At 71.7% G+C, this 57,671-nt stretch carries 45 protein-coding genes and 1 pseudogene (2 of these 46 cut by a window edge); 23 read left to right on the top strand and 23 right to left on the bottom strand.

Annotated features, from left to right (window positions below):
- Both ACZ4LX_RS20060 and ACZ4LX_RS20055 read right to left on the bottom strand, forming a co-directional pair.
- Positions 1-441: the 5' portion of a hypothetical protein gene (locus tag ACZ4LX_RS20060; protein ID WP_467646513.1), read on the bottom strand. The gene continues 204 nt to the left of window position 1, outside the view; the window shows 441 of its 645 coding nt (coding positions 1-441); it begins with the start codon at positions 439-441; its stop codon lies off the left edge, out of view.
- A gap of 235 nt (positions 442-676) precedes the next feature.
- Positions 677-1,243: an FHA domain-containing protein gene (locus tag ACZ4LX_RS20055; protein WP_467646510.1), complete on the bottom strand. Its 567-nt coding sequence runs from the start codon at positions 1,241-1,243 to the stop codon at positions 677-679.
- A 175-nt stretch (positions 1,244-1,418) separates the two neighbouring features.
- Here ACZ4LX_RS20055 and ACZ4LX_RS20050 point away from each other — a divergent pair, with 175 nt between their 5' ends.
- The 3 genes from ACZ4LX_RS20050 to treZ all read left to right on the top strand — a co-directional run bounded on the left by ACZ4LX_RS20050 (position 1,419) and on the right by treZ (position 5,601).
- Positions 1,419-2,375 (top strand): GNAT family N-acetyltransferase, encoded by a 957-nt coding sequence (locus tag ACZ4LX_RS20050; RefSeq protein WP_467646507.1) that lies wholly within the window; start codon positions 1,419-1,421, stop codon positions 2,373-2,375.
- A gap of 235 nt (positions 2,376-2,610) precedes the next feature.
- The gene (locus ACZ4LX_RS20045; RefSeq protein ID WP_467646504.1) at positions 2,611-3,522 is read left to right on the top strand and encodes a GNAT family N-acetyltransferase; all 912 of its coding nucleotides are present in this window, start codon (positions 2,611-2,613) and stop codon (positions 3,520-3,522) included.
- 318 nt (positions 3,523-3,840) lie between these two features.
- On the top strand, positions 3,841-5,601 hold the full coding sequence (gene treZ / locus ACZ4LX_RS20040; protein ID WP_467646501.1) for a malto-oligosyltrehalose trehalohydrolase: 1,761 nt from the start codon (positions 3,841-3,843) through the stop codon (positions 5,599-5,601).
- A 75-nt stretch (positions 5,602-5,676) separates the two neighbouring features.
- Here treZ and ACZ4LX_RS20035 read toward each other — a convergent pair whose 3' ends face one another.
- The gene (locus tag ACZ4LX_RS20035) at positions 5,677-6,807 is read right to left on the bottom strand and encodes a M24 family metallopeptidase (protein WP_467646498.1); all 1,131 of its coding nucleotides are present in this window, start codon (positions 6,805-6,807) and stop codon (positions 5,677-5,679) included.
- A 67-nt stretch (positions 6,808-6,874) separates the two neighbouring features.
- Entirely contained in the window at positions 6,875-7,516 is a 642-nt protein-coding gene (locus ACZ4LX_RS20030; RefSeq protein WP_467646495.1) for a nucleoside/nucleotide kinase family protein, read from the bottom strand.
- A 120-nt stretch (positions 7,517-7,636) separates the two neighbouring features.
- On the opposite strand from ACZ4LX_RS20030, the gene ACZ4LX_RS20025 reads away from it, so the two are divergent.
- Positions 7,637-8,023: a VOC family protein gene (locus tag ACZ4LX_RS20025; protein WP_467646492.1), complete on the top strand. Its 387-nt coding sequence runs from the start codon at positions 7,637-7,639 to the stop codon at positions 8,021-8,023.
- Between the two features lie 146 nt (positions 8,024-8,169).
- Here ACZ4LX_RS20025 and ACZ4LX_RS20020 read toward each other — a convergent pair whose 3' ends face one another.
- Together ACZ4LX_RS20020 and ACZ4LX_RS20015 are read right to left on the bottom strand one after the other, a co-directional pair.
- Positions 8,170-8,829 (bottom strand): LuxR C-terminal-related transcriptional regulator, encoded by a 660-nt coding sequence (locus tag ACZ4LX_RS20020; protein ID WP_467646486.1) that lies wholly within the window; start codon positions 8,827-8,829, stop codon positions 8,170-8,172.
- Positions 8,817-10,046 carry a sensor histidine kinase gene (locus ACZ4LX_RS20015; RefSeq protein ID WP_467646482.1) on the bottom strand — a complete coding sequence of 410 codons (1,230 nt, stop codon included), beginning with the start codon at positions 10,044-10,046 and terminating at the stop codon, positions 8,817-8,819. The genes ACZ4LX_RS20020 and ACZ4LX_RS20015 overlap by 13 nt, the downstream gene beginning before the upstream one ends.
- A gap of 169 nt (positions 10,047-10,215) precedes the next feature.
- On the opposite strand from ACZ4LX_RS20015, the gene ACZ4LX_RS20010 reads away from it, so the two are divergent.
- Together ACZ4LX_RS20010 and ACZ4LX_RS20005 are read left to right on the top strand one after the other, a co-directional pair.
- On the top strand, positions 10,216-10,926 hold the full coding sequence (locus ACZ4LX_RS20010; RefSeq protein ID WP_467646479.1) for an ABC transporter ATP-binding protein: 711 nt from the start codon (positions 10,216-10,218) through the stop codon (positions 10,924-10,926).
- A complete protein-coding gene (locus ACZ4LX_RS20005; RefSeq protein WP_467646476.1) occupies positions 10,923-13,529 on the top strand; it encodes an FtsX-like permease family protein in 2,607 nt (868 codons plus the stop codon). The genes ACZ4LX_RS20010 and ACZ4LX_RS20005 overlap by 4 nt, the downstream gene beginning before the upstream one ends.
- A gap of 170 nt (positions 13,530-13,699) precedes the next feature.
- On the opposite strand, the gene ACZ4LX_RS20000 is transcribed toward ACZ4LX_RS20005, so the two are convergent.
- From ACZ4LX_RS20000 to tdh, 3 genes are all read right to left on the bottom strand, one after another.
- Complete coding sequence (locus ACZ4LX_RS20000) at positions 13,700-14,662, bottom strand: LysR family transcriptional regulator (RefSeq protein ID WP_467646472.1); 963 nt, start codon at positions 14,660-14,662, stop codon at positions 13,700-13,702.
- Between the two features lie 57 nt (positions 14,663-14,719).
- Complete coding sequence (locus tag ACZ4LX_RS19995; RefSeq protein ID WP_467646466.1) at positions 14,720-15,913, bottom strand: glycine C-acetyltransferase; 1,194 nt, start codon at positions 15,911-15,913, stop codon at positions 14,720-14,722.
- Positions 15,914-15,976: 63 nt separating this feature from the next.
- Positions 15,977-17,005 carry an L-threonine 3-dehydrogenase gene (gene tdh, locus ACZ4LX_RS19990; protein ID WP_467646463.1) on the bottom strand — a complete coding sequence of 343 codons (1,029 nt, stop codon included), beginning with the start codon at positions 17,003-17,005 and terminating at the stop codon, positions 15,977-15,979.
- Positions 17,006-17,304: 299 nt separating this feature from the next.
- Between tdh and ACZ4LX_RS19985 the strand changes: the two genes are divergently transcribed.
- A complete protein-coding gene (locus ACZ4LX_RS19985; RefSeq protein ID WP_467646461.1) occupies positions 17,305-17,904 on the top strand; it encodes a TetR/AcrR family transcriptional regulator in 600 nt (199 codons plus the stop codon).
- 11 nt (positions 17,905-17,915) lie between these two features.
- Here the strand turns inward: ACZ4LX_RS19985 and ACZ4LX_RS19980 are convergent, their stop codons facing one another.
- Positions 17,916-18,935 carry an SMP-30/gluconolactonase/LRE family protein gene (locus ACZ4LX_RS19980; RefSeq protein WP_467646458.1) on the bottom strand — a complete coding sequence of 340 codons (1,020 nt, stop codon included), beginning with the start codon at positions 18,933-18,935 and terminating at the stop codon, positions 17,916-17,918.
- 178 nt (positions 18,936-19,113) lie between these two features.
- On the opposite strand from ACZ4LX_RS19980, the gene ACZ4LX_RS19975 reads away from it, so the two are divergent.
- Positions 19,114-20,904 carry a flavin-containing monooxygenase gene (locus ACZ4LX_RS19975; protein WP_467646455.1) on the top strand — a complete coding sequence of 597 codons (1,791 nt, stop codon included), beginning with the start codon at positions 19,114-19,116 and terminating at the stop codon, positions 20,902-20,904.
- A 9-nt stretch (positions 20,905-20,913) separates the two neighbouring features.
- Here ACZ4LX_RS19975 and ACZ4LX_RS19970 read toward each other — a convergent pair whose 3' ends face one another.
- Both ACZ4LX_RS19970 and ACZ4LX_RS19965 read right to left on the bottom strand, forming a co-directional pair.
- A complete protein-coding gene (locus ACZ4LX_RS19970; RefSeq protein WP_467646451.1) occupies positions 20,914-21,750 on the bottom strand; it encodes an alpha/beta fold hydrolase in 837 nt (278 codons plus the stop codon).
- Positions 21,751-21,982: 232 nt separating this feature from the next.
- Positions 21,983-22,921: pseudogene (locus tag ACZ4LX_RS19965) on the bottom strand (serine/threonine-protein kinase); the annotation flags it as partial.
- Between the two features lie 365 nt (positions 22,922-23,286).
- On the opposite strand from ACZ4LX_RS19965, the gene ACZ4LX_RS19960 reads away from it, so the two are divergent.
- Positions 23,287-25,275 (top strand): RICIN domain-containing protein, encoded by a 1,989-nt coding sequence (locus ACZ4LX_RS19960; RefSeq protein ID WP_467646449.1) that lies wholly within the window; start codon positions 23,287-23,289, stop codon positions 25,273-25,275.
- A gap of 66 nt (positions 25,276-25,341) precedes the next feature.
- On the opposite strand, the gene ACZ4LX_RS19955 is transcribed toward ACZ4LX_RS19960, so the two are convergent.
- The gene (locus ACZ4LX_RS19955) at positions 25,342-25,797 is read right to left on the bottom strand and encodes a MarR family winged helix-turn-helix transcriptional regulator (protein WP_467646446.1); all 456 of its coding nucleotides are present in this window, start codon (positions 25,795-25,797) and stop codon (positions 25,342-25,344) included.
- 331 nt (positions 25,798-26,128) lie between these two features.
- Between ACZ4LX_RS19955 and ACZ4LX_RS19950 the strand changes: the two genes are divergently transcribed.
- Positions 26,129-26,749 carry an L-threonylcarbamoyladenylate synthase gene (locus ACZ4LX_RS19950; RefSeq protein WP_467646443.1) on the top strand — a complete coding sequence of 207 codons (621 nt, stop codon included), beginning with the start codon at positions 26,129-26,131 and terminating at the stop codon, positions 26,747-26,749.
- A gap of 602 nt (positions 26,750-27,351) precedes the next feature.
- Here ACZ4LX_RS19950 and ACZ4LX_RS19945 read toward each other — a convergent pair.
- Together ACZ4LX_RS19945 and ACZ4LX_RS19940 are read right to left on the bottom strand one after the other, a co-directional pair.
- Complete coding sequence (locus ACZ4LX_RS19945; protein ID WP_467646440.1) at positions 27,352-28,851, bottom strand: peptide ligase PGM1-related protein; 1,500 nt, start codon at positions 28,849-28,851, stop codon at positions 27,352-27,354.
- On the bottom strand, positions 28,848-30,164 hold the full coding sequence (locus tag ACZ4LX_RS19940) for a class I SAM-dependent methyltransferase (RefSeq protein ID WP_467646437.1): 1,317 nt from the start codon (positions 30,162-30,164) through the stop codon (positions 28,848-28,850). Before ACZ4LX_RS19940 ends, ACZ4LX_RS19945 begins: the two co-directional genes overlap by 4 nt.
- Positions 30,165-30,996: 832 nt before the next feature.
- Here ACZ4LX_RS19940 and ACZ4LX_RS19935 point away from each other — a divergent pair.
- Positions 30,997-31,767, top strand: coding sequence for an SDR family oxidoreductase (locus ACZ4LX_RS19935; RefSeq protein WP_467646434.1), 771 nt, complete (start codon positions 30,997-30,999; stop codon positions 31,765-31,767).
- A gap of 291 nt (positions 31,768-32,058) precedes the next feature.
- Here ACZ4LX_RS19935 and ACZ4LX_RS19930 read toward each other — a convergent pair whose 3' ends face one another.
- The 3 genes from ACZ4LX_RS19930 to ACZ4LX_RS19920 all read right to left on the bottom strand — a co-directional run bounded on the left by ACZ4LX_RS19930 (position 32,059) and on the right by ACZ4LX_RS19920 (position 38,076).
- Positions 32,059-35,880 (bottom strand): S8 family serine peptidase, encoded by a 3,822-nt coding sequence (locus ACZ4LX_RS19930; RefSeq protein WP_467646432.1) that lies wholly within the window; start codon positions 35,878-35,880, stop codon positions 32,059-32,061.
- Between the two features lie 211 nt (positions 35,881-36,091).
- On the bottom strand, positions 36,092-36,949 hold the full coding sequence (locus tag ACZ4LX_RS19925) for a helix-turn-helix transcriptional regulator (RefSeq protein WP_467646429.1): 858 nt from the start codon (positions 36,947-36,949) through the stop codon (positions 36,092-36,094).
- A gap of 206 nt (positions 36,950-37,155) precedes the next feature.
- Positions 37,156-38,076, bottom strand: coding sequence for a LysR family transcriptional regulator (locus tag ACZ4LX_RS19920; protein ID WP_467646426.1), 921 nt, complete (start codon positions 38,074-38,076; stop codon positions 37,156-37,158).
- 501 nt (positions 38,077-38,577) lie between these two features.
- Between ACZ4LX_RS19920 and ACZ4LX_RS19915 the strand changes: the two genes are divergently transcribed.
- Both ACZ4LX_RS19915 and ACZ4LX_RS19910 read left to right on the top strand, forming a co-directional pair.
- Positions 38,578-41,025 carry a GTPase-associated protein 1-related protein gene (locus ACZ4LX_RS19915; protein WP_467646422.1) on the top strand — a complete coding sequence of 816 codons (2,448 nt, stop codon included), beginning with the start codon at positions 38,578-38,580 and terminating at the stop codon, positions 41,023-41,025.
- 99 nt (positions 41,026-41,124) lie between these two features.
- On the top strand, positions 41,125-41,586 hold the full coding sequence (locus ACZ4LX_RS19910; RefSeq protein WP_467646419.1) for a hypothetical protein: 462 nt from the start codon (positions 41,125-41,127) through the stop codon (positions 41,584-41,586).
- A gap of 34 nt (positions 41,587-41,620) precedes the next feature.
- Here ACZ4LX_RS19910 and msrB read toward each other — a convergent pair whose 3' ends face one another.
- The 4 genes from msrB to ACZ4LX_RS19890 form a co-directional block, all read right to left on the bottom strand.
- Positions 41,621-42,025 carry a peptide-methionine (R)-S-oxide reductase MsrB gene (gene msrB, locus ACZ4LX_RS19905; protein WP_467646416.1) on the bottom strand — a complete coding sequence of 135 codons (405 nt, stop codon included), beginning with the start codon at positions 42,023-42,025 and terminating at the stop codon, positions 41,621-41,623.
- Between the two features lie 10 nt (positions 42,026-42,035).
- On the bottom strand, positions 42,036-43,430 hold the full coding sequence (murC, locus tag ACZ4LX_RS19900; RefSeq protein ID WP_467646412.1) for a UDP-N-acetylmuramate--L-alanine ligase: 1,395 nt from the start codon (positions 43,428-43,430) through the stop codon (positions 42,036-42,038).
- Positions 43,431-43,470: 40 nt separating this feature from the next.
- Positions 43,471-43,923, bottom strand: a complete 453-nt coding sequence (locus tag ACZ4LX_RS19895) for an indole-3-glycerol phosphate synthase (protein ID WP_467646407.1) — start codon at positions 43,921-43,923, stop codon at positions 43,471-43,473.
- 142 nt (positions 43,924-44,065) lie between these two features.
- A complete protein-coding gene (locus tag ACZ4LX_RS19890) occupies positions 44,066-44,836 on the bottom strand; it encodes a pyrimidine reductase family protein (protein ID WP_467646403.1) in 771 nt (256 codons plus the stop codon).
- A 35-nt stretch (positions 44,837-44,871) separates the two neighbouring features.
- On the opposite strand from ACZ4LX_RS19890, the gene zapE reads away from it, so the two are divergent.
- From zapE to ACZ4LX_RS19850, 8 genes are all read left to right on the top strand, one after another.
- Entirely contained in the window at positions 44,872-45,963 is a 1,092-nt protein-coding gene (gene zapE, locus ACZ4LX_RS19885; protein WP_467646400.1) for a cell division protein ZapE, read from the top strand.
- 84 nt (positions 45,964-46,047) lie between these two features.
- Positions 46,048-46,473, top strand: coding sequence for an OsmC family protein (locus tag ACZ4LX_RS19880; RefSeq protein WP_467646398.1), 426 nt, complete (start codon positions 46,048-46,050; stop codon positions 46,471-46,473).
- A 349-nt stretch (positions 46,474-46,822) separates the two neighbouring features.
- A complete protein-coding gene (locus ACZ4LX_RS19875; protein WP_467646562.1) occupies positions 46,823-47,719 on the top strand; it encodes a VTC domain-containing protein in 897 nt (298 codons plus the stop codon).
- Positions 47,716-48,393 carry a DUF4956 domain-containing protein gene (locus tag ACZ4LX_RS19870; RefSeq protein WP_467646396.1) on the top strand — a complete coding sequence of 226 codons (678 nt, stop codon included), beginning with the start codon at positions 47,716-47,718 and terminating at the stop codon, positions 48,391-48,393. Before ACZ4LX_RS19875 ends, ACZ4LX_RS19870 begins: the two co-directional genes overlap by 4 nt.
- Positions 48,394-48,407: 14 nt before the next feature.
- On the top strand, positions 48,408-50,264 hold the full coding sequence (locus tag ACZ4LX_RS19865) for a CotH kinase family protein (protein WP_467646393.1): 1,857 nt from the start codon (positions 48,408-48,410) through the stop codon (positions 50,262-50,264).
- Positions 50,265-50,533: 269 nt separating this feature from the next.
- Positions 50,534-51,253: a response regulator transcription factor gene (locus tag ACZ4LX_RS19860; protein ID WP_467646391.1), complete on the top strand. Its 720-nt coding sequence runs from the start codon at positions 50,534-50,536 to the stop codon at positions 51,251-51,253.
- Entirely contained in the window at positions 51,250-52,806 is a 1,557-nt protein-coding gene (locus tag ACZ4LX_RS19855) for a sensor histidine kinase (protein ID WP_467646388.1), read from the top strand. Before ACZ4LX_RS19860 ends, ACZ4LX_RS19855 begins: the two co-directional genes overlap by 4 nt.
- 81 nt (positions 52,807-52,887) lie before the next feature.
- Positions 52,888-54,261: an alkaline phosphatase PhoX gene (locus ACZ4LX_RS19850; protein ID WP_467646386.1), complete on the top strand. Its 1,374-nt coding sequence runs from the start codon at positions 52,888-52,890 to the stop codon at positions 54,259-54,261.
- A 60-nt stretch (positions 54,262-54,321) separates the two neighbouring features.
- Here the strand turns inward: ACZ4LX_RS19850 and ACZ4LX_RS19845 are convergent, their stop codons facing one another.
- Entirely contained in the window at positions 54,322-55,464 is a 1,143-nt protein-coding gene (locus tag ACZ4LX_RS19845) for a mandelate racemase/muconate lactonizing enzyme family protein (RefSeq protein WP_467646383.1), read from the bottom strand.
- A 189-nt stretch (positions 55,465-55,653) separates the two neighbouring features.
- On the opposite strand from ACZ4LX_RS19845, the gene ACZ4LX_RS19840 reads away from it, so the two are divergent.
- Both ACZ4LX_RS19840 and ACZ4LX_RS19835 read left to right on the top strand, forming a co-directional pair.
- On the top strand, positions 55,654-56,652 hold the full coding sequence (locus tag ACZ4LX_RS19840) for a LacI family DNA-binding transcriptional regulator (RefSeq protein WP_467646380.1): 999 nt from the start codon (positions 55,654-55,656) through the stop codon (positions 56,650-56,652).
- A gap of 296 nt (positions 56,653-56,948) precedes the next feature.
- On the top strand, positions 56,949-57,671 hold the 5' portion of the coding sequence (locus tag ACZ4LX_RS19835) for an ABC transporter substrate-binding protein (RefSeq protein ID WP_467646377.1). 657 nt of this gene lie beyond the right edge of the window; only the first 723 of its 1,380 coding nucleotides appear in the window; it begins with the start codon at positions 56,949-56,951; its stop codon lies off the right edge, out of view.

Here is a 57,671-nt window from a genome sequence, read left to right as displayed (position 1 = left end):
CCAGTCCGGGAAGTCCCCGTCGTAGTCGAGGGTCTCGTCGAGTTCGCCCTGCCTGCCCTCAAGGGTGAAGCGGTGATTCGATCCGCCGCTCGCGGCGGCGCTGTCTGCGGTGATGCGGACGGTCTCGCGCACACCCCGGTCGCCGAGCGCCGCCTCGGGCGCGTACTGGACCGAGCCCACGAGCACGAACACCGCGGGCAGAAAGGAGAGGACGGCGAGCCACCATGCGCAGTGGAGGAATCGCAGGACGATCGCGATGACGAAACATCCGAGGAGCCCGGTGATGATCGGGATGACGTCCATGCCCAACGCGAGGTAGGAGATACCCGTGTTGACCGCGGCGATGATCCAGCCGAGCACCACCGCGGCGAGCGTGAACAGGAAATATCCTCCCCGTTCCACGGCCGGGTTCTGTGCCTTGTCCATATCCACCGCAGTCATCGGGGCAGCATAGACAACCGGCCCGCCGTCACGCGGGCCCGGTGGTCGGGCCCGAGGGGGTGCGGAGAGCGGGGTGCACCGGAGCCCGTCCGGTCACCCACGGTCCGTGGGCCCGGTGGCCAGGACATGTCCAGGAGCGCGATGAACGCGGCGGCGGCGCCGGTCGGTTCGACGTGGAGCGCGGGAGCGCGTCAACCGGTCCCCGGGCGTACGCGGTCGGGCCGAACGCCCCCGCCTACGCCGGCGGCCTGGGCGGGGGTGCGGAGAGCCGGAAGGCCATCCTGCCGAAGCTCACCTGGTCCCCCTCGCGCACCGGCACGGTCCCCGTGACGCGCTGTCCGTTGACGCAGGTGCCGTTGGTCGAGCCGAGGTCGCGCAGCACCCACCAGCCGCCGTGCGCGGTGAGTTCGGCATGCATCCGGGACACCGTCTCGTGGCTGAGGCGGAGTCCGTTGCCCGGATCGCGGCCGATGCGGAGGGGGTGCGGACTCGGCGCCGGCAGCAGCAGTCTGGGCAGCCGCTCGGCCCGCCAGGCCCTGCGTACTCGCTCGGGAAAGCCGGAGACCCCGCCGACGGCCCGGATGAGCTGACGCGACCAGCGGCCGTTGCTCTCCAGATCGGCGGTGAGCGCCTCCAGTTGGTCGGAACGGCTGGCGATCAGGGCCAGTTCCATGCGTCGCATGAAGGTGTCGTGGGAGAGCTTGCCCTGCGCCGCGCCCTCCCTGAGCACACCGAGAACACGGTCGCGCTGGGCGTCGGAGAGCCGCGCGGGGTACGTGTGGGACTCGAAGGAGGACGTCACGGAGCCAATTGTCGTGCCGACCGCCCCGGAGTGTCCAGAAGAACGCCGCATCCCGGCCTCCTGACCTGCGGGCCTCCTCGATATTCGAAGGTCGTGCGCACCGGTCGTTGCTAGTGTCGGCCGCCGTGCCGTCCCGGCGACCGCCGGGGCGAGCCCGTACACCCGTGGGGGATTTGTGCTCGACGCACCACTCGAACCGACCATCCGTCCGATCAGCGGTCCGGAGGAGCTGGACCTCTTCTGCCGGCTTTCCTACGTCCTCGACCACGAACTCGCGGACGACCTCGCATCGGGCCGGCGCCGCCCGGAGTGGATGTGGGTGGCGGTCAGCGGTGACCGGGTGCTGGCCCGGATCGCCTGGTGGAGCAGGGACGGCAAGGAGCCGCTGCTCCTCGACTTCTTCGACCTGGACGACACGCTGCCCGAGCCCGAGCGCGGAGAGGTGGGGCTGCGGCTGCTGGAGACGGCGACCTCGGCCGTCGTTCCGGCCGGCGCTCCGCGTCCCGAGTACGGACGCTTCGTACCGCCGGACTGGCGCGAGGACCCGGTGGCCCGTGATGTCGTCGAGGCACGCGTCCGGGTCATGGAACGCACCGGCGCCCGGATGCTCGTGGAGCGGCTGCGCCTGGAGTGGCGCGCGGGCACCCCGGTCCCGGCCGGCAGCGGGCGGCTTCGGTTCCGCCCGGTCACCGGGCGCGAGGATCTGCTCGCGCTGATGACGCCGGTGATGGAGGGCACCCTCGACGCCCATGGACAGCAGGACCTGGCGTCGGGGCTGTCGGCGCGCGAGGCCGCCGAGAAGCACTACGACGAGGAGCTGGCCAACTACTCGACCCCGCAGGAGTGGTGGCGCATCGCGGAGCTTGCGGACGGTGAGCCGGTCGGCTTCGTGATCCCGGCCCGCAACAGCTACAACCCGATCATCGCGTACATCGGTGTGGTGCCCGCACAGCGCGGTCACGGCTACATCGACGAGATCCTCGCCGAGGGCACCCGGGTGCTCGCCGGGCAGGACGGTGTGGAGCGCGTCCGGGCCGCGACGGACCTGGGCAACGTGCCGATGGCGAAGTCCTTCGCGCGGCTGGGTTACGTCAACTTCGAGCGCGCCTTCGACATGGTGTGGGACAGCTGACGGACCCGTCGCGCGCGGGGCCGTCCGGAATTCTCTGGACGGCCCGCCGGGAGGGGGATAGGTTGTCCGCGTGGCCATCCGGGCCCCGGTCGAGGAAGGAGGCGAGACACATGGGTACGGGCAACAGCACCATCCCGCTCACCACTTCGTTCCCGCGCTCCCGTCCCGCCCGCCGGGCGGTGTCCGACTCGGTCTGACCGGGAGCGCACAGCCTGCTTCCGGAGGATTTTCACCCATGACCGATCTGGTCATTCGCGCGCTCTCGCAGAGCGACGCCTCTCTCTTCGACTCCCTGAAGGACGCCTCACTTGTCGGCCGTGCCGCTTTCGGGCACCGCTACACGACGGTGGGCGACGGCGGGGAGTACCGCCCCGAGTGGACCTGGATCGCCCTGCGCGACGACACCGTCGTCGCCCGGGCCGCCTGGTGGGGAGGCCCCGACGACACCGAGCCCGTGCTGCTCAACTGGTTCGACTTCGCCGATGGCGAGCACGAAGCGGGCGCGGAGCTGCTGCGCCGTTCCCCGCTGCACACCGAGTACGAACTGGGCCTTCCCGCGAACTGGCGCGAGGTCCCCGAGGTCCGGGCGGCCGCCGAGGCCCGGATCGCGGCTGCCGCGGCGGCCGGCATGAAGCCGCTCGTCGAGCGGTACCAGTACCGGTGGACGCCGGACTGCGGCCTGCCCGAACGCCCCGGCAGGCTGACGTTTCGTCCGGAGCCCGACGACGCGGTGATCCTCGGCCTGCTGCGCCGGATCCACTCCGCCACGCTCGACGCGCACGCCCGGCGTGCGATCGAGGGGCCCGGCGGGCTGGACGCCGCGGCCCAGGAGGAGCTCGACTTCTTCCACTGGTGCCCCTCGCCTCGGGAGTGGTGGCAGGTGGCGTACACGCCGGACGGTGAGGCGGCCGGTCTCCACATTCCCGCGCACAACCCGTCGGGGCCGTGCATCGGCTTCATCGGGGTCGTGCCCGAGGCCCGCGGTCACGGATACGGCTACGACCTGCTCGTGGAGTGCACGCACTTCCTGGCCGAGCGGGGCGCCGAGTTCATCGCGGGCGCGACCGACCGGGGGAACGTACCGATGGCGGCCGCCTTCGCGAGGGCCGGGCACCCGGTGACGCAGGAGCGGATCCACCTGGTGTAGGGCGGCCTTCCCGGCGGGCCCGGCACGATTCCGATGAAATGCCCCGGGAGCGGGGGCGGGCGGGGGCTGCGCGCCGTTGCGCGTCAGCCCCCGTTTCGCGCGCCGTTCCCGGCCGACGTCGCCGTACCGGGCGATCCTCCACAGCCGTGAGTGCAGGCCTCCACCGACGCAGGAGGAAGTGCGTAGGGCGGAACTGGTCAGGGCAATGATCAGAACGAGACCTTAATCGCCAGTAACGGACTCGATCCTGTGCCATGGGGTCGAAGATCGCGTCCTCTGCCGACCATGGGCCGGCACACGGAGACGAGGGAGCGCTGCATGTTGTTCGAGGTATGGGCACCGGAAGCGGAATCGGCCGTCCTGCGGCTGTCGGGTGAGCCGCGGACCATGGAGCGTGATCCGGACCGGGCCGGCTGGTGGACCGCCGAGGCGGAGGCGGCGGACGGCGACCGCTACGGATTCGCCCTCGACGGCGGCCCGGTGCGCCCCGACCCCCGCTCGCGCCGCCAGCCGGACGGGCCGGACGGGGACTCCGCCGTCGTCGACCACGACGCGTACACCTGGCGCAGCACATGGTCGGGGCGTGGGCTGCCGGGTGCCGTCCTGTACGAGCTGCACATCGGTACGTACACCGACGAGGGCACCCTCGACGCGGCGGCGGCCCGGCTCGGGCATCTCGTCGGGCTGGGCATCACCCATGTGTCGCTGATGCCGGTCTGCCCGTTCCCCGGTGTCCACGGGTGGGGGTACGAGGGGGTGTCGCTGTGGGCCGTGCACGAACCCTACGGCGGCCCCGAGGGGCTGAAGCGCTTTGTCGACACGGCGCACGGGCTCGGGCTCGCGGTCGTTCTGGACGTGGTCCACAACCACCTGGGCCCCTCCGGCAACCATCTCCCCGCCTTCGGCCCGTACTTCACCGAGACGCACCACACGCCGTGGGGCGCGGCGGTCAATCTGGACGCGCCGGGCTCCGACGAGGTGCGGGCCTTCCTGCTGGGCAGCGCGCTCGCCTGGCTGCGGGACTACCGGCTGGACGGGCTGCGGCTCGACGCCGTACACGCGCTGGCCGACACCCGGGCGCTCACCTTCCTGGAGGAGCTGTCCACCGCCACCGACGCGCTCTCGGCCGGGCTCGGCCGCCCCCTCTCCCTCATCGCGGAGTCCGACCTCTGCGACCCGCGCACGACGGCCCCGCGCGAGTCCGGCGGCATCGGTCTGCACGCCCAGTGGAACGACGACTTCCACCACTGTCTGCACACCGCGCTGACCGGCGAGGCCCAGGGCTACTACGCGGACTTCGCGGCCGCCCCGCTGGCCGGGCTCGCCAAGACCATGACGAGCGCCTTCTTCCACGACGGTACGTACTCCAGCTTCCGCGGCCGTACGCACGGCCGCCCCGTCGATGTCACCCGCAGCGCCGCCCACCGTTTCGTCGGCTACGCCCAGACCCACGACCAGATCGGCAACCGGGCGCTCGGCGACCGGCTCGCCGCTTCCCTCTCCCCCGGACTGCTGGCCTGCGCGGCAGCGCTCGTGCTGACCGGCCCCTTCACCCCGATGCTGTTCATGGGCGAGGAGTGGGGCGCCCGTACGCCCTGGCAGTTCTTCACGGACCACCCCGATCCGGAGCTCGCCGAGGCCGTACGCACCGGCAGAAGAAGGGAGTTCGGCGCCCACGGCTGGGCCGAGGAGGAGATCCCCGACCCGCAGGACCCGGCGACCCGCGACCGTTCCTGTCTGGACTGGAGCGAGCCCGAGCGTGAACCGCATGCCCGTCTGCACGCCTGGTACCGCGAACTGATCGCCCTGCGCCATGCCATGCCCGACCTCTGCGACCCGGACCTGGCGACGGTGCGGACGGCGTACGACGACGAGGCGCGCTGGCTGGCGCTCCGCCGCGGCGATCTGCGGATCGCGGTCAACCTCGCTGAGAAGCCGGCCACGATCCCGCTGGGTGGCGGCCGGCACCGCGGCGGCGGAGGCCGGGTGCTGGCCGCCTGGCTGCCCGTCGACGCGCCCGGCACGGACGGGGTGCTGCATCTGCCGCCGGAGTCGTGCGTGGTGCTGGCCGACGACTGACCGGGGGCGGGGCGGGAGACTGGGCCGGGGGCGGGGCCTGCCCGGGCTGAGAGCGTGGAAGCGGGAGCGGGGCCGCTACTCGACGATCGCCAGTTCGCGCGCGGTGGCGTTGAGGCGCCGGCCGCCGTCCTCGGTCACCGTCACGATGTCCTCGATCCGCACGCCGAACCGGCCGGGCAGATAGATGCCGGGCTCCACGGAGAAGCACATGCCGGGCACGAGTGGCTGCTCCTCGCCCTCGATCATGTACGGAGGTTCATGGGTGGTGACGCCGATGCCGTGGCCGGTGCGGTGGATGAAGCGTTCCCCGTAGCCGAACTCGGTGATGACGGCGCGGGCCGCCCGGTCGATGTCCTGGCAGGCGGCACCGGGCCGCACCGCGGCGCAGCCCGCCGCCTGCGCCTCCCGAACGATGTCGTGGACCCGCTGTTCCTCGGGGGTGGGCTCGCCGACATGGACCGTGCGGGAGGTGTCGGAGCCGTAGCCGTGCTTGAGGCCTCCGAAGTCGAGCACGACCATGTCGCCCCGCTCGATGGTGCGGTCGCCGGCCTCATGGTGCGGGTTCGCGCCGTTCGGTCCGGAGCCGACCACGGTGAAGTCGACCTGGGAATGCCCGGATTCGGTGAGCAGCCGGGCCAGGTCGGCGGCCACGTCGGTCTCCTTGCGGCCGGAGAACCGGACCTTCAGGATCTCCTCGTACGTGAGGTCGGCGGCGGCCCCCGCAGCGGCGAGCCGGTCCAGCTCATGGGTGTCCTTGACGGCGCGCAGCATGGGCAGCGCCTCGCTGAGGGAGGCGTAGGACGTCCCGGGCAGCAGCCGCTGGAGGCCGAGCAGATGCATGGCCCAGGCGTTGTCGCTGATCCCGAAGCGGCCCTGGGCATCGAGCAACGGCGCGGTGACGGCGTAGGGGTCCTTGCCGTCGGTCCAGTCGCGCAGGGTCAGCGCGGGTGCGCCGACGGCCTTCTCCGCGTCGGGGGCCTCCAGTGTCGGTACGACGAGGACCGGGTCCCGGCCCGCGGCGAGGACGAGGACGGTGAGGCGCTCGGTGATCGCGGTGGGCCGATAGCCCGTCAGGTGGACCAGATCGGGTCCGGGCGCGACCAACACCCCCGCGAGCCCGGCGGCTGCGGCGCTCTCGGCGGCCCTGGTCATCCGGGCCCGGTAGTCGTCGGCGGTGAACGGCGCGGGCTGGTTCGGGCTGGACATGCGGACCTCCTGGCGGCGCGTGACGGCTCTCCGCATCCTGCCTGTCCCGGCGTCCGGCCGCGAGCGGTCAGACCAGCGCGCCGGTCACCGGCCGTACGACGAGATCGGCGCGGGCGCGGCCCGGGGCGACGAGCCGCGCGTTGACCTCGTCGGAACCGGCCACCCAGCGTTCCGCGTACGCCCGCGCCTTGCCGAAGCGCACATGCCGCTCGACGAGCCTGCGGACACGTACCGCGTCATCGAGCTCCAGGAACCACGCCTCGTCCAGCAGCCCGCGCACCTGCGCCCAGGGCCCGTCCTCGTACAGGAGGTAGTTGCCCTCGGTGACGACCAGCGGGACATCCGGCGGTACGGGTACGGAGCCCGCGACCGGCTCCTCCAGGGACCGGTCGAAGGCCGGGGCGTAGACGACGGTCCCCGGTTCGGGCGATCTCAGCCGGCGCAGGAGCGCCGCGTACCCGGCGGCGTCGAAGGTGTCGGGCGCGCCCTTGCGGTCAGCCCGGCCGAGCCGTTCGAGTTCGGCCCGGGCGAGGTGGAATCCGTCCATCGGGACGAGGACGGCGAGCGGTCCGAGGGTGTCGACGAGCCGCTCCGCCAGGGTGGACTTCCCGGCGCCGGGCGGGCCCGCGATGCCGAGGACGCGGCGGTCCCCGGCCAGGGCGAGGCGGCGGGCGCGGGCCGTCAGGGCGGGGAGGTCGCTGGTGTCCATGACGGATAGTGTCCCGCTTGCCGGGTTCTGTCGCGGGACAGCCCGCTTGCCGGGTTCTCCCGCGGAACAGCCCTCAGGGCCCGGCGCCCTCCCCTTCCCCTTCCGTCCAGCGAGGAATCCATGTCCCACATCGCTCTGGTCACCCTGGTCGTCCACGACTACGACGAGGCCCGCGACTTCTACACCGGTGCCCTCGGCTTCGAGCTGGTCGAGGACACCGACCGGGGGGACGGCTCCCGCTGGGTGGTGGTGCGGCCGCGCGGCACCGAGGGCTCGGGCCTCCTGCTGGCCCGCGCCAAGGACGGGGCGCAGGGGGCCTGCGTCGGTGCGCAGACCGGGGGCCGGGTCGGCTTCTTCCTGCACACGGAGGACTTCGCCGGCGACCACGCACGGATGCTGGCGGCCGGGGTCCGGTTCCTGGAGGAGCCCCGGCACGAGGTCTACGGATCGGTCGCGGTCTTCGAGGATCTGTACGGCAACCGCTGGGACCTGCTCCAGCCCGCATAGTCCGCACCTGTTCCGGCCCCGGCCGGGGCTCCGGGCCTGGCTGCGCCGCGATCGGGCTCGGGATCGGGATCGGGCTCGGGCTCGGGCTCGGGCGGCAGCGGAGCGGGCCGGGCGACCGGGCGAACAGCCCTGGCGCGTGCGCCCCGTCAGCGTGCCCCGTTGCCCTCCAGATACGCCAGGACCGCCAGGACCCGGCGGTGGACCGAGCCGTCGTCCGGTTCGAGGCCGAGCTTGGCGAAGATCGACCCGATGTGCTTGCTCACCGCCCGCTCCGTGACGACCAGTTCGGCGGCGATGGTGCCGTTCGCCTTGCCCTGGGCCATCAGTTCCAGGACCTCCCGCTCGCGCGGCGTAAGGCTGAGCAGCGGCTGCGCGGACGCCTTGCGGGTCAGCAACTGGCTCACCACCTCGGGGTCGAGCGCCGTGCCGCCCGACGCCACCCGGTCCAGGGCCTGGAGGAACTGGTCGACCCGGCCCACCCGGTCCTTGAGCAGGTAGCCGATCCCCTGCACGCCCTGGGCGAGCAGTTCGGCGGCATAGGTCTCCTCGACGTACTGGGAGAGGACCAGGATCGGCAGGTCGGGCATCTCCCGGCGGGCGGCGATCGCGGCGCGCAGCCCCTCGTCGCGGAACGTGGGCGGCAGCCGTACGTCGAGTACGGCGGCGTCCGGGCGGTGTTCCAGGAGCGCGGGCAGGACCTCGGGTCCGGCCGCGGCGTCCGCCACCACCTCGTGGCCCGAGCTGGTGAGCAGGAGGATCAGTCCCTCCCGCAGCAGGGCGTTGTCCTCGGCGATCACGATCCGCACGGCAGCTCCACTTCGATGTCCGTCGGCCCCCCGGCGGGGCTGCTGATGCGGGTGGTGCCGTCCAGGGCGGCGATCCGTCGTCTGATCCCGACCAGCCCGCTGCCGCCGCGTTCGTCCGCGCCGCCGTGTCCATCGTCGCCGATGGCCACGGTCAGGGCGGCATCGGCCCGGTCCATCCGTACGCGCGCGGCCGTCGCGCCGCTGTGCTTGCCGATGTTGGTGAGTGCCTCGGCGACCACGAAGTAGGCGGCGGCCTCGATGGCGGCGGGCAGCCGGCGCCCGTCCTCGACACCGTCGAGCTCCACCGTGACGGGCACCGCCGAGTCCGCCGCCAGCGCCCTCACCGCTCCCGCGAGTCCGCGGTCCGTCAGGATCGGCGGGTGGATACCGCGGACCACGTGCCGCAGCTCCGCGAGTGCCGCGTCGACGCCGTCCTGGGCCTCGTCGAGGCGCTGCCGCGCGGCCGCCGGGTCGCGGTCCATCATCTGCTTGGCCAGGCCGATGCGCATCGACAGGGCGACGATGCGGGCCTGCGCGCCGTCGTGCAGGTCCCGTTCGATGCGTCGGAGCTCGGCGCCGTGCGCCTCGACCGCACCAGCCCGGCTCTCCGTCAACTGAGCTACACGTTCAGCGAGTTCGGCCGAGTACGGGGCCGTCAGCAGGGACCGGGTCCAGCTCGCGGACAGCTCCGAGAGTACGGGGTGCCAGCGCAGGAGCAGGCCGAGGCGGACCGGCGGCGGTGTGCCGTACTCGTCGGCGCTCCGGCGGTCCAGCAGATGCGTGGCGCTCAGCACGATCCCGTCCACCAGCAGCCCCACCGGCCACAGCACCATCGCAAGGTAGCCGACGAGATTTCCGGCCAGCGCCTGGAACGGCAGCCACAGGGCCTCGCGCCGGACGAGGGGGTCGGTGAGCACATGCCTGACCCGCTCGGTGAGTTCCCCGCCGTCCAGCGGGAGGTACGGCGTGGGCCGGAAAGGGACACCGAGGTACGCCGCCGCCCTGCGCCGCTCGAACTCCGCGAACCGGTGCAGCGCCTTGGCCGCCTCGGGCAGCGCCGGCAGCCCGATGACGACGACCGCGAAAAGCAGCGCGGCCACCACCAGGAACGTGGCGAGGTACGCGAAGAGCGCGATCGGGATACCGATGAAGACGTAGCGCGAGGCGTGCCAGGAACGCCGGACGGCGACGGTCAGCGCGGCGGGGGCGGTGCTCATGCCGCACCACGTTACGGGGGCCGGTCCACAGCCGGAGTGGAGTGGTCACCCCGGGCGGTGGTGGTGCTGGCTGCACCCCTGGTCCGGGAGCGCGCACCCTCGCCCCGGCACGCCCTCACTCATAGCGTTTACGCAGGTCAGGAAGTACGGAAGAAGCGAGGGGACCACGGTGGGGACAACCACGGCAGTGCGCACGGCGGCGCTTGAGCTGGAGTCGGTGAGCCGGTGCCACGGGCGGCGCGGCAGCGGCCGGGAGGCGTACGCCCTCGATGCGGTGAGCTGCGTCGTCCCCGCGGGGAGCTTCACCGCGGTGGTCGGCCCTTCGGGGTCGGGCAAGAGCACGTTCCTCCAGTGCGCCGCCGGTCTGGACCGGCCGTCGTCGGGCACGGTACGGATCGCGGGGACCGATCTCGGCACGCTCTCCGAGGCCGCGCTGACCCGGCTGCGCCGGGACCGGATCGGCTTCGTCTTCCAGTCGCACGCGCTGAACCTGGTGGCGTCACTGAGCATCGTGGAGAACGTCGTGCTGCCCCTGGTCCTGGCCGGCGCCGATCCCGGGGACGAGCGGGTACTGGACCGCGGGCGGCGCCTGCTGGACCGGGTCGGACTGTCAGGACGTGGCGGCGGCGGACCGGCTTCCCTTTCGGGCGGTGAGCAGCAACGGGTGGCGGTGGCCAGGGCGTTGGTGACCGAACCCGAAGTGATCTTCGCGGACGAGCCGACGGCTTCCCTCGACCCGGAGTCGGCGGTGCTGGTGCTGGGCCTGCTGCGGGACGCGGTGCGGCTCGACGGCCGCACGGTCGTAATGGTCACCCATGACCCGGTGGCGGCGGGCTGGGCGGACACGGTCATGACGATGGACGGCGGCCGGCTGCGATGACGCTCACCGGATCAAGGAGAAAGCCGGTGAGCGCGACCGCGCGGGCCGGGAGCCGACGGGCCTCGGCGTTTCTGGCCCGCCGCTCGCTGACGTCCCACCGCCGTTCCTGGGCCGCGGTGTTCGCGGCGGTGGCGGCCTCGGCCGCGCTGCTCGGCGCCTTCGCCCTGGTGCTCGGCTCGCTGCTGCTCGCACGGCCGCCGGTGGACCGGTACGCCGGGGCCGACGCGGTGGTGGTGGCCGATCAGCGGGTCACGTACACGGCGAAGCCGTGGGGCAGCGAGCCCCGGACGGTCACCGCGTATCTGCCGGAGCGGGTACGGCTGGACCGTGCCGTGGTGGCACGGGTGGCGGCGGCGGACGGTGTGGCACGGGCCGTCGTGGACGACTCGGTTCCGGTGACGGTCGGCGACGGGGCACCGGCGGCCGGCCGCTCCTGGCCGTCCGCCGTGCTCACCGCGTACGAGCTGACGTCGGGACGCGCGCCGAGGTCCGCGTCCGAGGTGGTCGTGGACGAGGCGCTGGCGGACCCGGGCGGGCGCGTCACGCTGCAAGTGGGCAGCGCGGCCCGTCAGTACACCGTCAGCGGGATCGCCGCCACCGCCCACCGGGGCGGGGCTCCCGCCGTGTTCTTCACCGAGGAACGGCTCACCGGGCTGGCCGGGCATCCCGGCACGGTCGACGCGGTCGGTGTCGTGGCCGTGCGTGGTGTGTCCGCCGAAGCGCTGCGGACGTCGCTGGGCGCGGCCGTGGCGGGACACGACGGAGGTGAGCGCGGGCCGCGCGTACTGACGGGTGCGGGGCGCGGCGAGGCGGAGCAGGTCGACGCGCTCGGCGGGCGCGGCGATCTCTTGGGGATGCTGGCGTCGATCGCCGCGACGGTGGTCATGGTGGCGCTGCTGGTGATCGCGACCACCGTCTCCCAGGCGGTGCACCAGCGTTCCGGCGAGTCGGCGCTGCTGCGGGCGGTCGGGGCGACCCCCCGGCAGCTCAGGTCCGCCATCGGCCGTGAGGCGGGCCGGGTCGCGCTCGCCGCCGCGGTGCTCGGCGCGGCCGGGTCCGTGCCGCTCGGGCTGCTGATGCGGTCGCTGCTGACGACGGACCCGCTGCCGTTGCCCGTCCCGGTGTGGCTGCCGGTCGCGGCGGGGGCCTCGGGCGCGCTGCTGGTGGCCCTGGCAGCCCGGCCGGTGGCGTGGGCGGCGGCGCGCGGGGTGACCCGGATGCGGCCTGCGGCCGCCCTGAGTGCGGCGCGGGCGCCGGAGCCGGGCGAGCCGGGTCGGGTGCGCACGGGTGCCGGTGTGCTGCTGGCGGTCGCGGGGCTCGGCTCGGCCGGTACGGCGGCCGCCCAGAGCGGCCAGGCCGCGGCGCTCGCCGCCTCGGGTGCGGCGACGTCGCTGATCATCGCAGTGGCGCTCCTCGGTCCGTGGATCGCCCGGATCTCGATGCGGGTGCTCGGCGGACCGGCCCGGCGTGCGGGCGGGGTCTCCGGATTCCTGGCCGCCCGGTCGGCCGCCGCGCACCACCGCCGGCTGGGGGCCGCGCTCACCCCGGTCGTACTGGTCGTGGCGTTCGTGTGCGTACAGCTGACGGCCGGCACGACCCTGGAGCGGGCCGCCGGCCGGCAGGCGACGGACGCGCTGCGGGCGGACCTCGTGGTGACGGGCCCCTCGGCGGGCATCCCGGCGGGCGCCGCGGAGGCCGTGCGCGAGGCGCCGGGGGTGGCCGCCGCGACGGGTCTGCTGCGGTCGGCCGTCGTCCTGGCCCACCGCGAGGCCGGCGATCCGGCTCTGGACCGCTTCCCGGTGCTGGGCGTCACGGCGGCCCAGCTGCCGGGCACGCTCGACGCCCGGATCACGGCGGGCGACCCGGCCGCTCTCAGGGGCCGGGGCACGGTCGCCGTCGGCAAGGACCGGGCCGATGATCTGGGCGTCGGGATCGGGGACAGGGTGGAACTGCGCCTGGGGGACGGGGCGCGGGTACGGCTCAAGGTGGTGGCGCTCTACGAACGGTCCCTGGGTCTCGGTGAGTTCATGCTGCCCCGCGAGGCGCTGGCCGCTCATGTGTCGGCTCCACGCGATCAGCGCATCCTGGTGCGCTCGGCGGACGGGAACGGGGACGGGGACGGGGACGCGGCTTCGGCCGTACGGCGTGCGCTGGCACCGTACAAGGGGCTGACTGTCCGTCCGGCGACTGCGGACGACGTGCGGATCAGCCCGTCGTCCTCGGACCGGGACGATGCCCTGATCGTCATCGGGGTGGGCGTGATCGGCGGATTCGCGCTTCTCGCCGTCGTCAGCACACTGGCCCTGGTCTCGGTCGGCCGCCGCCCGGAGTTCCGCCTGCTGCGGCTGGTCGGCACGGGGCGCGGGCAGCTGCTGCGGATGCGGGTGCTGGAGACGGGTCTGGTGACGGTGGCCGGTCTGGGCATCGGAACGCTGGTCGCGGCGATCCCGCTGGTGGCGTTCGCGCTCCCGGCTACGGGCGGTCTGCCGTACCTGCCGCCGGCGCAGTACGGGGCGCTGGCACTGGCCGTGGCGGTGACCGCGGCCGTGGGCACGCTGTTCCCGGGGACGCGGGGCGGCGGGCGGGGCTCCGGGGCGGGCTGACGCCCGGGGTGCGCGGCACCGGAGGGCGGGCGCGGCTTCCGGGCCTTCCCGGCCAGGCGGCGGGCGCGGCACCGCCCCTCGGCCCGGGCCCGCGGCGCCGGAGGGCGGGCGCGGATACTTCCCGGGCTGACGCCCCCGCCGGTTCCGGAAACCGGGGCGGGTACCGGGCCTCAGCCCGCCCGGAGGACGTCGTCGCCCGCCCGGAGGACGTCGTCGCCCGTCCCGAGGACGTCGTCGCCCGCCGCCCCCGCCAGTGCCTCCAGCACCGGGGCGATCAGCGGATGCGCCTCCGCGCCCCGGCGTACGGCCGCGAAGACCCGGCGGGTGGGCGCGCTGCCGTGTACCTGCCGGACCACCACACCGGTCAGCGCCATCCCGCGCAGCGCGGATCTCGGCACGAGCGCCACCCCCGCTCCCGCGCCCGCGAGCGCGACCACCGCGTGGAAGTCGTCCGAGGAGTGTTCGAGGTTCGGCGCGAAGCCGGCGTACTCGCAGGCCAGGACGACCACGTCGTGGCAGGGGTTGCCCGGGTAGGGCCCGATCCACGCGTCCTTCGCCAGATCGGCGACGGCCACCTGCTCCTGGCCGGCCAGCCGGTGTCCCACCGGGAGCACCGCGTCGAACGGCTCCGAGTACAGGGCCACCCGGGTCAGCCGCCGGTCGTCCTCCCCCGGTGCGCCCCGGTACTCGACCGCGACGGCCACATCGACCTGCCGGTCGAGGACCATGGGGACGCTCGCGTCGCCCTCGGCATCCTGGACGCGGACCTTGATGCCGGGTGCGGTGAGGTTGAGCGCGGCGATGGCGGGGGCGAGGACCAGGCCGATGCCGGTGGCGAAGGCTGCGACCGTGACCGTACCGGCTTCGCCGGAACCGTACGCGGCGAGCTCGGCCTCGGCCCGTTCCAGCTGGGCCAGCACGGCGTTGGTGTGGGTCAGCAGGATGTCGCCCGCCGGGGTGAGCCGGGCGCCCCGGGCGCCGCGCTCGACCAGCCGGTGGCCGGTCTCCTGCTCCAGCGCGGCAAGCTGCTGGGAGACGGCGGAGGGGGTCAGGTAGAGCGCGGCGGCCGCGGCGGTCACCGTGCGGTGGTCCGCCACCGCCCGCAGGATGCGCAGCCGTCGTGCATCGATCATGTGACCTATTGTCCCAGGTCGCGGGGGCGTCCGGGACGCCCCCGCGGCCTGACGGACCTACTCCCCCAGCGCTGCCCGTGCGTCGACGAAGGCGTCCACGGCACGGTTCACGTCCGCCGTGGAGTGCGCGGCGGAGAGCTGGACGCGGATCCGGGCCGCGCCCTGCGGGACGACCGGGTACGAGAACCCGATCACGTACACACCGCGCTCCAGGAGCAGTTCCGCCATCCTGCCTGCCTTCGCCGCGTCCCCGATCATGACGGGGGCGATGGCGTGGTCGCCGGGCAGGACGTCGAAGCCTTCCTCGGTCATCCGGGTGCGGAAGAGCGCGGTGTTGGCGTTGAGCTGCTCGCGCAGGTCTCCGGCGGACTCCAGGAGGTCGATGACCTTCAGGGAGGCCGCCGCGATGACCGGGGCGAGCGAATTGGAGAAGAGGTACGGGCGCGAGCGCTGGCGCAGCAGGGCGACGATCTCGGCGCGGGCCGCCACGTAACCGCCGGAGGCGCCGCCGAGCGCCTTGCCGAGCGTGCCGGTGATGATGTCGACGCGGTCCATCACGTCGTGCAGCTCGGGCGTGCCCCGGCCGCCGGGGCCGACGAAGCCGACGGCGTGCGAGTCGTCGACCATGACCATGGCGTCGTGGCGCTCGGCGAGGTCGCAGATCTCGCGCAGCGGTGCGACGTAGCCGTCCATGGAGAAGACGCCGTCGGTGACGATCAGGCGGCGCCGGGCCCCGGACGCCTCCTTGAGCTGCTTCTCCAGGTCGGCCATGTCGCGGTTGGCGTAGCGGAAGCGCTTGGCCTTGCACAGACGGATGCCGTCGATGATCGAGGCGTGGTTGAGGGCGTCGGAGATGACCGCGTCCTCCGGGCCGAGGACCGTCTCGAAGACTCCGCCGTTGGCGTCGAAGCAGGAGGAGTAGAGGATCGTGTCCTCCTGGCCGAGGAAGGAGGAGAGCCGCTGCTCCAGCTCCTTGTGGACCTCCTGGGTGCCGCAGATGAAGCGGACGGACGCCATGCCGTAGCCCCAGCGGTCCAGCGCCTCGTGCGCGGCGGAGATCACGTCGGGGTGGTCGGCCAGGCCCAGGTAGTTGTTGGCGCAGAAGTTCAGCACCTCACCGGGACGGCCACCGGCGGTGACGGCCACGGTCGCCGACTGCGGGGTGCCGATGACGCGCTCGGGCTTGTGCAGCCCGGCGGCCTCGATCTCTTCGAGGGTGGTGCGCATGTCGTCGCGTACGGAGTCGAACATGAAAGGTGTCTCCTGGTGTGTACGGGCCGGGACGAGGTCGGTACGTGGTCGGTACGAGGTCGGTCAGACGGTCCAGTCAAGGATGACCTTGCCGCCGCGTCCGCTCGCCGCGTCGTCGAAGGCCGCCTCGAAGTCGCGGTAGCCGTACCGGCCGGTGATCACGGGGGCGAGGTCGAGGCCGCCCTCCAGCAGGACGGACATGGCGTACCAGGTCTCGTACATCTCCCGGCCGTAGATGCCCTTGATCGTGATCATGGAGGTGACGATCCGGGACCAGTCGACGGAGAACTCCTCGGACGGCAGTCCGAGCATCGCGATTCGGCCGCCGTGCGTCATGTTCGCGATCATGTCGCGCATCGCCTCGGGGCGTCCGGACATCTCCAGGCCGATGTCGAAGCCCTCGCGCAGGCCGAGCTCGCGCTGACCGTCGGCGATGCCGTGCTCGCCGACGTTGAGGGCGAGGCTGACGCCGACCTTGCGGGCGAGCTCCAGGCGGGCCTCGCTGACGTCGGTGATCATGACCTTGCGGGCACCGGCGTGCTGGGCGACGGCGGCGGCCATGATGCCGATCGGGCCCGCTCCGGTGATCAGGACGTCCTCGCCGACCAGCGGGAACGAAAGCGCGGTGTGCACGGCATTGCCGAACGGGTCGAAGATCGCGGCGATGTCCAGGTCGACGGGGACCCGGTGCACCCACACGTTGGACGCGGGCAGCGCGACGTACTCGGCGAAGGCCCCGTCGCGTCCGACGCCGAGTCCCAGCGTGGAGCGGCAGAGGTGACGGCGGCCGGCCAGACAGTTGCGGCACTTGCCGCACACCAGGTGGCCCTCGCCGCTGACCAGGTCACCGACGGCGATGTCGACGACGTCGGAGCCGATCGCGGCGACCTCGCCGACGAACTCGTGGCCGAGGACCAGCGGGGTCCTGATCGACTGCTGGGCCCAGCCGTCGTAGTTGCGGATGTGGAGATCGGTGCCGCAGATGCCGGTACGGAGCACCTTGATCAGCACGTCCGAGGGACCGGTCTCCGGCTCGGGCACGTCCATCAGCCAGAGTCCCGGCTCGGCCTTCTGCTTCACGAGTGCCTTCACGGCTGCGGCTCCCTGTGCCTGGTGCGGCGTTGAGGTCCCCGGGCCGGGGGCATGCCGGAGGAAGCCTGCGGCCCGGGGAAGTATGAGAGGGACTGCGTGGCAGCGCGTTCGGCCTGCTGCCGCGCACCATCCTCCGCCGTCACGGAGAAATCTGCCGCACCCCGCGCCCCAGGTCCATCGAGGATTTCTTAAGCGCGCCCGCAGCTTGGCTTCACACCGTGCCGTACGGGCGCGGCTGGGCCTCCCCCGTTCGGCGGCGGCCCTGCGAGGGCCCGGCCGCCGCCCGTTACCCTGACCGGATGACCCAGCACCCCGCGGCGGACGAGCGGAGGCCCGCCAACCGGGGACCGAAGGCCGCCGCCGGCAACCGGGCAGCCCTGATATCCGCCGCCCGGGAGATCTACGCGGCGCACGGCCTGGACACCCCCCTGTCCGGGATCGCGCGCAGGGCCGGGGTCGGACAGGCCGTGCTGTACCGGCACTTCCCCGACCGGGACGCCATCGCGGCCGCGGTTCTGGAGGAGAACGTGGGCGAGATCGAGCAGGCGGCCGGCGAGGAGGCGACCCTCGCCGGGGTCCTGGGCGTCCTGACCTGGCACCTGACACAGTCGGCGGCTTTCATCAGCCTCCTGCACGCCGACGAGGCAAGCGGGCAGCCGCGCACCCGCACGTTCGCCCAGGACCTGCACGACCGGGTCGAACGTGCCCTGCTCGGGTGCCTGCCGAAGGGCCACCGGCTGGGTGCGCCGGGCAGCCTGATGCTCGCCGTCTCGATGGTCTCCGGAGCCGTCACGGGTGCGACCCGCGCAAGGCGTGAGGACCGGGCGCTGGCGGCCTGGCAACTGCTCGGCGTCACGGTGGGCCCGGTGCGGCCCTTCGAAGGTCACGGCCTCCACTGAGGGATGTGCGGTCAGCCGCCGTTGGACTGCCGGATGCCCCTGGCGAGCGCTTCGAAGGTGTACAGGTAGCCGCCGGCCGGTCCGCTGACGGTCATGTACGCCTTGGTCCCGCCGGGTGTGATCGCCACATTGGTCGCCGACGACAGCCCTTCGGTGCGGGCCGGGACCTCCACGGTCGCAAGGCGTTCGCCGTACTTGCTGTACACGGCCATCGCGGCCCGGCCGTGCAGCGCCTGGTACAGGTTGCCGTCCGCGTCCACGGCGATCGAGTCGGTCTGCGCGACCCCGGCGTCGACGCGGACGGCCGTGTGCCGGCCCGCCATGCCGGGTCGCTGCTCGACGGGGAGATAGGAGATCCGGTTCTCCATCAGCTCGCTGATCCACAGGCCCCGGTAGTCCACGTCGAAGGAGATGCCGTTCGTCGCGGCGAGCCCGTCGGCCAGAACAGCGGTCTCGCCGCCGTCCCGGCCGATGCGCACCACGCGTCCGCGCGCCTCGCCCTCGGACATGCCGAGGGCGTCGCTGACGTACAGATCGCCGTCCGGGCCGAAGGCGATGTCGTCGGGCTGCATCCGCGCGCCGTCGACCTCGCCGGTGAAGAAGGTGCGGCGGTCACCGCCGTCCGGGGCCAGCGAGACGATCTCTCCGTGTGAGATGTCGGACAGGTAGAGCCGTCCGTCGTACGGGCTGATCTGGGCGGAGGTGTAGGCACCCCGGCTGTCGGTGAAGAGCTTGCGCACCGTCTTGTTCCGGACATCGACGCGCAGCACCTTCGGCTTCCCGGCGGGCGCGGTGACATCGACGACGTTCAGCTTGCCGTCCGCGCCGAAGACCGGGCCCTCCAGCAGAGTCATCCCGGTCTCCTCGTGCGCCGTGGTCAACCGCATGAACGCACGCGCGGTGACAGTCCGGCCCGAACCGGCGGGGTCCGCCGTCTCACCCGGGGTGTACCTCTCGGTGCCGCACCCCGCCAGGGCCAGCGCGCCGAGCGTGGCGAGCAGGGCCAGCGGGCGGTTCCGGAGTCGTCGCATGGGGGTTCCTCTTCCTGTCCGAAGATCGACGTGCCTCGGCACTCCAACCGGACAAGTCTGTCCGGTTGTTGCTACGGTGCACAAGGCCGCCCTGTTCCAAGGCAGTTACGCCGAAGAGCGGAAGGCCCTGCCCCAACGGAAAGCTGTACGACCGACGATGAGGATCGAGGCCCCCCACATGACACCGCCTCAGACACCGAGCCCCGGCGAACTCTCCGCGTTGCGCCGGCGGTACCACCGCGAGCGTGAACGGCGCGTGCGGCCGGACGGCCCCGGCCAGTACCGGGGTACCGAAGCCGAGTTCGGCTACTACGCCGCCGACCCGTACGCGGAGGTGCGGGCCGAACGCGAGCCGCTGCGCGACACCGTCGATGTCGCCGTCGTCGGGGGCGGGTTCGGCGGCATCCTCGCCGGGGCACGGCTGCGGCAGCGCGGCGTGGAGCACGTCCGTGTCATCGACACGGGCAGTGACTTCGGCGGCACCTGGTACTGGAACAGATACCCCGGCGTCCACTGCGACATCGAGTCCCACGTCTACCTGCCGATGCTCGACGAGACCGGGTACGTACCGCAGTGGAAGTACTCCCCGGGAGAGGAGATCCGGCGTCACGCGGTACGGATCGCGCAGAAGTACGACCTCTACGCGGACGCCCTGTTCTCGACCACCGTCACGGCGCTCGGCTGGGAGGAGAGTTCCCGCACCTGGGTGGTGACGACCGACCGCGGCGACGCGTTCCGGGCGACGTACGTCGTCACCGCCACCGGCACCCTGTCCGATCCGAAGCTGCCGGGGATACCCGGCATCGAGGACTTCACGGGGCACACCTTCCACACCTCCCGGTGGGACTACTCCTACACCGGCGGGTCCCCGGAAGGCGGCCTGACCGGGCTCGCCGGCAAGCGCGTGGGGATCGTCGGCACCGGCGCCACCGGCGTACAGGTCATTCCGATGCTGGCCGAGGACGCCGGGCACGTCTATGTCTTCCAGCGCACCCCCTCCACGGTCGACGTGCGCGCCAACCGCCGTACCACGGCCGCCGATGTCGGCGCGGACCGCGAGGGGTGGGCGGACGCCCGGCGCGAGAACTTCCTGCGCATCGTCTCGGGCGAGGCGTGCGGCGAGGACCTTGTGGCGGACGGCTGGACCTCATCGGCGGGCCTGCTGGAGAAGCTGCTGCCGAGTTTCCACCGCCCGGGCGACCGGGAGGCGTTCGAAGCCGCGTACGAGGCCGCCGACGCCGCCAAGATGAACGAGGTACGGAACCGCGTCGAGCGGACGGTCACGGACCCGGCGACGGCCGACGCGCTCAAGCCCTGGTACCGGTACGCCTGCAAGCGGCCCACCTTCTCCGACCTGTACTACCCGGCGTTCAACCGGGACAACGTCACCCTGGTCGACACCGCGGACACCCACGGCATCGAGCGCGTCACCGAGGACGGCGTCGTGGTGGGCGGCACGGCGTACGCACTCGACTGCCTGATCTTCGCCACCGGGTTCTCCGTCGGAACCTCCGGTGTCATGTCGGGCAAGCTCCCCGTGCACGGCAGGGGAGGCACCCAGCTGCTGCACGCCTGGGCGCGGCACGGCGTCCGCTCACTCCACGGCTTCACCTGCAACGGCTTCCCGAACCTGATCCAGATGGGTTCGCTACAGAACGCGAGCAGCGTCAACTACACGCACATCCTCGACGAGCAGGCCGTGCACGCCGCCGCTCTGGTCGCGGCGGCCGAGGCCGGGGGCGCACTCGTCGAACCCTCACGGGAGGCCGAGGACGCCTGGCTCGCCACCATGGCGCAGGGTGCACCGGATCACGAGTGGTTCCACGCCGAGTGCACTCCCGGCTACTACAACCGCGAGGGCCGTGGCCGCCCCAATGGCCCGAACGCCTTTCCGCACGGCGCCACCGCCTTCCATGAACTGCTGCGCCGCTGGCGGGAGGAGTCCCTGGACGAGGTACTCACCCAGTAGGGCGTTGCCTCACCCGTTCCGGAGGAACTCCCTCACATGCCGGGCCAGTTCCTCCGGCCGGTCCTCCGGGATCAGGGTGTAGCTGTCGGCGATCCCCACCAGCTCGCCCCGGGGCAGCATGCCGGCCAGCCGGTGCCCGTGCTCGGGCGGCATCACCCGGTCCTCCGGGGCCCAGACGACGAGCGCGGGCCGGTCGAAGGCGCGCAGGGCCTCCGCCCAGCGCAGGAGCTCGGCCTTCGGCGGTACGCCCAGCACATACTTCCGCAGGTCACGGCGGATCTCGGCCGAGGTCCACAGCGGCCGGAACCAGGCGTCCATCACCGCATCCGGCACCGGCCGCTTGCTCATCCGTCCCCAGGTCATCGGCAGCCGCCGCATCGGCTTGAACTTCAGTAGCGCGAAAGCCGCGTTCAGGCCGCCGGGCATCCTGGCGGAGGCGTACAGGTTCTTGCCGGGCAGGCCGGGCGGAAAGTTGTCGAAGGCCTCGCAGGAAGTGATGACCAGCCTGCCGATCCGCTGGTCCCGGCCGTCCGCGACCAGGGCCAGGGCGCCGCCCCAGTCGTTCATGACCAGAGTGACGTCGGTGAGGCCGAGCGCTTCGATGAATTCCGCGACCAGCCGGGCGACGCCGAGGACCGACAGGTCGGCGTCGCGCCGCATGGGCCGCCGGTGGCCGCCGAGCGGAAGCGTCGGCACGATGCACCGGTGCCCCTCCCGCAGGTCCGCGACGACGTTCCGCCACAGCGAGCCGTCCATCGCCACACCGTGGAGCAGCACCACGACAGGACCTTTCCCGCCGGTGTCCTCGTACTCCACGACTCCTGCGGAGAGCTCCAACTCGGCCATGAGGTCCCCCTGTCAGGCATCAGTCACATGCTCGCCCCTCACCGTACCCAGCGGCGGGCGGGAAGCCGCGGCCGGCGCCGACGGGCACGGACAGGGGGAAGCGGGCCCGCCTCCCCCCTGTCCGTGCCCGTCGTGCTGGTGGCGTCAGCGGCGGGCACACCTGCCGTCGTGCCGGTCAGGTGTCCGACCTGGTGGGCGATCTGCCGGCCGGACCGTTCGAGCCGTGCGGGAGCGGTCCCGGTGCGGACCTCGGGGTGTCGGCCACGGTCGGTTCGATGTCGGGCAGATCGAGCATGGCGGCGGAGCGGTCGGCGGTCAGCGCCGCCACATCGGCGGGCAGCCAGCCGGTGGATCCGTTCGGCGCGTCCTCGGCGAACCGGGCGTCGAGATCGGCCGCGGCCGGGCGCGCCCCGGGCTCCTTCGCGAGCAAGTCGTCCAGCAGAAAACGGAGTTCGAGATCCTCCACATCGTCCAGGTCGGGTGCGTCATGGACGGTCCGGTGGAGCAGCGCGTCGACGGCCCCGCGGCCGAACGGCGGGCGCCCGGTGGCGGCGTACGCCAGGAGGCAGCCGAGGGAGAAGACGTCGCTCGCCGGACCGGCCGCACAGCTTCCCCCGGTGGCCTGCTCCGGCGAGAGGAAGCCGGGGGTGCCGACCACGAGGTCGGTAGCGGCGAGCGCCGCGGCCCCGGCGGTCCGCGCGACGCCGAAGTCGATCAGGCGTGGCCCGTCGGCCGTGAGCAGGACGTTGCCCGGTTTGACATCGCGGTGCACAAGTCCGGCCGCGTGTACGGCGGTCAGGGCGCGGGAGAGCAGCCGGCCGAGCACCCGGACGCTGTGCACGGGCAGCGGTCCGCACCGGGCGACAGCCTCGGACAGTGCGGGCCCGGGCACGAACGCGGTGGCCAGCCAGGGATGTTCGCCTTCCGTGTCCGCGTCGGTGACCGGCACGACCCAGGGACTGTCCACCCGCCGGGCGGCTTCGGCCTCGCGCCGGAAGCGGGAGCGGAAACTGTCGTCGGTGGCGTACTCGGGCAGGATCACCTTGATCGCGGCAAGGGCCCCTGCGTCCGTACGGCCGAGGTAGACGATCCCCATGCCGCCCGTGCCGAGCCGCCCGAGCAGCCGGTGCCCGCCGATCCGGGCGGGGTCGGAGGGGCGCAGCACTTCCATCACGCTCTCCGCCCATCCGGACGGCGGCGGTCCGGCACTCTCCCCCGCCTCGCCCCTCCCGGACTTCCGCCATCGGCGGGGGCCGGCGGCACCAGCGGGGCGCGCACCGGAATTTCGCATCCGCATACCGCTCGTGGGCACGTCATGCCCGGTCACCTCGCCTCCCTGAAGACCGCCCCGATCCTATGATCACGACCGTCCTGGGACAAATGACCGCAGAACTGTTGCACCATCAATGCGCCCCAACTGTCCGCCACTTGCCCCTTCGTTTGACATGAACAGGTCTTGACCACTGGTGGCGCACCTCTCTAATGTGGGCGGGCATCAGACGTCTGCTGTCCGTTTTCAGAAAATGGAGTCGTTCCATGCCCGGAAGACGAACCCTGCTCCTCGCGGCGCTGTCGCTGCCGCTGGCATCTCTCCTGACGGCGGCCCCCACCACGGCGGTTCAGGCCGTCACGCCGGCCTCGCAGTCCTTCTACGTCGACTGCGGCGCCACCGCCGCGGGCGACGGAACCCAGGCCACCCCCTGGAACTCACTGACTCCGGTGAACGCCCACACGTTCCGGGCGGGCGACTCGATCCTTCTCAGGCGCGGCTCCACGTGCACCGGCCAGACACTGTTCCCCAAGGGGTCGGGGGCGTCCGGAGCGCCGGTCGCCGTCGACACGTACGGCACCGGCGCCAAGCCGGTACTGGCCGGCGCCGGACAGGTCACCGACGTGGTCCGGCTCGCGGACCAGCAGTACTGGGAGATCCGCAACCTGGACATCTCCAACACGGGGGCGGCCTCGGCGACCCGGCGCGGCGTCCACATCACCAGGACCGACTCGGGCACCGGCACCTACTACCGGCTCACCGGTCTCGACGTCCACGACGTCAACGGGAACCAGACCAAGAAGGACGACGACGCCAGCGCCGGGATCTTCTTCGAGGTGCTGGGGAACACCACACCCACGAAGTTCGACGACGTCGTCATCGCGGACAACACGGTGCGGACCGTGGACCGTTACGGCATCCACTTCTGGACCCGGTGGATGCGGCGCCCCGAGCTCAACAACGCCAACTGCGGTGCGACCTGCGGGGCATGGACGCCCCAGACGCGTGTCGTCATTCGCGGGAACACGGTCACCGACATCGGCGGGGACGCGATCGTCCCTCATCACACCGAGGGCGCGCTCGTCGAGTACAACAAGGTGGACGGCTTCCGTGAGCGCGAGCCCGCGCACTGCGCGGCCGGTCTCTGGGGGTGGAACACCCAGGACGCGCTGTACCAGTTCAACGAGGTGAGCGGCGGCAGGAGCACCTGCGACGGACAGGGGCTGGACCTCGACGAGGCCAATATCCGCACCGTCTACCAGTACAACTACAGCCACGACAACGAGGGTGGCTTCATCCTCCTGTGCAACGGCTCCGGGTCGACGACCGCCGACAACATCGTCCGGTACAACATCAGCCAGAACGACGGCGGCCAGCTCTTCGACATGGTCTGCGCCAGGACGACCAACACGCAGATCTACAACAACACCTTCTACCTGGCCGAGCCGGTCGAGATCATCAGCAACTCGAACGGTTCGACAGCGGCGAACGCCACGTTCACCAACAACGTCTTCCACGTGGCCACGGCCGAGGCGAGCTACGTGAACGCCGCGGGGCTCGGTTACGACGCGAACGTCTTCTACGGGACCCACCCGGCCGGCGAACCGGCCGATGCCCACAAGGTGACGGCCGACCCGAAGCTGACGGCCCCCGGCACGGCCACCTCACGCACGGACGCGGGCGGCTACCGGCTGCGGGCGGGCTCCTCCGCCCTCGCCAATGGCGCGGTCGTGGGGAACGCGGGCGTACGTGACTACTTCGGCGGCCCGGTCGCGGCGGGCTGCGTACCCGACCGAGGCGCCCACCAGTCGTCCACCACCTGCACCGTGCCGACGGGGCCGTCGGCCGGAATCAACCGGATCTCCGCCGGAGCCCAGGCGATCGACGTACCGGCACACTCCACGGCCCAGGGCACGCAGCTGGTCGGCTGGCTCTGGAACGGCGGCGACAACCAGAAGTGGGATGTGACGTCCAACACCGACGGGACGTACACCCTGAAGAACGTGGAGAGCGGCCTGTGCGCCGAGGTCTACAAGAACGCGAAGACGGCAGGGGCGGCTATCGACCAGTGGGCGTGCAGCGGTGACGCGAACCAGCGCTGGACCGCCACTCCCACCACCGGCGGCTACACCCTGACGAGCAGGTCCAGCGGGCTGCTGCTCACCGCAGGCGGCACCGCCGACGGAGCGCCGCTCACCCAGCAGGCGGCCTCCCCCACCGCGGTCCAGACCTGGACCTTCACCAAGCTGTCCTGATCCGACGACGGCGGACGTGGCAGGGCCGGGCGCCAAAGGCGGCACCGGGCCCTGTTCGCGCGGCTGTCACCGCGCCCCGTCCCGCGGCCAGGGCCGCCCGTCGAGGCGTTCGATGTCGCGGTTGAGGCGGGCCAGGCAGTCCGCGAGCTGCGCGGCCTCCTCGGGGGTCCACTCGGCCAGTACACGCTGCAGGCCGTCCCGGTTCTCGGCCCGGTCCTTGTCGAGCCGGTGCTCGCCCTCGGCCGTGATCGCGAACTTCCGGGCGATGCCGCCGTCGGGGTCGGCGATACGCTCGACGACGCCGACCCGGAGCATCGCGGCGGTCTGCCGGTTCAGTGTGGAGGTGTCCAGCCCGAAGGCGTCCCGGAGCTGGCCGATGGACATCGGGCCCTCGGCCCGGATGCGACTGAGAAGGATGTAGGCGCTCCGGTCCAGCCGCCCGCCACCTCGCGAGGTCAGCAGGCTCATGTGCCGACCAAGCAGCATCGTCTCGAACTCGATCCGGTCCACAGGCATGTCCACGCGAGGCTTCCTTCGACTGCCGGGCTCGCCTCCCCGCAGGGCCGGCGACCTCTTTTGTACATATATACCACAGCTGTGCATGATGCACGTGATATGCATTTGGCACTCCACATGCATCATGCACACTACGTCTGCGGCCCTCGGCAAGACTTCCGGAACGTCTGCGAACCGGGCCGGGCCGGCAGCTCGCGCCCGGTGACGCCCGGGTCCGAGATGGCCGAAAAGGTTTGAGCGGCGCCTCACCACCCGAAAAGGTTGTCCTGTCCCACCCGGAGGCAGGACAACCCGCTTCGCTTCGTACCGCTTGCCGCTCCGGCCGTAGACTCGCCGGATGGCGAAGTATTTCGACGTACATCCCGAAAATCCCCAGCGACGCACCATCACCGGCGTGGCCGAAAGTATCCGCTCCGGGTCACTCGTCGCCTATCCGACGGACTCCTGTTACGCACTCGGGTGCCAGCTCGGCAGCCGTGAGGGCATTTCCCGCATCCGTGCGATCCGCAACCTCGACGACCGCCATCACTTCACGCTCATGTGCCAGAACTTCGCCCAGCTCGGGCAGTTCGTGCAGATCGACAACGACGTGTTCCGCGCCATCAAGGCCGCGACCCCCGGTCAGTACACCTTCATCCTTCCGGCGACGAAGGAGGTGCCGCGTCAGCTGCTGCACCCGAAGAAGAAGACCGTCGGCGTCCGCATCCCCGACCACGCCGTCGTCCAGGCCCTGCTTGCCGAACTCGGCGAACCGCTGCTCTCCAGCACTCTGCTCCTGCCCGACGAGGAGGAGCCGATGACCCAGGGCTGGGAGATCAAGGAACGTCTCGACCACGAGGTGGACATCGTCGTCGACTCCGGCGACTGCGGCACGGAGCCCACCACCGTCATCGACTTCTCCGACGGTGAGCCGGAGATCGTACGACGCGGAGCCGGCGACCCCTCCCGCTTCGAGTAGGCCGCGCACGCGGGCCGGGTCCGGTCCCGGCTCTCCGGTCCGGCCGCCCCGGAATGACCGCACCGCGTACGGAGTGAGCCGGACGGCCTGACGCGCTCCTCGGTCCGTTGCCGTGACCGAAGGCGACGCGGGAGCCGGGTGCCGTGACCGAAGGCGACGCGGGAGCCGGGTGCCGTGACCGAAGGCGACGCGGGAGCCGGGTGGGCGCCTTCGGGGAGAAGACCGCCCCCAGGCGCAGTCCCGCACTTCCCGGCGGACAGCCCCCAGGAGCCGCGAAATGGCCCGGCCGACAGGACGGCCGAGCCATTCGCCGGTGTCCCACCCCGCAGAACCTGCCGGGTGGGACACCGAATTCCGCAGATCCGGCGAGGACTTGCCCCACCCGGCGCGGTGCGGTCAGTCGGTGGCGGCCGCGACTGAGGTTCATCGGATTCACGCCGGTCACGGTGGCTCCTCACAGAGGCCGGACCGAGACCTCTCCGGTCACCGACGGAGTTCCCGCGCGCGAGGGGAAGCTCATCTGTCTGCCGGCCAAGGTCTGGCACCCGGTCGCACGCGTTGACCCGCGTCTCCTCCGCGGCGAAGGCCCTCGCCCACCCGGCTCAGCCCGGAGGGGCCAACTGGGCGACAAGATCGCGGAGTTCCCTCATCAGGGACGACGCCTCCGCGCGGTCGCGGGCGATGCACAGGGCGCCGAACTTCCCGTACTCGGTGACCGCGCTCATCATGTGCAGCACCACACCGGTTCTACGGACGGGGTCGTAGCCGATCGGTGAACCGGTCACCGCCGCAACGAGCTGGGACGGCCGCAGCCCCTTGTAGCGGTGGTCCATGAGCACGTCCGATGCCTCGTAGACGTACTCCGTACCGTCCACCACGAAGCGTCCGTCCTCCGTCGGTCCGGTGCCGAGCAGGCCCTCCGCCATGGTGAAGGGGTGCTTGGTGGCGGTCTCCCGGAGGTTGATTTCGCACCCCAGCAGGTGCCAGCCGGCCCCGGCCCGGGTGGCCAGGAAGTCGACTCCGAAGCTCCCCTTTCCCACACCGCGTTCGCGCAGCACCTCGCCCACGCGCAGCCCGTAGGAAACGAGTTGGCTCCGGTACTCGGTGTCGGCGGGGAAGGCGCATCCTTGGTAGCTCTGGGCGTTCCCGGCGAGTACCTGGTCGTGGGTGGAGACCGCCTGGACCGTGCCACGTTCGGTGAGGCGCCCCTGGAAGCTCGGGCTGAGCAAAGGCCGCCCGGCGATCATCTCCTCCGCGATCACCCCGCTCTCTTTCATCAAGGTCACGTACTCGTGCCAGGTGAGCTTGGGGTCCATGAGCGCCGCCCCCGGCAACGCCCGCACGACGCGCTCCGCGATGCCCTCGCCGCCCGGTGCGGCGATGTGCGGATCCAGCGTGAGCCGGGCGTTGCCGAGCCCGCCGCCGAACGCCGAGGAGTCGAGCTTGAGCACCAGCTCCCGCACCCCGTCCGCGGCGAGCCCGGCGATCGCCTCGGCGAACGCGTGGAGGTCGTAGCAGACCCCGGTGCCCCTCGGCACCGGGACACCTGCGGCGGCGAAGATCTCCCGGCTGGAGTGCTTGGTGCCCAGGGGGATGTGGGCGGCCGAGGGCTGGTTGCCGGGAATCCCCAGATCGCGTGCCAGGTTCTCCAGCGGCTCGGACGGTTCGAAGTAGCTGAGCCGCACATCGGCCCCGGCCCCCCGGTGCAGCTCAGTGAAGTCCCTCAGCTTGTCCCGTACTTCGGCGGCCCGGGGGTTCACGGGGTCGAGGACCTTGGTGCTGAGCCACCGGGTGGAGTCGTCGTCGATAGGCGTGATGGTGACGAGCCCGCGCATCCGCCGCATGCTCTCCGCACCGGTTGCCCGCACTCCGCCCCCCAGGAGTCCGAGGTAGTAGTCCACCTGTTCCGTCACGTCGATCATGCTCGGGGCAGTCACGTACAGCAGATGGCCTCCCGCGCGGCCGACCGTGCCGACGAGGGCGGGGCCCAGCAGCCGCTCGGGGAAGTACGTGGCGCCAGTGAGCCGCTCCAGCAGTTCGGGGGAGCATTCCCGGCTCTCGATGTGGATACGGGCCATGGGGCGGCGGTCTGGTTCGGTCACAGCGTCCTCGAGGTTTCGGGTGCCGGGATGGGATTACGTAAGGCAACAACATGGGTACCGGCATCAAGGTCACGGCCGCCCACGGTGGAGTGGACGCGGCGGTGCCCGACGGGCTCCAGCCCCTCGTCACGCGCCAGCGTGAGGAAGTTCTCCACCCAGGTCTTGCGCTCGACGTCGTAGTCCACCCCCGCCACGAGCGCCTCCAGCTCCAGGACGCAGAAGCGCACCCGCTGCCAGGGGCTGCCGTTCTCCGCTGTGGGGAACTCCCGGTCCCGGCGGGTCTCTTCCAGCAGGGCGGGAAGGAGCGCGGGCGTCCGGCGGCCCTCATCGAGCAGGGCCAGAAGCCGGCGCTGCTCCGCCGGGGGCAGATCCGCCACCGGCACGTGGGCGAGGGCTTCGTCGATGTAGGCAAAATGATGATCGATGACCGCTTGCACCCGATCGGCGTCCGAGGAGAAGGGAGCGATCATCTCGTCCGCCACGATGATGAGACCCCCGGGCGCGGTGTGGTCCTTCAGACCGCGCAGGAACATCCGCGTATCCATATGGTGGGATGCGCCCACGGAGACGGTCACCGGATAGTCGCATCGGCCACTGAAGTCGGTAATTCCGGTCCGGTGGGCGGTGACCGAATGGCCGGTCGTATTTCTCAGCAGATGGGGAAAGGCCGCCGGGCTCGGCTCCACCGCGTCGATGTGCGCGTCCGGAAACATTTCGGCGAGCATCACCGTCGGGAGTCCTGGTCCGCTGCCCACATCCAGCACCGCGTCCGGCAGGGAAGGGGCATGGGTGAGGATCATGTGTCCCAACTCCACCATCTGCACCGCATACCCCGGGTGGGTGGCTTCGAAGAGCGCGTACTCGTCGACGCTGATGCGCGCCTCCCATACCTCGGTGAACGTCCCGTTGCCGCCCGTGCTCCCGCTGCCCGGGACTGCGGGGCGCAGGCCGTGCGCGCGCACGAACTCCGGTACCCCGGGCACCCCGGCGCGGTTCAGCAGGTCGCAGGCGAGGGTCGCGATCAGCCAGCTCTCGTGTTCCAGGGCCGCCAGGAGGGTCTCCAGGGCGGGCCCCGGGACGGGCATGCCGGCCGTCATCAGACCGGTCAGGGCTGTCGCGGTCCGCCAGACCTCCGCGGCCTTCTCCGGCACCGGCAGCGGGAGCCCGAGGCTGGGCGGCAGCAACGCGGCCCGACGGCCCCTGACCGCGATGGACGACTCCCGCTTCTGGACCCGCAAGGAGACGCGGGGGACTCGCAGTTCCAGCCCCTCGTGCCAGGTGTCCACGATGGCGTCGGTCAGCTTGGCGTACATGTGCAGACTGTCCCGGAGAACAGGCCACGTGAGGCCGCTCGTCAAGTGGACTTCCCTTTCGGGTAAGCCGTTCTGGCACTCCTGCACAGTCTTTGCCACGACGGACACGAGGCGTGCTGGTGAATCGATGAACCATGCGGGGTGCGAGGAATCCACAACTGCCCTTCCACGGTGGCCCGGCTCCGAGCCGCAGCGGCCCGTGCCGGGGAAGCGAGATCGGAGTATCCGGCCATCGCCGTGTTCCGTCCCGAAATGCGACGCTCCAGCCTGAGCGAGTCGCCCGGTCGGAGCAAGACCGCGTTTCCCGGCCGCGCGCCCCGCGCCGCGGACCGCCCGCGGTTTCCTCTCCGGGATGTCGGGTGATGCGCCGACCCGACGTGCGGAAACGGGACCGACGACGGGCGCCGGCCCTGTCGGTTTTCCCCGGGAGCGGTTCCCCGCCCGGCCACGTAACGAGGGACGTCGTCGCGAGAATGGCCGGATGTTGCCAGGGATGGCGAGATCGATTTCCCCAAGGCCGCCCTACGAGCTCGCCACACGATCGTGGGGGGGCCGGCCCGGTCTACGTGCCACGGGCGGAATGCCGTCGATGAGGCCGAGCGTCCGGGTGATGTCGTTGACGTCGCCCGCGGTGGTGAGGACCTTGAGCGGGGTGCCGTGTCCGTCGCGGACCAGATCGTGTTCGGACGGAGATCCTGTGATGAGCTCGTGAGCGCATAGGAATTCCCTATGGCGTCTGCTGTGATTTCGTCTTTGCCTCGGATTCTCTCCCGGTCGTACCGTCAAAACCACGCGGAGACGCGTACGACATCATCGAGAGGACCAGCGGCAAATGAGCACGACGGAATTCGGATCCGCAACACGCGAGCTCATCGGAAGGCGGGCCCTGGTCACAGGCGGCTCGCGTGGAATCGGAGCGGCCATCGTGCGCCAACTCCGCGACGCGGGAGCCGAGGTGCTCACCACCGCGCGGTCGGCGACGGGCACGCTGCCGGACGGCGTCGCCTTCGTCGGAGCCGACGTGCGGACACGGGCCGGGGCCGAGACCATCGCCGCAGCCGCGCGGAAGATGCTCGGCGGAGTGGACATCCTGGTCAACAACGCGGGTGGAGCGGGGCCGTTCCCACAGACCGCGGACATCCCGGACGAGGAATGGCAGAACCAGCTGGACCTGAACTACCTGGCCTCCGTACGGCTGGACGCCCTGCTGGCACCGGGGATGCGGGAACAGGGTTCGGGAGCGATCGTGCACGTGTCGTCGGCCGCGACCCCGTTCACGCCCCCGCCGTTCCTGCACTACACGGCGGCGAAGGCCGCGCTGGAGAACTACAGCCGGGGGCTGGCCCAGGAGCTGGCACCGTCCGGCATCCGGGTCAACGTCGTCAGCCCCGGAAGGACCGAGACGCCCGGCGGTGAGGCGACGCGGGAGGAGTGGGCCCGCATGCTCCCGGGGCCGGGCGCGGACAACAGCGGTGTGCCGCTGGGGCGGATCGGCAGGCCCGACGACATCGCGGACGCCGTACTCTTTCTCGTCTCCGACCGGGCGAGCTGGGTGACCGGGAACATTCTCACGGTGGACGGCGGAGAATTCCCCAGGAGCTGACACGTACGGAATTCCGGGGCGCGGAAGGGAATGGCGCCCCTCGGATTCCCGGGAAGAACGCGGCCTCGCCGGCCCGGCATCACCATCCGCACCCGCACCCGCACCCGCTTCTACCTCCGCACGACAACGTCGGCCTTCAAGACCACAACCAGGTCTCGAAGGCCGACGTCGTACGGGCCCCGAATGGACCGACAGCGTCCGCGAGGCGGCCGGGTGCCGGAGATGTGGCACCGGTCAATCAGTCCCTGGGATCACGGAGGCGGCCGATGCCGCGGTCTCCGGGCGCCCCGGCTACTTCAGCCCGTAGGCCCAGTCGATGGTCTCGACCGTGCGGCTGCCCGCCGCATCCCACAGTTCGGCCCTGACGGACGCGTGACCGTTGGTCTTCGCGAGCTTCGGCTGCTTCGCCGTGACCCGGAAGGAGTCACCGTCCAGCCGCCGTACGTCGGCCGCCTTCCAGGTCTTTCCGCCGTCGTAGCTGAGCGACACCTTCGCGCCGGCCAGCTTCTTCGAACCGGTCCAGCCGCTGGCACGGTGGCCGTCGAGGGTGAACGTGTACTTCTCGCCCGCCTTCACCCGGTTCAGCAGGTCGGTCTTCATGCCGTAGTGCGGGAGGATGAGCGCAATCGGCTCACAGGATGTGACCATGTCGGCGAAGTCCGCGCACGCCTTCTCGTTCACGCCCTCGGGCGCGTCCGCGGGGAAGGAGTACTCGGTGCGGCTCGTCGAGTCGGCGAAGCCGTTGGCCGCCTCGTAGGTCGTGTCCAGGTCCAGCCGGTAGAGGGCCTTGTCCTTGATGATCCAGGGGCTGCTGACCGGAACCTCGACCCCGTCGCGGTAGAAGGCCAAATCCTGGGCCGAGAACCCGTCCTCGGTGTAGTGCGCCGCGTCCGAGTCGCCCGCCGCCCCGGGGTACGGTGCGATCCCGACATCGGTGCTGCAGAAGTTGCAGGAGAACCTGCTCCCCAGGGGAGCAGGGTGCAGTGCGGGAGCGAACCACTCCTCGGTCACGGACCGGCCGGGGCGGTAGCTCTCGGTCCGGCCGAACATCTCGGAGCCGAACCGGTCGGTTCCCGCTGCCTGGCGGTACACCTGACCGGCCTTCGCATAGACGTAGTCGTCCCGCTCGTGGCCACGCAGGAGGGGCTCCGGCACCCGGACGACGAGCCGGGAGGTCGCGCCGCTCCAGATCTGCTGCTGGTAGTAGCTGGCCTGCTCCTTGCCGTAACCGTGGAAGCGGTTCGTGACCTTGGTGAAGTCACCGCGCCGGGCCTTGACCGTCAGGTCGGCCGGGATGGTGTTCTCGAAGTCCCACTGGCCGCCGTAGGCGAACGTGGACTCCTTGTCGCCGTGGAGCGTTACCCGGACGGGAGACTTGCCCGCCGCCGCGAGCCGGGCGGACAGCCTGGTGCCGTCCTTGTGGTCGAGCACCGCGAGGGGAATGGTCAGGCCCGAGCCGAGCACGGCGTACACGGGACGGTCGGTGACAGGCGCCCGAAGGATCGCCGCGGCGCCCGCGGCCTCCAGGAGTTCCGCCGCCTGGACGATGACGTGGGCGTCGTCGTGGACGAGCGCGATCTTGCCCTTGACGTCCGCTGCGGCGATCTCCTCGGGACTGCCGCCGCCCACGTCCACGAGGCTCAGGGTCCGGTCGCCGTCGAAGCGCGTGAACTCCTCGTAGGTGCGGGGCGTGAGTGTGAAGCCTCCGCGCCCGGTGACCTCCGCCGTCATCAGCGGAGCCCGCTCCCGGTGGTAGAAGGAGGTCACCAGCTTGCCGGACGAGGGCTTGCCGGCCGGGATCGCCCCCAGGTGGCCGGTGGTCACGAACGCGTCGCCTTCGAGGGCGATGCCCGCGCCGCGGCCGTCGGCGGCGGTCCGCCGGAGCGTGTACGCGTATGCGGAGTTCACACGCGGACGCTTGTCACCGGGTACGTCGAGCCGGAAGTCCGTCGCCTTGGTCGCGTCCACGGCGACCTCGACGGGCTCGTCGGAAACCGTCACGTCGGGGAGGCTGAAGAGGTCGTACGCGTCGGAGAAGCCGCCGCGGAACCCCATGTCGCCGGTGCCGATCGCACCGTAGAGAGCGTAGGAGCCCTGGGGCATCCGCAGCTTCAGGCTGTCCTGACGGCCGACGGGGAAGGACTCGTAGTAGTCGTTGTCGAGGCCCATGGCGACGATCAGACCGCTGTCGGGGGCCGCGCCGTCGCGGCCCTTGAGGCCGACCGTCAGTCCGTAGCTCTCGGTCTCCTTGGTGAAGCCGAGCGCCGAGGTGGCGGTGGCTCCGCCGTCCGTCGTGGCCGTGATCTGCCCCGAGTACGTCGCGGGTGCGAGCGGGTTGGGATCGAGCGTGACGGTGACCTCCGTGCTGCCGCCCGCGGCCAGCGTGACCGCGTCCTTGTCGAAGGTCAGCGCGCCCTCGGTCAGGGTTCCGCTCGCGGTGTCCGCGGACAGCTTCACCGTGGTGGCGGTGTCGGTCGGGTTGCTCACCGTGAGGGTGCGCGTCAGCTTGTCGTACGGCCGGTTCTTCTGGAACCAGATCATGCCGAAGTCGACCGGGCTCGACAGGTCCACCTTCGCGTTGAGCGAAGCCGCCACGTCCACGCGGCCGTTGCCCTGTTCCTGAACCGTGTAGTCGGCGGACGGCGTGGTGTGGGAGGTGAGTTCCGCCTTGATCCGCTCACCCGGCCAGTCGGGGTGGCGCTGGACGAGAATGGCCGCGGCACCCGCGACATGCGGCGTGGCCATCGACGTACCGCTCGCCGAGGTGTAGTCGGCGTCGACCACGGAACCCATGGCGGTGCCGGCCGCCCTGGCCGCGACGATGTCGACCCCGGGGGCCGTGATGTCCGGCTTGATGGCGTGGTTCTCGCCGACCGGGCCGCGGCTGGAGAAGTCGGCGAGCGCGTCGGCGTGGTCGACGGCACCGACGGTCAGTGCGGAGGCGGCCGCTCCGGGGCTGCCCACGGTGGAGACACCGGGCCCGGTGTTGCCCGCGGCGACGACGAACAGCGAGTCGCTGGTGGCGCTCAGCCGGTCGAGGGCCTGGGACGTGGGGTCGTCGGCCGTGCCCTCGTCGTCGCCCAGGCTCATGCTGACGATGTCGGCACCCTGCTCGACGGCCCACTCCATACCGGCGATGACACCGGAGTTGGCGCCGGAGCCGCTGTCGCCCAGGACCTTGCCGACGAGGAGCTTCGCCCCGGGGGCGACGCCCTTGAGGCGGCCCGCGGACGCGGCGCCGCTGCCGGCGATGGTCGAGGCGACATGGGTCCCGTGACCGTGTCCGTCCTGGACGGTGGCGGTACCGACGAAGCTCTTGGAGTCCAGGACACGGTCCTTGACGTCGGCGTGGTTCAGATCGATGCCGGTGTCGAGCACGGCGATCTTGGTGCCGGTGCCGTCGAAGCCGGCCGCCCAGGCCTCGGGGGCGTGGATCTGCGGGACGCTCTTGTCGAGCGAGACCTTCGCCGGTGCGTCGTACCAGATCCTGGCGACCCCGGAACCGGCGGCCGCCGCACGGCCGTTCTCTGCCGTACGGGGCGCGGCGGCCTTCCAGAAGGAGGCCGCCTCGCTCTTGTCGACGTGCAGCGCCGCCATGTCCACGCGGTCCAGGACGAGGTCGCTCTCGCTCCCCGGAAGACGGTCGGCGCGCTTGCCCAGAGTGGTGCGGGACGGCTTGTCGTCGTAGGAGACGATGACGGGCAGGGAGTCGCCCTTGCTGTCCGCCCGGCCGTCCCTGATGAGCTGCGAGACGTTGAACAGCCTGCGGTCCAGGGTCTTGGCACCGAGGCCGGGGAGGGCCGATGCGGGATAGACGTGGAGGTCGCCGTCGGGGTCGGTGACCGTCTGGAAGTTCTTCGGGTTGCCGGGCGCGGGGGTGATGGTGGCGGACTGCCGGCCGTCGGCCGCCGTGGTGACCGAGACCCGGTCGCCGGTGACGAGGGTGACCTGGACGGGCTTGGCCGCCGCCGGCAGCGAGCCGCCCTGCGGCGCGGCGGGCTGGGCAACGGCTGCGGTGCCGGAACCGACCGCGGGTATGAGGGCTCCGGTAGCGATCACCGTGGCGATGGCGATCAGCCGTCTGCCACGTCTGCCGCGAGAGGGACTGTGCACGTACGTCTCCTTGGGTGGGGAGGGGGGAAGACCGCACGCCGAATCCGGGCACGACAGCATGGAACCAACGGGTTCCGGCCGGATGATCAACGCGCCTTCGGAGGCTATAGCCCGTCAGGTCCACCGTCGGGGGTTCTGAGGTGTCGCATATGCGCCACCTGTGAAGGGCGGCGGACAGGTCGCGGGCGGAGGGGACCGGACGGGGCACCCCTCAGCCCGGCACCTCGATCCAGCCGCGGCGCGCCGCGTGCCAGCCCAGTTGCATGCGGGTCGCCACCCCGGCCCGGTCCATGAGACTGCGGGCCCGGCGCACGACCGTGCGCCGGGCGATGCCCAGATGGCGGGCGACCGCGTCGTCGGTGAGTCCGCTGAGCAGGAGCGCCAGCAACCGCGCGTCCTCAGGGATCAGTTCGTCGTCCCGGGCCCCGGCGGCGGTGCCGGTCGGGTCCAGGGGAACGCTCTCGGCCCAGACTCGTTCGAACAGCTCGATCAGCCCGTCCAGCAGGGGTCCGTGAGTGATGACGGCGGTCGTGCCGGGCCTCAGCGCCACGTCGGCGGCGGCGGAGACGACAGCCCGTTCACGGTCGACGATCATCATCTTCATCGGGAGACGGGCCGTGACCCGCGCCTTCTCGCCGGCTTCCAGACACTGATCGATACGGGCCATCGCTCCCGGGTACTCGACAGCCTGCTGTCCGTACACGGTCCGGTAGACCACCCCTTGGGCAAGCTGGTCCAGTTGGGTGCTGTTGTCCACGGAAAGGTAGGGCGGTACGTCGAAGTGGAGCACCTCGTGCCGCGCCCGGAGCAGCAGGCTGTCCCGCGGCGACATCACCCGCCCGGAGGGCTGCGGGGCCGCGACGGAGACCGACGCGGGTGCGGGCGGGCGGGCGCCGGTCTGCCGGGCCGGGGGCGCCTGCCGCACGAAACCCTCCAGAGCCCGGTCAAGACGATCGGGGCTCAGCCCCAGCCGCGCCGCGAACCGCGGCAGCCCGCCGGGACCTTCGCGCACCGCTTCGCCGGAATGGCGCGTTTCCTCTTCCGACGGCCCGATCGGCTCCACGTCCACGCCCACCTCCGCGTTCGGCCGCGCGCGGCCCGGCCCCGGTTCCTTGCCGGATACTATTCCGAATCTTGAGAACTTATCCGGGTTCCGACCATGGCTACCGGCGGGTTCGGGCGTGATCGATTGCACGTTTGAGCAGGCCGTGGAGGGGTGGACCGGGCTCGTGCCGGTCAACTGACGCCGGTGTCCGCCCGCTTGTCGGTGAGAAACTATGTGGCCGCTCGCGGGTCACCGCTGCCGGAGTGCTCGTTCTGCGAGGACACGGTCCACCTCTCCCCGCGCAGCTGGTCGAGCAGGGCAGTCTCGCCCGGACCGGCTCCCTGCCGGAGCACCGCGATGACGGGCTGGGACACGGCCGGGAACACCGGCCGGACCAGGTGCTCGTAGCCGTGCGGCACCGTGGAGGCGGGGACGAGGGTCGCCCCCAGCCCGTGGGAGGCCCAGCGCACGGCCGTCGCGGTCTGGGACACGCGGGCGGTGGTGGCCGGGGTCAGTCCGTTGTCCCGCAACACGCCCTGCAGGACGCCGTCGAGCGCGCTGTCGCGGTCGAACCTCACCCAGGACTCCCCCTCCATCTCGCGCAGGTCCACCCGGTCGGCAGCGAGCCGCCGGTCCCCGGCACCGAGCACCACGACGAACTCCTCGTCGCCGAGGCGGTGGGCGTCGGCGGGGCTCCGCTCGCAGGCCGCCATCAGGGCGAGGTCCAGCACGCCGCGGCGGCACAGCCGCTCCAGCTCCGCAGAGCTCCGCTCCTCGAAGACGGTCACCTCCAGGCGCGGGTACCGGCGCCTCAGCGCGGCCAGCGCGCCCGGCAACTGCCTTGTTCCGAAGCCAAGTTGTGCCGCGATCACCAGCTCACCCACCAATTCGCCGGCACCGGCCCGCGCGGTCGCTCTCGCCTTCCGCGCCGCGCTCACCGCGACCTCCGCCTCCCGCAGGAACGCGCGGCCGACGGCCGTGGCGACGAGTCCGGCCGGCGTCCGGGCGAACAGCTCCACACCGAGCTCGCGCTCCAGACCCCGGATCTGCTGGGACACCGAGGGCTGAGCCACGCGCAGCCGCTGCGCCGCCGCGGTCACCGAACCCTCCTCGGCGACCGCCAGGGCGTACTCGAACTGACGAAGGCTCATCTGTTCCCGTCCTCTCCCCAGATGCGCCGCGGTGCGCGACGCGGCCGTCGTCGTGCCGACAGCCGGAACCGCTGGCAGTTACATCGTGGAAGATGCCCCGTCTATTCCGGCGGGGGTGCGCCACGGGCTCCCGCCGGCTCTCGCTCCGCAGCCGGTCGGCCTTGGTCGTGACGCCTCCCGTCAGGAGCTTCCTCGGGTTGCGCAACGGCTCAACCGAGGGACGCCGCCGACAGCTTGGAGACCGCTCGGTGCCCCGTGGCCAAGGAGGCGGCAGTGGAGGCCGACCCGGCTGATCCCCGCCCGCTCGGGGATCTCCCGCAACGAGGAGCCGGGAAACCCGTTGTGCGCAGATCGGGAACCCCGGTCCTTGATAGCGTCGCCCCAGCGACTGCGGAACACTCCCCGCCGGGGTCGTCGCTCTGCCGGGGCGGCGCTGCCACCACGGGACGGCGGGTGCGGGTGGCAGGGGACCTTCACGGCAGGGACGAAGAGAGCCGACGCATGAGCCTCGCGCAGTTGCACTACACCTCCGCAACCGGCGGGGACGGCCCCGGAACCGGTGAGGCCGAGCCGATACGGGCCCGGTTCACCTCGGTCGACGCCGCGATACCCGCGTCCGTGCTCACCGAGGCGGGCCCGCTGCTCGCGTACGAGATACCCGCCGGCACCGCGCCCCGGCTCGCGGACCCCGAACTGCGTGCCCTGCCCGAGGCGTTCAGCTTCAGCGTGCTCTCCGACGGCGGTCATCTGCTGGCCCGGACCGTGGCGGTACAGCCCGCACCGGACTCCCCCGTCGGCTTCCACGCACACGCGGTCCATCTCCCGCCCGGCACCCGGCTGCCGGGCGGGGCGCTCCCGATCGCCGCCTGCCGCTCCGCCCGCTGGGCCGCCACGACGCCCGGCCGTACGCTGCCCGGTCCGCTCGCCGCCCTGCCCGCCACCGGCCACGCCCGGGACCGTGAGGGGCTCAACGACTTCGCCGTCTCCCGGGGCCCCTGGCTCGCCGGGGTCCTGGCCGATCTGCGCCGGCTGCACGGGCAGGACGGCGCCGGCCGGGTCGTGCTCGTCGAACGGCAGAGCGCGGACGTGGCCCGGTGGATCGCCCTGGCCAGTGTCGCGCTGCCCGACGGACTCGCCGAACGGCTGACGTTCACCACGTACACCCGTCACCCGCACCTTGCCCCGCAGCAGATCGTCGGGGTGCTGCCGCAGGACGCGCACGACCTGACCGGCCCCGGCTTCCATGTGCACACCTGCACCGGTCCGCGTCCGGACGGTTCCGTGGCCGATGCCTGGGCCGAGACGGCTGCCCGCATCTGGCGCAGCCGCGCGCCGGAGCTGTTCAGGGAGGCCGCGGAGCTGCCCGGGGAACCGTTCGCCGCCGGGCCGGTCGCCGTGACCGCTCTGTGCGCGGGCATCGCACTGGGGACGACCGGGCGGGCCGCCGCCGCCGGCTGGGCCGCGGAGCGGCCCTACGCGCTGGACGCGCGGCGGACCCGGCAGCTGGTCGACGCGCTGACAGCGCCCGGAGTCGACGACCGCACCGGCCCCGAGTTCGACGCCGCGGGACGGCTCTTCGCCGCGCTCGACGGCCGCTCCCCCGTGACGACCACGGCCCCGCTGGCCGCGATGCTGGTCACGGAAGCGGTCCGGGGCGGCAACGGCTCCGTGGAACTGCCCGGCCGCACCGCCTTCAGCGGTCCCGAGGGCGCGGCCGTCGCCTCGGTGCTCGGTCCGGAGATCCTGACCGAGCTGAGCGGTGCGGGCGTCGGTCTCGATGTGGCCAGGACGGTGCAGCTGCTGCGGGTGGCCCGGCTGCTCGGTGTGGACTGCGAGGACCTGCTGCCCTCGGTCGTCCGCCGGCTGGCGCCCGCGCTGCTTGAGGCCGGGGACGGCGAGCCGGGCTGGGCGCCCGCGCTGCTTGAGCTGATGGACGAGCAGTTCGACGTCCGTACGGCGCTGCTCGGTGCGCTGGACCGGATCGCGCCGCAGGATCCGTCGGGGGTCGAGCGGCTGCTGGGGCGGGTGCCGCTCCCGTTCACCGGCACCCAGCTGCTGCCGCATCTGCGGATGTGCGCCGAGGCGCCGGGGGCCAAGGCGGGCGGCGGCACGGACCGGGTGGGCGCGCTGCACCGGGTACTGCGCGCCGCCGGGATGTCGCCGTTCGCCGAGCCGCTGGTGCTGCGGACGGCCGTGGGGCTGGTGTGGGAGGAGGTCACGATGACGGCGGGCGAGGCCCGGCTGCTGCTGGAGGCCGCCACGTCGGACGCCCACCGGACGGCCGGCACCTGGTCGTACCTGGTGGCCGCGGCACTCGGCGCCCCCGCCACGGACGAGGAGGCACCGAAGCTCGCCCACGATCTGCTGCGCGGCTTCCCGCAGGAGATCACGGGCCGCGAACGCGGGGCGCTGCTGCTCCTGGAGTTCGCCCGGGAGATCCGGACGGACGCGGCGGCGCCGGAGTGGGCGGAGCGGGTCCGCGCGCTGCGTGGGGACGCCGAGCCGGTGGAGCCGGAGGTGCTGGGTCGTGCGCTGGGCGCGCTCGCCGAGCGGCTGCTCGCGCCGGAGCGGCCGGAGGCCGAGCTGTACGCCCTTGTGCACAGCGGCGACGCCGATCTCGTCGCCGCGTACGACCGGGCCGCGCGCGAGGCCGGTGTCCGTTCCCGCCTGGAGGCCGAACCGGGGTACGCGGCGGACTGCTTCGCTGTCTGGACCGCCCATCCGCATGCCGGGGCCGAGTGGAGCCGGACCGCGGACGCCCTGCTGGAGGAGGTGCTGCGCCCCGCCGTGCGCACGCTCTCCGCCGACGGGGTCGCGGCGGTGGAGGAGGCGGTGGGGCGCTCGGGGAGCAGTAACCGGGCGGAGGCGTTCCACGAGTGGAACCGCCGGGGCCGGGGCACCCTGGGCCGGATCGGCCGGAGGATCGCGGGCCGGGTGCGGCGGGGGTGAAAGAGCGGGTCGTCGGGGGCGTCGTGCGACGGGTACCGTTGAGGCACAACGATCTCATGGGCTCCTGGCGGGCTGCGTGAACCCCAGGAGGAACAACGGATGACGACGAACCGTGGGCGCAAGGACGTGATCCGCGACCGGATGGCCGCGACCGGTGAGTCGTACAACGTGGCCGCCCGCAATCTCAAGGCGATGAAGGACATGGGCGCCACGCGGGACGCCGTCCTCACGCAGCGCTGGCGCCCGGCCGACTCCCTCGACGTGCCGTGTCCCTGCGGAGGCACGTGCGAGCCGGGCGAGCGGTGCGAGCGGTGTCACGCGCTCCACCGGCACGTGGCGCGCTACCCGGGCAGTACCACCGAGGTGGAGACGTGGGTCGACCGCTACGAGTGCATGGGCTGCCCCGCCTCGTACACACTGACCGTCGAGCTGCCCGGCCGGCCCTGGGGCGTCGCGGAGACCGTGATCCAGGGCGGCGCGGCCGAGCCCGTCGTGCGGGCCCGGGTCTTTCCCGGCGTCGCACACCCGCTGCTGCGGCAGGAGACGCCGGAGGAGGGCTGACGCGGCGCGCCGGCCCTCGCACCGGCGGGACGGATCAGGCGTCCGGCGTCAGCCGCAGCGAGATCGAGTTGATGCAGTACCGCTGGTCCGTCGGGGTGGGGTAGCCCTCGCCCTCGAAGACATGGCCCAGGTGCGAGCCGCAGCGGGCGCAGCGGACCTCGGTGCGGACCATGCCGTGGCTGCGGTCCTGGATCAGTTCGACCGCGTCGGTGTCCTTCGGGTCGTAGAAGGACGGCCAGCCGCAGTGCGACTCGAACTTCGTGTCGGAGCGGAACAGCTCCGCGTCACAGGCGCGGCAGGAGTAGACGCCCGTGGTCCTGGTGTCGGTGTACTCGCCGACGAAGGCCGGCTCGGTGCCCGCCTTGCGCAGGACCGCGTACTCGGCGGGGGTGAGTTCCTCCCGCCACTGCTCGTCGGGCTTCTCGATGTCGTACGGCACGGTGGCTCCCTCAGCTCGACAGGTGGTCCAGGATCTGCGGGCCGAGGTCAGTGACGTCGCCCGCCCCCATGGTGAGAACGAGGTCGCCGGGCTTCGCCATTCCCGCGATGACCTCGGGGACCGTCGCCTTGTCGTGGACGGCGGTGACGTCGGCGCCCGCGGCCCGCGCGGCGTCGATGATCAGGGTGCTGGTGATGCCGGGGACCGGGTCCTCGCGGGCCGGGTAGATGTCCAGGACCACGGAGGCGTCGGCCAGCGCGAGGGCCTGTCCCATCTCGGTGCCCAGCTCCTGGGTGCGGGAGAAGAGGTGGGGCTGGAAGACGACCAGGATCCGGGCGTCGGTGGCGGCGCCACGCATCGCTTCGAGGTCGGCCGTCATCTCGGTGGGGTGGTGGGCGTAGCTGTCGATCACCTGGACACCGGCCGCCTCGCCCTTGAGCTGGAGACGCCGCTTGACCCCGGTGTACTTGCCGAGGGCCGAGGCCAGGTTGTGGGCGGGGATGCCCAGCGCGACGCCCGCGGCGAGGGCGGCCACCGCGTTCAGCGCGTAGTGACGGCCGGGTACGGAGACGGTGAAGGTGAGGTACTTCCCGTTCAGGACGACCGTGACCTCGCTGGTCAGACCACGCGGGGTGATCTTGTGGACGCGTACGTCCGAGGTCTCGGACTCGCCGTAGGTGACGACCCTCGGCGCGGACCGTTCGCGCACCCGGCGGGTCAGCTCGACGGCGCCGGACTGGTCGGCGGAGATCACCAGGGTGCCGTCGGGGACGATCTTGCCCGCGAAGGTCTCGAAGGACTCGTAGATCTCGTCCATCGAGGCGTAGTTCGCGTGGTGGTCCAGTTCGACGTTGAGGACGATCGCGACCTCGGGGTCGTACTTCTGGAAGCTCCGGTCGCTCTCGTCGGCCTCGGCGACGAAGATCGCACCCTCGCCGTGCGTGGCGTTGGTGCCGGGTCCTGCCAGGTCGCCGCCGATGGCGTACGAGGGGTCGAGACCCAGCTCGGTGAGGGCGACGGCGAGCATCGACGTGGTGGTGGTCTTGCCGTGGGTGCCCGCGACGGCGATGGACCGCAGCCCACGCATCAGCGAGGCGAGGGCGTCGGAGCGGTGCACGACGGGGATCGCGAGCTCCCCGGCGCGCACCAGCTCCGGGTTGTCGTCGCGGATGGCGCTGGAGACGACCACGCAGGTGGCGTCGTCGGCCAGGTGACCGGCGGCGTGCCCGATGTGGACGGTCGCCCCCAGCGCGCGCAGCGCCTGGGCCGTGGCGGACTCCTTGGAGTCGCTGCCCGCCACCTTCGCACCCCGCCGGGTGAGGATCTTCGCGATGCCCGACATTCCGGCGCCGCCGATGCCGATGAAGTGCGGCCGTTCCATCGCGGCAGGAATACCGGGTGCCATGCGCGTGTCTCCCAGGGTGGTGCGGGTAAGGGCTCCCAGCCTATTCGCTGTGCGCGAAGAGCTTGAGCACCGGTACGCCGACCTTGTGACGGGCCCGGGACGCCCAGTCGCGGTGGAAGAACTCCTCCACGTAGTGCGGCGCGGTCAGAACGATGACCTCGTCGGCCTCCGCCTCGTCGACCACGGACTGGAGCTTGTCCAGGGGGTGGTCCTCGATCACCTGCCCGACGGCTTCCGAGCCCGCCTGGCGCAGGGCCTCCAGGGACACCTCCAGCGCGAGTTCGGCGGACTGTCTGGCGTTCTTGCCCTCCGGCTCCTCGCTCTCCCGGGCCGCTTCCTTCAGTTCGCCCATCGCCAGGTCGTCGATGGCCCGCAACAGCACATCCGCCTGGTCGCCACGCGGCTGCATGAGTACGACGAAGGAGATCTGCTCCTCCCCGTGCAGGGTGGTGACGAACTCGACGTCCTCGGAAGTGAGGGGCTTCTCGATCATCAAAACGCTGGTGAACACCACAGGGCCCTTCTGCTTCAGTGACCGTCATCGATCACTGCTGAAACCATCCTTCCCCGTGCCCGCACGGGGTCTGCGAGATCCATTCTGCCCACCGGACGCTAACCGGAACGGATTATTCCGCTCATTGCCGGATCCGACGGTACCGAGAGAACAGGAACCCGGCCTCCTCCAGCAGCGAAGCCAGGGCGAATCGTTCCGGCACGGCCACCGGCGGGCCGCCCGCGATCCGCTGGGCGTCACCGGCCGCGAGCATCGGCGCCAGGGTCAGGCACATCTCGTCCAGCACGCCCGCCGCGACGAACTGGCCGAGCAGCCGGGGCCCGCCCTCGGTGAGCAGCCGCCGGTGTCCGCGACCGGCCAGTTCCCGCACGGCGCGGGCGGGATCCACCCGGGATCCCTCCCCCGCGATCACCACATCGGCGCCCGCCTTCCGGGCCGTCTCGATCCGGTCGGGCGGGGCCCCCGCACCGGTGAGCACGAGCGTCGGGACCAGCGGCGAGACGAAGAGCGGCAGCGAGAAGTCCAGGTCCAGGCTGCCGCTCACCACGGCGACGGCCGGCGCGGCCCCCTGACCGGCCGCCGCCCGTCGTGCGGAGAACGCCTCCCGGGCACGGGCGGGCCGGTAGCCCTCCAGCCGTACCGTCTCCGCACCGGCGATCACCACGTCGGCCAGGCCCCGCAGGGTGCCGAAGATCCGCATGTCGCTCTCGCAGGAGATCGGCTGCGAGCGGCCGTCGTGCTGGGCGGCACCGTCGAGCGTCGACACCATGTTGGCGCGCAGCCAGGGGCCGTCCGTCTCGGGGTAGGCGTAGGCGTCGGCGAGGGCGTCCAGGCTCCACTCGCCCCGGTCGTCGGCGGCTGTCAGGTCGGTCACAGGGAACAGGCGTCGCATGTCCGGCAGTCTGGCACGCCCTAAGCTGGGGCGTTGTGTCGTCCTCCACCGCCGTGCCGGGGTCCAGCCCCATAGCAGAAACGGCCCCGCTGTCCCTGTGCGCCCTTGAGCCGCACGTCCCCGCCGACCGTCTGGTCGCCGAGATGGTGCCGCCGCCGCGCTTCGACTCGGTGCGTTTCGATACGTACGTCCCCGACCTGGGGCAGCCGAGCCAGACCGAGGCCGTCAGGGTCCTCTCCGACTTCGCGTCCGGGCTCGGCGGCGCGCACGCGACCGGCTCGGGCAGGCGCAAGTGGTTCGGGAAGAAGGCCGTGGCGCCCAGCGGCCCGCGCGGGATCTACCTCGACGGCGGCTACGGTGTCGGCAAGACCCATCTGCTCGCCTCCCTCTGGCACGCGACGCCCGCCGCGCCCTCGCTGAAGGCGTTCGGCACGTTCGTGGAGCTGACCAACCTCGTGGGCGCGCTGGGCTTCCAGCAGACCGTGCGGACGCTGAGCGGGCACCGGCTGCTGTGCATCGACGAGTTCGAGCTCGACGACCCGGGCGACACCGTCCTGGTCTCCTCGCTGCTGAGCCGGCTGGTCGAGGCGGGGGTGGCGCTCGCCGCGACCTCCAACACGCTGCCGGGCAAGCTCGGCGAGGGCCGGTTCGCCTCGGCCGACTTCCTGCGGGAGATCCAGGGGCTGTCCTCCCACTTCCGGCCGCTGCGCATCGACGGCGAGGACTACCGCCACCGCGGGCTGCCCGACGCCCCGCCGCCGTACTCCGAGGAGCAGGTCACCAGGGCCGCGTACGCGACCGAGGGCGCCAGCCTGGACGACTTCCCCGCGCTGCTCGACCATCTGGCCCGCGTCCATCCGAGCAGGTACGGCGCCCTGACCGACGGCATCCGGGCGGTCTGCCTCACGGAGGTGCAGCCGGTGCCGGACCAGTCGACCGCGCTGCGGCTCGTGGTGCTCGCCGACCGGCTGTACGACCGGGAGGTTCCGGTACTCGCCTCCGGGATGCCGTTCGACCGGCTGTTCAGCGAGGAGATGCTGAACGGCGGGTACCGGAAGAAGTACTTCCGGGCAATCTCCCGGCTGACTGCGCTGGCGCGTGACGCAAAGGGGCTGGTGGCGCAGTAGGTTCGGGGGCGTAACAGCGGCCGGGCACGACGGAGTGCCCCGCCGCCCCCGTACAACCGCGCATTCCGTTTGAAGGGAACCAGCATGGCTACCACGCGTCAGGCGCACACGGTCTGGGAAGGCAACCTGCTCGAGGGCAAGGGTGTCGTCACCCTCGACTCCTCCGGGATCGGGGAGTACCCGGTCTCCTGGCCGTCCCGCGCGGAGAAGGCGAACGGCAGGACCAGCCCGGAGGAGCTGATCGCCGCAGCGCACTCCAGCTGCTTCTCGATGGCGCTCTCCAACGGTCTCGCCACGGCCGGCACCCCGCCGACCCGGCTGAACACCCAGGCCGAGGTCACCTTCCAGCCCGGCACCGGCATCACCGGCATCCACCTCACCGTCGAGGGCGAGGTGCCGGGTCTCGACGAGGCGGGCTTCGTCAAGGCGGCCGAGGACGCGAAGGCGAACTGCCCCGTCAGCCAGGCGCTGACGGGCACGACGATCACGCTGAGCGCCTCGCTCGCCTGACCGTTCCCGCTCCACCACCGTCCCCGGGCCGGCATCTGCCGCCCGGGGACAGTGCTGTGCGGCCCGTCCCGCACCTGCCGGCCGCCCGGAGACAGCGCTGTGCTGCGCCTCCCGGCACGCGCCTGCCGCCCGGGGACTGCCCTGCGCTGCCCGGGGACTGCGCCGCGCTGCCCGGGACTGTGCTGTGCGGCCGGCCACGGGAGAGGCCGTGTTCACCTTCCGGCCATCTTGAATCCTCCTGCAATACACCCACTATTCTCATCGCTTCCTCATCCGCCGTTGGTTGCGTGATCCGCGCCGGCCGGTCCGGCACGGACGACGAAGGAGGCGCGCGGTGTCGCAACCCGACATGGCTCCGTTCCGGGAGCCCGCCCAGGGGCGTCCCGAGGACGATGAGGACCCCCCACCGCTGCATGTCGCGAGCAGACTGCACGCGTTCAACAGATATGAGCTCAAGTACCTGGTCCCGGTGGACCTGGCCGCAGAACTCCGCGACGAACTCGCGGAGCGGATGGACCGTGACCTGAACAGTCCGGCCGGCGGCTACGGCGTGTGGAGTCTCTACTACGACTCGCCCGAACTCCGGTTCTACTGGGAGAAGATCGAGGGCCTGAAGTTCCGCCGCAAGCTGCGCATCAGGCACTACGGCGATCCGGACGGTGTCACCGACGCATCCCCGGTGTGCGTCGAGATCAAGCAGCGCGTCAACCGGGTCACCCAGAAACGCCGCATCACCCTCCCGTACGGCACGGCGCGTCAACTCTGCGACGGACGGGAGCTGGTGGAGCACACGCCGAAGGAGCGCGCCTTCATCCACGAGGTGCTCGACCTGGTGGTACGGCTGAATCTGAGGCCGACCGCGATCACCGGCTACCAGCGCGAGGCGCTGGTCGGGCGCGGTTCGGACACCGGTCTGCGTGTGACCTTCGACCGGCGTGTCCGGGGCCGCGACCGCGATTTCCATCTCGGGCAGACCGACCCGGAGAACCGGTTCACCATCCCGCCGCACATGTCGGTGATGGAGATCAAGGTCAACGAGCGCACCCCGCACTGGATCACCGACCTGGCCGCCCGCCGCAATCTCAGCCTGGTGCGGGTCTCCAAGTACGTCCAGTCGATCGAGGCGTTCGGGCTGGCACCCCGTTCCGTCTTCCACCTGGACGAGGCGGACCTCTCCCCGTCCGTCAACCCCCTCGACACGCAGCTGCCGGCGCATCAGCCGCCGGTGAAAGCAGGAGCACAGTGAATTTCGATCTGCAGGAACTCAGCGGGACGTTCAGCGTCACCGACGTCGTCGCGGCGATGGTGCTGTCCTTCGTCCTGAGCACGGTGATCGGATACGTCTACCGGTACACGCACCGGAACGTGTCGTACAGCCAGTCCTACGTCCAGACCCTTGTCATCGTCGGCATGATCGTCGCCCTGATCATGCTCGTCGTCGGGTCCAACCTCGCGCGGGCGTTCTCCCTGGTCGGCGCGTTGTCCGTGGTCAGGTTCCGTAACGCGGTCAAGGAGACCAGGGACGTCGGCTTCATCTTCCTGGCCATGGCGATCGGCATGGCCTGCGGCGCCCGCTTCTACACACTGGCCGCGGTCGGCGCCGTCGTCATCTGCGCCGTGGTCGTCATGATGCACAAGTTCGACTGGTTCGCGCTGAACGTCCAGCGCCAGGTCGTCAAGGTCCAGGTCCCGGCGGGCGAGGACTACACCCCGGGCATACGTGACGTGCTGATCAAGTACACCACCGAGTTCGAGCTGGTGAGCACCGAGACGATCCGCGGCGGGGCGTTGAACGAGGTGTTCTACACGGTCCGTATGAAGAAGGGCACCGAGCCCGGGGACCTGGTCACCGCGCTTCAGGAACGCACCTCGGGCCAGCGGGTGACGGTGCTGACCGGTTACGACACCACCGACCTGTGAGGCCCGGAGACGGCATGCCCCGGAAGCGACGGCTGCGCGACCGTGTGCCCGTACGCCTGCGGCACCACTGGAAGCCCGTGGGGGCTCTGTGCGCGGGGCTCGCGGTGATGCTGTACGCGTTCGGCGACGCGCGCATCTCCCCGTACGTGACCTCCGCCTCCCGGGTCGAGGCCGACACCATCACCGAGAACGTCGCGGGGACCGTCGGGCTGTACGACACGTCGGTGCGGCACTCCGTGCAACTGGAGTACAACCAGACGGACTTCGACAAGATGATGAAGGAGTTCAAGAAGGACGGGACCAAGGACGCGATCCCGGCGGACCTCACCATCGACGGGGTCTACCTGAAGGACGTCGGAATCCGGCTCAAGGGGAACTCCACGCTGATGTCCCTGCGGGGCAGCGGCGGAATGCCCGGCGGCGGCCGGGGCGGTGCCGGGGGCGGCGGAATGCCCGAAGGCGGCTTCCCCAGCGGGATGCCGGAGGGAGGGATGCCGGAGGGCGGATTCCCCAGCGGGATGCCCGCGGGGGGCTTCCCCGGTGGTCAGGAGGGCGGCCAGGGTGGCCAGGGCGGCGACGCCCCGGCGCCGGAGGTCAGCGGCGCCCCCGCCCCGCAGGGCGCGGGGCAGACGGCCGGCTCCGAAGGGCGGACGGCCGGCGGCGGACCGGCCGGTGCGGGGCAGACCGATGGTGCCGGGCAGACCGGCGGTGCGGGGCAGGCGGGCGGCGGCCGGGCCGGCGGCGGGATGACGCAGTACAACCTGTCCGCCGACAAGCCGGAGGAGCTTCCCTGGCTCATCAAGATCGACGAGTACGTCGAGGGGCGCGCCTACCAGGGCGAGCGGGAGATCTCGCTCCGTCCGGGCAGCAACGCGCAGGTCCCCCTCAACGAGGCGCTGGCGCTCTCGCTGATCGACGGCACCGGTGAGCCGGCCGAGCGGTACGGCCTCTCGACCCTGAAGGTCAACAACCGGCCGACGGCCGTCCGGCTGATGGTGGAGAACCCCGACACCGAGTATGCCGAGGCCGTCGAGGGCGAGTCCGTGGTGTACAAGGCCAGGGCCGGCGGCACCTTCGACTACCAGGGGGACGACCCCTCGAAGTACGAGACGTCCTTCCGGCAGCTGAACAAGGTCGGCAGCCAGGACCTCGAACCCGTGATGAAGCTGACCAAGTGGGTGGAGAAGGCCTCGGACAAGGAGTTCGCCGAGGACCTCGACACATACCTCGACGTCGACTCGTTCGCCCATTACGTCGCGGCGCAGAACCTGCTGATGAACTTCGACGACATGGCGGGCCCGGGGAAGAACTACCTGCTCGGGTACGACCTGAACACCAAGAAGTTCTCGGTGCTGGGCTGGGACTACAACCTCACCTTCAGTGGGGACGCGACCGCCGGGCCTGACGACCGGATGAGCATGGGCGGCGGGCCCGGCGGCGCACCCGGCGGCCAGGGTGGTCAGGCCGGTCAAGGCGGCCAGGCAGGGCAGGGCGGCCAAGCCGGTCAAGGCGGCCAGGCACCCGAAGGCATGCCCGGCGCGGCCGGCGGCCCGGGAGCACCCGGCGGCGACGGCGGGGACGGCGGGGACACGGCCGGCGGCCAACGCGGCGGCATGATGTCCGGGCACGCGCTCAAGGAACGCTTTCTGGAGCTCGACGCCTTCGACGCGGTCTACAAGAAGGCGTACAAGGACCTCTACGAGAAGTTCTACGCCTCCGGCAAGGCCACGAAGACGCTCAAGGACCTTGCGGAGCAGGCCACTCGGGCCGGTCTCCCGGACAAGGACGTCGAGAGTGTGGTCGCCACCCTGCGCACCACGGTCACCCAGCGGACCACCGCCCTGGCGAAGAACAGGGAGGTGACCGGCTGACCGGTGGCGCGCCCCGGGGCGCGGAAGGCCCGCCCGCCTTCCGCGCCCCGGGGCGCGCCCGGCGCCACCGGGCGCGGCCACGCGTCCCGTGCCCCCGTGGCCCCCGTGCCCCCGTGCCCCCGTGCCCCCGCAAGCCGTGCGAGCCCTGTGAACTCTGGGAACTCTGCGGACCCTGTGAACCCTCACAAGTTCGCCCACTACCATCGCCGCGCACAGCGCGGCCCCGCCCGGCACGCGTTCCGTCCGTACTCCGCGAGGTGATCCTTCCGATGGGCGCGTTGTCGGCACGGCACACCGTCCTGGTCGTCGAGGACGATCCGAGCATCCGCACGCTGCTCACCTCCGCCCTGAACGCGGCCGGGTACAGCGTCGCGTCGGCGACGGACGGGCGGGAGGCCGTCGAGGGGACCGGCCGCTGCCGGCCCGACCTGATCGTGCTGGACGTGACGCTTCCGGACACCGACGGCTTCGCCGTGACGCGCGAGCTCCGCTCCCGGGGCGACTACACCCCGGTGCTGTTCCTCACCGCGCGCACGGACATCGAGGACCGCATCATCGGCCTCAGCTCCGGCGGCGACGACTACGTCACCAAGCCGTTCCACATCCAGGAGATCCTGCTGCGGATACGTGCCATCCTGCGCCGCACCGCGGGCTCGCCCCGGCCGCCGGCCGAACGGCCCCCGCTGCGGTACGCGGACCTGAGCGTCGACCGCGAACGCCACACCGTGCACCGGGCCGGCGAACCGGTCCAGCTGTCCCCGACCGAGTTCCGGCTGCTGGTCTGCCTGGTGTCCAGGCCCGAGAAGGTGCTGGAGAAACAGGACATCCTGCTCGACGTGTGGCAGTACGGCTTCGCCGGGGACACCCGCATCGTCGACACGTACATCAAGAACCTGCGCCGCAAGATCGACCGCTCGGGACCGCCGCTGATCCACACCGTGCGCGGTGTGGGCTACTGCCTGCGGCTGCCCCGCGAGGACGCGCCGTGAGCCTCCGGCTGCGCCGGCTGCGGCCCCGCTCCGTACGGACCCGGCTGGTACTGCTCTCGACCGTACTGGCCACGGTGGCGGTGCTGGTCTCCCAGGCAGCCGGGCTCGCGGTCATGCGGACCTGGCTCACCGGCCAGATCGACCAGCGCCTGACCCAGTTCCGCCCGCCGCCCCCGGCCGCCTACGCCCCGGCCCCGGGCAGGGCGCCGGACGGTCACGGACCCGCCTCCCCCGAGGAGGCCCTGCCGTCCGACTACCGGGTCTTCTTCTACACCTCCGACGGACGGCTCCGCCACGACTCGCTGGGCAGCGGCAGCGGCCGGCCCCGGCTGCCCGCCACCGCCTCCGATCCCGCGCTGAAAGCCGGACGGCCCACCACCGTTCCCGCCGCCGACGGGGGGCCGGGCTGGCGGGTGATCGCCGAGACGGCCCCGGACGGGCGCCGCGTCGTCGTCGCGCTCCCTCTCGGCACCGTCGAGGGCGCCACATCCAAGCTGCTCTGGTTCAGCCTGGCGATCGGTGTCGTGGTCGCCGCCGGGGTCGGGCTGCTGGGCAGCGTGGCCGTACGCCTGGGGCTGCGCCCGCTGGCCCGCATGGAACGCACGGCCCTGCGGATCACCGACGGCGAACCGGCCCTGACCGTCACCGACACCGATCCGCGTACCGAGACGGGAAGGCTCGGCATCGCCTTCAACACGATGCTCGGCCAGGTCCGCGCTGCGCTGCACCGCAAGGACGCCTCCGAACAGCGGCTGCGCCGCTTCATGGCGGACGCGGGCCATGAGCTGCGCACCCCCCTCACCTCCATCCAGGGATTCGCCGAACTGCTCGTCGAGCATCCCCGCCTCCCGGCCGCACGCCGGCGCGAGGCCCATGAGCTGATCGCCCGGAACGCTGAGCGGATGAGCCGCCTGGTGGACGATCTCTTCCTCCTGGCCAAGCTGGGGTACGCGCCCGTGGCGCACCGGGAGACGGTGGATCTGCTCTCCCTGGCGGCGGACGGGGTCGGCGCGGCCGTCGTCGCGCACCCGGGCCGGGAGGTGTCGCTGGCGCCGCTGGCCGGGGGCGGGCCGGACCGACGCGGCGGTGCACTCGATGTGGTCGAGACGCTCGGCGACCCCCATCAGCTCGCCCAGGTGATCGCGAACCTGCTGGCCAACGCCTGTGTCCACACACCTTCCGACGCGCGCGTCGAGGTGCGGGTCGGCACCGTGCGCACCGGCCCGGACACCGGGGGGTGCGACCGGCCGGGCCGCAGCAGCGCCACGGCGCCGCTGCCCCCGGGCATTCCGGCGTGCGTGGTCGAGATAGCCGACGACGGGCCGGGGCTGACGCCGGAAGCCGCCCAGCAGGTGTTCGAACGCTTCTACCGCGGGCCCGCGACCGGCCCCGGCGGTCCCGAGCCCGGTTCGGGCCTCGGGCTGTCCATCGCCTCCACCATCGCCGAGGCGCACCACGGACGGCTCGAACTCGACACCCGGCCGGGCTCCGGATCCACGTTCCGTCTGCTTCTGCCCCGGAGCGTCGGGGCCGAACCGGCCACTCGGCCGTGACAACGTTCGTCCAGGGCCTCGAACGGGCAGGCCTGATTTTGACGTTGCCATGTCACCTGTCCGCCAACAGGGAGTTGCCTCATGCCCCTCGCACCTCGACCGCTCGCGACACGACGACAGATTCTGGCCACGGGCGGTGCCGCCGCCGCGATCGCCTTCACCGGCGCCTTCACGGAACTCTTCGCGGGAACGTCCGCCGCCCGCGGTCACGCGGGTTACGGACCGCTGGTGCCCGACCCGGACGGACTGCTCGATCTCCCCGAGGGGTTCCGTTACCGGGTGCTCTCCCGCGAGGGCGACCCGCTCCGCTCGGGCGAGGGGCCGGTGCCCAGCAACTGCGACGGCATGGCCGCGTTCGCCGGCCGGCGCGGACACGTCCGGCTGGTGCGCAACCACGAGAACCGGGTGACCGCGAAGATCGCCGTGCCGACCGTCGAGGGGCTCACCTACGACCCGATGGGCAAGGGCGGCTGTACGGCCCTGGAGCTCGACGGCCGGGGGGTCGTCCTCGGCGAACGCGTCGCCATCGCCGGCACCGCGGTGAACTGCGCCGGTGGACGCACCCCTTGGGACACCTGGCTCACCTGCGAGGAGACCGAGGACAAGGCCGGCACCAACGGCTACACCAAGGACCACGGCTTCATCTTCGAGGTGGACGGAGCCGACCCGCACCGTACCGGCGCGGTGCCGCTGACCGCGATGGGCCGCTTCCAGCACGAGGCGATCGCGATCGACCCGCGCAACGGGATCGTGTACGAGACGGAGGACGCGTTCGAGAAGCCGTTCGGGCTCTTCTACCGCTTCCTGCCCGAGAAGCCGCTCGGCGGCACGGGCTCGCTCCGGGCCGGCGGCCGGCTGGAGGCCATGCGAGTGCCGGGCGTCCCCGACCTCTCCGCGGTCCAGGAGACCGGAACGAGCTTCGAGGGGATCGAGTGGGTCCCTGTACCGGATCCGCTGGCCGCCGGAACAGCCATCCGTTTCCAGGACTTCGGGCCGAAGGGCATCACCCACGGACAGAAGCTGGAGGGCTGCTACTGGGGCGGTTCCTCGGTCTACTTCGTCTCCAGCTTCGCGCACAGCGCGGAGGGATCGGCCGCCGACCACTTCGGCCAGGTCTGGCGGTACGAACCGCGTCGGCGCAGGCTGACGCTGGTCATCGCCTTCGGCCCGGACACGGGCATCCAGCTGCCGGGCGAGTCGCCGGACAACATCACCCTCGCCTCCGACGGCGGGCTGATGGTGTGCGAGGACGGCGGCGGGGCCCAGCACGTGTTCGGTCTGACGCGGCGCGGCGAGGTGTACGCGATGGCGCGCGGCCGGCAGAACATCGGGACGCCCGAGGAGCCGGAGTGGGGCGAGTTCGCCGGGGTCACGTTCTCACCGGACTTCAGGACGATGTTCGTCAACTGCTACACACCGGGGACGACGTTCGCGGTGACGGGTCCGTGGCGCTGACACCGGCCCGCTGATCGACCGGGGCGGCGGACGGACCGGACGTCCCCGCCCCGGCACCCCCTACCAGTTGGTGAACGCCCCGTCCGATGTGCGCAGATGGGGACGTTCGGCTGCGGTGGCCTGGTAGGCGCGGGCCTCTTCGCGGTCGATGTCGACCCCGATGCCCGGCAGTTCACTGAGTTCGATCCGCCCAGGCACGACCACCGGGCGGTGGGTGAAGAGCGCGGCGATGGCCGGTTCGGGGTCGGTCTGGTGCTCCTGGACCGACACGTTCGGGCAGGCCAGATTGAGCTGGAGCGAGGAGGCCGCGGTGACCGGGCCCAGCGGATTGTGGGTGGCGAGCTTGATGTGGTGGGCCTCCGCCATGGCGGCGATCTTCCTGGCCTCGGTCAGACCGGCCGCGACGCCCACGTCGACCCGCGCGTAGTCGATGAGTTCGCCCTCGATCAGGGGCCTGAACTCCCATTTGGAACCGTACTGTTCGCCCGCCGCCAGCGGTACGGCGGTGCGCGCCCGCAGCATGCGGTAGCTCTCGGGGTTCTCGCAGCGCAGCGGGTCCTCCACGAAGTACGGGCGGGCCGCCTCGATCTCCCGGCACAGCGTCAGCGCCTCGGGCGGGTCGAGCCGGGTGTGCACGTCCAGGATGAGCTCCACCTCGTGGCCCACCGCGTCCCGGACCTGGTGGAAGAGTGCGACGGAGTCGCGCAGGCAGCGGCGGGCGTCCAGGACGTCGTCGGCGTCGTGCGGTGCGGCGAAGCGCAGATGACGCCAGCCGGACCGGACGAGGTCCCGGCAGCGGTCGAGGAACCACTCCCGGTCGTGGTAGCCGTCGCCGACGTGCACATAGGCGGGTACGTGGTCGCGCACCCGGCCGCCGAGGAGTTCGTGCACCGGTACGCCCAGCGCCTTGCCCCGGATGTCCCACAGGGCCACGTCCACCGCGGCGATGGCGGCACCGAGGATCCGGTCGGCGGGGAAGAAGCCGCGCCGGAACATCACCTGCCACAAGTGCTCGATGCGCCGGGGGTCCTCACCGATGATCAGCTCGGCCAGATGGGCGAGTCCGCCCGCGACCGCCTGCTGCCGGGACCTGATGCCGACCTCGCCCAGGCCGTGGATGCCTTCGTCGGTGTCGACCACCACGAGCATCATGCTGTCGCCGTGGTCCGGCAGAGTCAGCACTTCCAGGCCGGTGATCTTCATGCCACTCCTCGATGAAAACGTTCCCGCAATTTCAGAACAGTTACTGAGGACGCATCATCGGCACCGATACCGCGCTCGCACAAGCCCCTTGCGCACAGCAGATTTTCATGAGGGAAACACTCTTGACACACTCGGGAACGTTCGCAAGTATCCACCGCATCCAGCAGGGTTCGGGCAAGGAGGCAGGCTGTGGCAGTCACAATCCGGGAGGTGGCGAGCGCCGCGGGCGTCTCGGTGTCGACGGTGTCCCGTGCGTTCACCGCACCGGACCAGGTCCAGCCGAGGACCCGGCAGCGCATCCTGGACGCCGCGGCCAAGCTGGGCTACTCCCCGAACCCGGCGGCGCGCAGTCTGCGGGGCGGCGGCACGGGGACGCTCGGGCTGATCGTCCCGGACATCGCGAACCCGTTCTTCCCGCCGATCGTCAAGGCGATGCAGGCCCGCGCCCGGCGGCTGGGGTACACGGTCCTGGTGGCCGACAGCGACGAGCGCGAGGCCGATGAGCTGGAGGCGATCGCCGCCGTGTCCAAGCGGGTCGACGGCCTGGTGCTGTGGGCCTCCACCCTCACCGAGGACCGGCTGCGGGAGCTGTCGGACCGGATGCCGGTGGTGGTCGTGAACCGCAGCGTGCCCGGCATTCCCGAGGTACGGATCTCCCTGTCGGCCGGCATCACGCAGACCGTCGAGCATCTGCGCGCCTACGGGCACCGCCGCTGCGTGTTCGTCAACGCCTCACGTGCCGAGCTCAGCCGGGGCAAGTCCATCCAGGAGTCCTTCGAGGCACTGGACCTCTCACTGATGGAACTCGGCCCGTACGAGCCCCGGTTCGAGACCGGAGTGCACGCGGCCACACTCGTCGGCGCGCACGGCGCCACCGCGGTGATCGCCCACAACGACCTGGTCGCCCTCGGTGTGCTGCACCAGCTGTCGAACCTGGGCGTCAGCGTCCCGGGAGACGTCAGCGTCGTCGGGATCGACGACACCCTGCTGGCCTCCGTCTCCACTCCGGGGCTGACCACCATCAGGATCGACCCCGAGGAGATCGCCACCCGGGCCGGCGATCTCCTCATCGAGACCATCACAGGCCGCACGAGCGGCGACCGCACGAGCAGCGGCGACGCACCCTGCGTGGAGATCGGCTCCCGCCTGGTCCCGCGCGCCTCCACGGGCCCCGCGCCCACCCACTGAGCCCCACCACCCTCCGCATCCCACGCGCGCCCGCGCGCCGAGCCGCCGCCCCCGCGTATACACGCGCGCCCACCGACCGAGCCATCCCCTCCGCGCCTCTCGCGCGCCCACCGACCAGGCCACTCCCTCCGCGCCTCTCGCGCGCCCACCGACCAGGCCACTCCCTCCGCGTCCCTCGCGCGCCCACCCTCCGAGCATCCGCTCCGCGCACCGAGCCGCCTGAGCTCCCCCGGCCTCCCGGGCTCCCGAGCCCCCGAGCCCTCTCCGTACCCTCTCCTGCCCTCCTTGGAGTAGAAATGTCCAGAACATCCCGCCGTGCGGCCGTACTCGGCTGCATAGCCGTGGCCGTGACACTCACCGGCTGTTCCTCCGTCACCCCGGGCAAGGCGGGCTCGGGCGGCGACCTCGTCCTGCGGGTCCAGGGCATGCCCCCGGCCACCGACAAGCCGGGCCTGGCCCTGTTCAAGCAGCAGGTCGCCGACTTCGAGAAGGCCAACCCCGGGATCCGGGTCAAGGGGTCCACCACCGTCTTCGACCCGCTGACCTTCTCCGCCAAGCTGTCCGGCGGCAGCGTCGAGGACGTCATCAAGGTCCCCCTGACCGAGCCCCAGCGGCTCATCCAGCAGCAGCAGGTGCAGCCGATCACCGGTCAGCTCCAGGCCTGGAACCACTTCAAGGAGTTCAACCCCCAGGTCCTCCGGCCCGTGAGCGACAGCTCGGGCGATGTCTTCGGCGTACCGCAGAATCCGTACGCCCAGGGCCTGGTCTACAACCGGGCCCTCTTCGAGAAGGCCGGACTCGATCCCGACAAGCCGCCGACGACATGGGAGGAGGTCCGGGCGGCCGCGAAGAGGATCAGCGAGAAGACCGGCAGGGCGGGCTTCGTCCACGAGTCGAAGGACAATCAGGGCGGCTGGCAGCTGACCATGCTGTCGTACGCCTTCGGCGGGGAGCTGGAGACGCGGCAGGGTGACACGTACACCGCGACCCTCACCGGCGCGGAGACGAAGAAGGCGCTC

The organism is Streptomyces sp. NPDC026062 (assembly GCF_055568375.1).
The sequence above is the reverse complement of the archived record's forward strand: the minus strand, read 5'-3'. Positions and strand labels throughout refer to the sequence as shown.

Coding starts and splice junctions, on each gene's coding strand:
- ACZ4LX_RS20045 (WP_467646504.1), top strand. CDS start 2,611: ATGACCGATCTGGTCATTCGCGCGCTCTCGCAGAGCGACGCCTCTCTC.
- treZ (WP_467646501.1), top strand. CDS start 3,841: ATGTTGTTCGAGGTATGGGCACCGGAAGCGGAATCGGCCGTCCTGCGG.
- ACZ4LX_RS20035 (WP_467646498.1), bottom strand. CDS start 6,807: ATGTCCAGCCCGAACCAGCCCGCGCCGTTCACCGCCGACGACTACCGG.
- ACZ4LX_RS20030 (WP_467646495.1), bottom strand. CDS start 7,516: ATGGACACCAGCGACCTCCCCGCCCTGACGGCCCGCGCCCGCCGCCTC.
- ACZ4LX_RS20025 (WP_467646492.1), top strand. CDS start 7,637: ATGTCCCACATCGCTCTGGTCACCCTGGTCGTCCACGACTACGACGAG.
- ACZ4LX_RS20015 (WP_467646482.1), bottom strand. CDS start 10,046: ATGAGCACCGCCCCCGCCGCGCTGACCGTCGCCGTCCGGCGTTCCTGG.
- ACZ4LX_RS20005 (WP_467646476.1), top strand. CDS start 10,923: ATGACGCTCACCGGATCAAGGAGAAAGCCGGTGAGCGCGACCGCGCGG.
- ACZ4LX_RS20000 (WP_467646472.1), bottom strand. CDS start 14,662: ATGATCGATGCACGACGGCTGCGCATCCTGCGGGCGGTGGCGGACCAC.
- ACZ4LX_RS19995 (WP_467646466.1), bottom strand. CDS start 15,913: ATGTTCGACTCCGTACGCGACGACATGCGCACCACCCTCGAAGAGATC.
- ACZ4LX_RS19985 (WP_467646461.1), top strand. CDS start 17,305: ATGACCCAGCACCCCGCGGCGGACGAGCGGAGGCCCGCCAACCGGGGA.
- ACZ4LX_RS19980 (WP_467646458.1), bottom strand. CDS start 18,935: ATGCGACGACTCCGGAACCGCCCGCTGGCCCTGCTCGCCACGCTCGGC.
- ACZ4LX_RS19975 (WP_467646455.1), top strand. CDS start 19,114: ATGACACCGCCTCAGACACCGAGCCCCGGCGAACTCTCCGCGTTGCGC.
- ACZ4LX_RS19970 (WP_467646451.1), bottom strand. CDS start 21,750: ATGGCCGAGTTGGAGCTCTCCGCAGGAGTCGTGGAGTACGAGGACACC.
- ACZ4LX_RS19960 (WP_467646449.1), top strand. CDS start 23,287: ATGCCCGGAAGACGAACCCTGCTCCTCGCGGCGCTGTCGCTGCCGCTG.
- ACZ4LX_RS19950 (WP_467646443.1), top strand. CDS start 26,129: ATGGCGAAGTATTTCGACGTACATCCCGAAAATCCCCAGCGACGCACC.
- ACZ4LX_RS19940 (WP_467646437.1), bottom strand. CDS start 30,164: ATGTACGCCAAGCTGACCGACGCCATCGTGGACACCTGGCACGAGGGG.
- ACZ4LX_RS19935 (WP_467646434.1), top strand. CDS start 30,997: ATGAGCACGACGGAATTCGGATCCGCAACACGCGAGCTCATCGGAAGG.
- ACZ4LX_RS19920 (WP_467646426.1), bottom strand. CDS start 38,076: ATGAGCCTTCGTCAGTTCGAGTACGCCCTGGCGGTCGCCGAGGAGGGT.
- ACZ4LX_RS19915 (WP_467646422.1), top strand. CDS start 38,578: ATGAGCCTCGCGCAGTTGCACTACACCTCCGCAACCGGCGGGGACGGC.
- ACZ4LX_RS19910 (WP_467646419.1), top strand. CDS start 41,125: ATGACGACGAACCGTGGGCGCAAGGACGTGATCCGCGACCGGATGGCC.
- murC (WP_467646412.1), bottom strand. CDS start 43,430: ATGGCACCCGGTATTCCTGCCGCGATGGAACGGCCGCACTTCATCGGC.
- ACZ4LX_RS19895 (WP_467646407.1), bottom strand. CDS start 43,923: ATGATCGAGAAGCCCCTCACTTCCGAGGACGTCGAGTTCGTCACCACC.
- ACZ4LX_RS19890 (WP_467646403.1), bottom strand. CDS start 44,836: ATGCGACGCCTGTTCCCTGTGACCGACCTGACAGCCGCCGACGACCGG.
- ACZ4LX_RS19880 (WP_467646398.1), top strand. CDS start 46,048: ATGGCTACCACGCGTCAGGCGCACACGGTCTGGGAAGGCAACCTGCTC.
- ACZ4LX_RS19875 (WP_467646562.1), top strand. CDS start 46,823: ATGGCTCCGTTCCGGGAGCCCGCCCAGGGGCGTCCCGAGGACGATGAG.
- ACZ4LX_RS19865 (WP_467646393.1), top strand. CDS start 48,408: ATGCCCCGGAAGCGACGGCTGCGCGACCGTGTGCCCGTACGCCTGCGG.
- ACZ4LX_RS19860 (WP_467646391.1), top strand. CDS start 50,534: ATGGGCGCGTTGTCGGCACGGCACACCGTCCTGGTCGTCGAGGACGAT.
- ACZ4LX_RS19850 (WP_467646386.1), top strand. CDS start 52,888: ATGCCCCTCGCACCTCGACCGCTCGCGACACGACGACAGATTCTGGCC.
- ACZ4LX_RS19845 (WP_467646383.1), bottom strand. CDS start 55,464: ATGAAGATCACCGGCCTGGAAGTGCTGACTCTGCCGGACCACGGCGAC.